Raw genomic sequence first — 57439 nt, 5'->3', positions numbered from 1 at the left:
GCGGTGGAGCAGGAACCCGGTGAGCAGATACCGGGTGCGCTGCTGGGTGTGACGCTCGTTGCCGCCGATACCGAGCGCGGCCATCATGCGCCGTCCTTCTGCGAGACCGTTGTCGTCGGCCTTGTCCACGACGCGCAGTTGCACGTCGCCGCCCCACGCCTCGGCCACCGCGGCTGCATCGCTGGTCATCGAACCGACGCTCTTCTCGCCGACGAGCACCAAGCCGGGAGCTGTGACGTGCGCCGCAGCGTCGGACGCGCGCGGAGAGGTGGGAGCCGGGTAGAGCGAGGCGACCGCAGCGACCTCGCGGCGGGCGGCGGCCAGCACGGCGGCACCGGCACCGAAGCCGTGGCCGACGAGGGCGAGACGGTCGGGATGGACGCTGATGCGTCCGGTGCCCAGTCGCACTCCGAGGCAGATGTCGAGCGTGGTGAGCAGATCGGTGGAGAGTCCGACAGCGGACGGAACCGGGCCGCGTTCGGTGCTGGGAGCCCCGACGACGATGCCCCACGACGCGAGATGCTCGAACAATGCTGTGTACTTGCCTACACCGGTGAGCCAGCCGTGCCCGAACGCCACCGCCGGCAGATTGAACCCCTCGGCGGGGGTGTAGACCACACCGGGTTGTCCTGCGAGCGACAGGTCGCCGCGCAGCACCGAGTGCGGACCGCGCTTGGACAGTTCCTTAGCCAGGGATTTCGGGTTCGCCGCCACGGCTGAAACGTTAGCGGATACACAGCGGAGCCGGGCTTGCTGTGCCCCGGACGTGCGTGTCGTGCGGGTCCGCGCGCGATGCGTGCAGCGTGTTGCCGGTCTTCCGCCGAGTTGCCGATGAGTTGCAGTCGTTCAGGCCGCGACCAGTACCCTGCTAACCATGTGCGGAATCGTGGGGTATGTAGGGCACCGTCGTGCTCTCGACGTCGTAGTCGAAGCGCTGCGGCGGATGGAGTACCGGGGTTACGACTCGGCCGGAATCGCCATTCTCGACGGTCGAGGCGGCTTGTCGGTGGAGCGAAAGGCCGGACGCCTGGCCAACCTGGAGGCCGAACTCGCCGAGATCGGTGAGGACCACTTCGACGGCACCGCCGGTATGGGCCACACCCGATGGGCGACCCACGGCCGCCCGACGGACCGCAATGCGCATCCCCACCGGGACGTGACCGGCAAGGTCGCGGTCGTGCACAACGGCATCATCGAGAACTTCGCGCCGCTGCGCGAGGAACTCGAGAAGGACGGCGTCGAACTCGCCAGCGACACCGACACCGAGGTCGCCGTGCATCTGGTGGCCCGCGCCTACGCCGAAGGCCCGACCGCGGGCGACTTCGTCGAGAGTGCCCGCAGCGTGCTGCGCCGCCTCGAAGGTGCCTTCACTCTTGTGTTCACCCACGCCGACCATCCGGGCACGATCGTCGCCGCCCGCCGCTCGACCCCGCTGGTCGTCGGCGTCGGCGAGGGAGAGATGTTCGTCGCGTCCGACGTCGCCGCCTTCATCGAGTTCACCCGCAACGCCGTCGAACTGGGCCAGGACCAGGTCGTCGTGATCACCGCGGACTCGTACGAGGTCACCGACTTCGACGGCAACACCGATGTGCGCACCCAGCCGTTCACCATCGACTGGGATCTCGCGGCCGCCGAGAAGGGTGGCCACGACTACTTCATGCTCAAGGAGATCGAGGAGCAGCCCGGCGCGGTCGCCGACACTCTGCGCGGGCACTTCGTCGACAACCGCATCGTGCTCGACGAGCAGCGACTGTCCGATCAGGAACTGCGCGACATCGACAAGGTCTTCGTCGTCGCCTGCGGTAGCTCCTACCACTCCGGCCTGGTCGCGAAGTACGCGATCGAGCACTGGACGCGGCTGCCCGTCGAGGTGGAACTCGCCTCCGAGTTCCGGTACCGCGACCCGGTACTGGACCGCTCGACACTGGTCGTCGCGATCTCGCAGTCGGGTGAGACCGCCGACACCCTCGAAGCGGTGCGGCACGCCAAGGATCAGAAGGCCCGCGTCCTGGCGGTGTGCAACACCAACGGCGCTCAGATCCCCCGCGAGGCGGACGCGGTGTTGTACACCCGTACCGGTCCGGAGATCGGGGTGGCCTCGACGAAGGCATTCCTGGCGCAGATGGCCGCCAACTACCTCGTCGGCCTGGCTCTGGCGCAGGCCCGGGGCACGAAGTACCCTGACGAGGTGGCCCGCGAGTACGAGGATCTCGCGGCGATGCCCGAGAAGATCGCGCAGTTGCTCGAGAGCATGGATGCGGTCCGGCAACTCGCCCGCGACCTGTCCGCCTCGCCCGCAGTGCTGTTCCTGGGCCGGCATGTCGGATATCCGGTCGCGCTCGAAGGTGCTCTCAAGCTCAAGGAACTGGCGTACATGCACGCCGAAGGGTTCGCCGCCGGTGAACTCAAGCACGGTCCGATCGCGCTGATCGAGGACGGTCTGCCGGTCATCGTGGTCATGCCGTCGCCGAAGGGCCGGGCGGTGCTGCACAGCAAACTGCTCAGCAACATCCGGGAGATCCAGGCGCGTGGTGCGGTGACCGTGGTGATCGCGGAGGAGGGCGACGAGACCGTGCGTCCGTTCGCCGATCATCTCGTGGAGATTCCGTCGGCGCCGTCGCTGCTGCAGCCGTTGTTGTCGACCGTGCCGTTGCAGGTGTTCGCGGCCGAGGTCGCGCAGGCGCGTGGGTACGACGTCGACAAGCCCCGCAACCTCGCGAAGTCCGTGACCGTCGAGTAGGCCCGACCACTCGGCCGACCGGCACGAGGGTTCCAGGAGGGGCGATGCGCAGGTACTACCCGTGTGAGACCGTGCGGGCCGCGGAGGCGCCGCTGCTGGCCTCGCTGCCCGACGGCACGCTGATGCGCCGGGCGGCGCACGGACTGGCGACCGTCGTAGCCGCAGAGTTGCGTGCCCTCACCGGGGGTGTTGCGGGCCGGCGGGTGGTTCTGCTCGTGGGCTCGGGTGACAACGGTGGGGACGCTCTGTGGGCGGGCACCTTCCTGCGTCGACGTGGCTGCGCGGTGACGGCACTGCTGCTCGATCCGGAACGCGCACACCCGGCGGGCCTTGCCGCCTTGAAGTCGGCCGGTGGCCGTGCCCTGCCGGCACGGCCGGAGCATCTCGGCGAACCGGACCTGGTGATCGACGGCATCGTCGGGATCTCCGGCCGCGGACCTCTGCGTCCCGCCGCCGCCGAGATCGTCGACGCGATCACCGCACCGATCGTCGCGGTCGACACACCGAGCGGCGTCGACCCCGATACCGGGGCAGTGGAAGGTCCCGCGGTCACCTCCGCCGTCACCGTCGCGTTCGGAGCCTTCAAGCCGGTCCACGCGCTCGCTTCCCCCCGCTGCGGCCGGGTCGAATTCGTCGACATCGGTCTCGATCTACCCGAATCCGATCTGGTCGCGGCCGAACCTGCCGAGGTGGGAGCGATCTGGCCGGTGCCGGGCCCGGACGACGACAAGTACAGCCAGGGCGTGGTGGGGGTGTCCGCGGGGAGCGCGAAATACCCCGGGGCGGCCGTGCTGTGCGCGGGGGCGGCAGTCGCCGCGACCTCCGGCATGGTCCGTTACGCAGGTTCCGCGTCGGCCGAAGTGCTCGCCCACCGGCCCGAGGTGGTGGCGGCGCCCTCCATCGCGGACGCCGGTCGCGTGCAGGCGTGGGTCGTCGGCCCCGGCGGTGGCACCGGCACCGAAGCCGAGGAGACCCTGCGCACGATTCTTGCCACCGATCTGCCGGTGCTCGTCGACGCCGACGGGCTCACCGTGGTCGCGCGCAACCCCGATCTGGTTCGGGGGCGCGCGGCCCCGACCCTGCTCACCCCTCACGCGGGAGAGTTCGCCCGGCTCACCGGATCTCGGCCCGAACCGGATCGTGTCGCGGCGGTGCGTGCCCTCGCCGCGGAGTGGGGTGTGCACGTCCTGCTCAAGGGACACGCGACGCTGATCGCACGACCCGACGGCCACGTCTTCGTCAACGACGCCGGAGGGTCGTGGGCGTCGACGGCGGGAGCGGGCGACGTGCTTTCCGGCACGATCGGGGCGCTGCTGTCGTCCGGGATGCCCGTCGACCTGGCGGCCGCTGCCGGCGCCCGCGCCCACGCGCTGGCGGCGAACCTCGCTGCCCGCGCCGGTACGCCGGGGGAGGGGTGGTCGGAGGTTTCTGCGGCGCCCGTGTCGGCGAGCGCCATCCTGGCCGCACTGCACGATGCCGTGCGGTTGCTTCGTACCTATATGCCCGAATCGTGACGCGACGCGCCGGACCACGACGTTCACCGGAATTCGCGCAGTGGCAGGATCGAGAGACGTGACCACGACCCAGCACACTTTGCCTTCAGCCCGAAATGCCCGTCCGCAAGCGGAGGCGCTCATCGATCTGGACGCGGTCACCTACAACGTCCGCCGCCTTCAGGAGTTCGCGGGAGACGCCGCGATCATGGCCGTCGTCAAGGCCGATGCGTACAACCACGGGGCCGTCCCGGTCGCGCGGGCAGCCCTGGCCGCCGGCGCCCGTGAACTCGGCGTCACCACGCTCGGTGAGGCCCTCGAACTGCGCGCCGCAGGGATCGAAGCGCCGGTGCTGTCCTGGCTGCACGCCTCGGACGCGGACTTCGGACCTGCGATCGCGGCGAACGTCGAACTCGGCGTCTCCTCACCCCGACATCTCGACTCGATCGTCAGGGCGGCGAAGGCGGTCGGGGTGACCGCCTCGGTCGCGGTGAAGGTCGACACCGGCCTCAACCGCAACGGCGTCGCCCGCGACGAATGGGACGTGTTCGTCGAAGACCTTGCGCGCGCCCAGGCCGAGGGCGCGGTCCGCCTGCGCGGCGTGTTCTCCCATCTCGCGCACGGGGACGAACCCGAACACCGCGTCAACGGTGAGCAGCGTGACCGTCTGGCCGAGGCCGTCGCGGATCTGCGGCGCCGGTCGTTGTCTCCCGAGGTGGTGCATCTGGCGAACTCCGCGGCCACGCTCACCCGTCCTGACCTGCGATTCGATATGGTTCGGCCCGGAATCGCGATGTACGGTCTGACACCGATTCCGGAACGCGGCGACTTCGGGTTCCGTCCGGTGATGACGGTACGGACGAAGGTGATTCTCGTGAAGAAGGTCGAAGCAGGGTCCGGTGTGTCGTACGGGCACAGCTGGATCGCTCCCACCGACACCACTGTGGCTCTTCTGCCGATGGGCTATGCGGACGGCATCCGCCGCAATCTCAGCGGACGCATCGAGGTGCAGATCGGCGGTCGCCGCCACCCGCAGATCGGCCGGATCTGCATGGACCAGGTCGTTGTCGATCTCGGACCGGACGGTGCCGGAGTAAACGAAGGCGACGAGGCGTTGTTCTTCGGAGACGGTCGACACGGTGAGCCCGGTGCTCAGGATTGGGCCGACAAGCTCGACACGATCAACTACGAGATCGTGACCGGGATCGGCGGTCGCACCGTACGCACCTATGTCGGAGGCGAAGGGAGCGTGACGCCATGACGGTCCTGGGCCGGATGGGCACGCTCGGTTCGAGCCTGATCACGCTTGCGTCGTCGGCGGGGCTCTACGCGGTACGCACCGCGGGAATGCCGGCCCACGAGGTGTACGGCGACGAAGACTTCGACGCCATTCTGCGGTTGCCGAAAAAGGTGGTCGACGCCGAGGACGGCGTTCCGCTCGTGGTCCGCGAGGCCGGATCTCCCTTCGCGCCGCTCACCGTCGTCTTCGTACACGGTTACTGCCTGCGGATGCAGTCGTGGCACATGCAGTACCGGCACATCGCCGAGCGCTGGGGTCGCGACGTGCGGATGGTGTTCTTCGACCAGCGGGGACACGGCGAGTCCGGTGCCTCGGGATCGAGATCGTGCACGATCGCGCAGCTCGGCCGCGACCTCGGCCGCGTCATCGATGCGACGGCCCCGACCGGCCCCGTGGTGGTCGTCGGACATTCGATGGGCGGGATGACCGCCATCGCACTGGCCGCGCAGCGTCCCGAACTGTTCGGGTCACGGGTGGACGGCGTCGGTCTGCTCGCCACCACCGCAGCCGGGCTCAGCAAGACCGGGATCGGGCGGAACCTCGACAATCCGGTCATCGACGCGTTCCGGTTCGCGGCACGCACGGCCCCGGGTTTCGTCCAGCAGGCACGAGGCATGGCCCGCGCGATTGTGTCGCCGATCCTTCGTGCCGCGTCGTACGGCACCGTGGTCAGCCCCCGTCTGATCCGGTTGTCGGATCGGATGCTCGACGAGACGCCGGTGCTCACCATCGTGAACTTCCTGCGCACCCTCGAACGGCACGACGAGTCTGCGGCGCTCCCGGTGCTCGGCACCGTGCCGGTCCTGGTGCTCTCCGGCGATGCCGACATGGTGATCCCGTACGCAAGCTCCGAGGACCTCGCCGCGACGCTCCCCGACGTCGAACTCGAGCGGGTGCGAGGGGCGGGTCATCTCGTACAACTCGAATTCCCCGAAGTAGTCAACCGGGCTGTGGACCGGCTCATCCAGCGCGGCTTCGCGCACGACGTATCGACCAGGCAGGCCGCAATTGTCTGAGGACCAGGACCGGGAAGCCGGACCGCACAGCATCGAACTGAACACGGTGGAGGACACGGAAGCGTTCGGACGGCGGCTCGCCGCCGACCTGCGCGCGGGGGACCTGGTGGTTCTCGACGGTCCACTCGGAGCGGGCAAAACCGCACTGACCCGCGGAATCGCCGCAGGCCTCGGGGTGCAGGGACGCGTCACGTCACCGACCTTCGTGATCGCTCGCGAACACCGCCCGGGTACGGGCGACGGCCGGCCGCCCGTCGGACTGGTGCACGTGGACGCGTACCGCCTCGGCAGCGGACCCCGCGCCCTCGACGAACTCGACGCGCTCGACCTCGACACCGATCTGGCGGACGCGGTGGTGGTCGTGGAGTGGGGTGAGGGACTGGTAGAGACGCTCACCGACCGGCATCTGCGGGTGCGTTTGCGTCGCGATCCCGAGAGTGATGTCCGCCGCGCGGAGTGGACCTGGGTGGGATGACCACCCCGCACGGCGCGTACGCTGGTACATCGTGCTCGTGCTCGCTGTCGATACCGCCACCCCTGCCGTGACCTCCGGACTCGTCCGTCTCGGTGGTGACGGAGTCTGGCCGGAAACCCTGGCGGCGCGCGTGACCGAGAATCCCCGCGCACACGCGGAGGTCCTCACTCCCCAGATTCTCGAGTGCCTCGCCGAGGCCGGGCACACGCCGGCAGAACTCGATGCGATCGTCGTCGGTGTGGGCCCCGGTCCGTTCACCGGCCTGCGGGTGGGAATGGTGACAGCCGCCGCGTTCGGCGATGCGCTCGGCGTTCCTGTGTACGGGGTGTGCACGCTCGACGCGATCGCCGCCGACGCGCGACGTCCCGACGCCGACGCCGACGCCGACGGCGGGGACCTGCTCGTCGTCACCGACGCCCGCCGCCGGGAGATCTACTGGGCCCGGTACAAGCAGGATCAGCGCGTCGAGGGACCGGAAGTCCGCAAGCCCGCCGAGGTCACCGCGGCGCCGTCGGTACGGGTCGCCGGTTCGGCGTCGCACACGGCACTGTTCGATTTGCCCGTGGTGGACGTGCAGTCTCCTTCCCCCGCAGGTCTGGTCGCGGTCGCGGCGGAGGCGGTTCGGTCCGGTGCGGACCCGGAACCGCTGGTTCCGCTGTACCTGCGCCGGCCCGATGCGGTGGAGACTGCGGACCGGCGAGCATGACCCCCACGACGATCGATGCGCTGACTCCGGACGACGCCGAGCGGTGCGCAGAACTCGAGAAGATCCTGTTTCCGGGTGACGGTCCGTGGAGTGCGGCCGCGTTCCGCTCTGCGTTGGCGTCGCCGTCCAACCATTACGTCGCGGCGCGGGACGAGGACGGCCGCATGGTGGGCTATGCCGGCCTCGCCCGCCTGGGCACTGCCGTCTTCCCCGAATCCGAGGTCCACACCATCGGTGTCGATCCCACCGTCCGCCGCCGAGGGGTCGGTGGAGCACTGCTCGCGGACCTGCTCGCGGTCGCCGATCGATGGGGTGGACCGGTGTTCCTCGAAGTGCGCACCGACAACGATGCCGCGATCGCGCTCTACCGGCGCGAGGGCTTCGAGATCGTGGGCACCAGAAAGAACTACTACCAGCCGAGCGGCGCGGACGCGTACACCATGAAGCGTCCGGACCCGCGAGAGGAGCGACAACCGTGACCACGGGAAGCGCACTGCCGAAGAACCCCATCGTGATGGGGATCGAGAGTTCGTGCGACGAGACCGGTGTGGGCATCGTGCGGTGGACCGGTGACGGCACCCTCGAACTTCTCGCCGACGAAGTTGCCTCGAGCGTCGACGAGCACGCCCGCTTCGGCGGCGTCGTGCCGGAGATCGCGTCCAGAGCCCATCTCGAAGCGATGGTGCCGACGATGCGACGCGCACTCGCCGCCGCCGGCATCGACAAGCCCGACGCGGTGTGTGTGACGATCGGCCCGGGGCTTGCCGGTGCCCTGCTCGTCGGAGTCGCTGCCGCGAAGGCGTACGCGGCAGCGTGGGATGTGCCGTTCTATGCGATCAACCATCTCGGTGGGCACGTCGCGGTCGACACCCTCGAGCACGGGCCGATGCCGCCGTGCGTGGCGTTGCTCGTCTCCGGTGGGCACACCCACCTGCTGCACGTCGAGGACATCGGCAAACCCATCGTGGAACTCGGTACTACCGTCGACGATGCCGCAGGCGAAGCGTTCGACAAGGTCGCCCGGTTGCTCGGTCTCGGCTATCCCGGTGGACCCGAGGTGGATCGCCTTGCGCGGGAAGGCGACCGGACGGCCGTAGTGTTCCCGCGTGGCATGACCGGCTCGCGCGACGCCCGTCACGACTTCTCGTTCTCCGGACTCAAGACCGCCGTGGCACGTTTCGTCGAGGCGAAACAGCGCGCGGGCGAACCGGTCCCGGTCGCCGACGTCGCCGCCGGTTTCCAGGAGGCGGTCGCCGACGTGCTCACCATGAAGGCGATCCGGGCGGCAAAGGATCTCGGCGTCGATACCCTCGTGCTCGGTGGTGGGGCGACAGCGAACAGCCGGCTGCGGGAACTCGCGGAAGAGCGGTGCGCGGCTGCGGGTATGACGCTGCGGGTGCCCCGCCCGAAACTGTGCACGGACAACGGCGTCATGATCGCAGCGCTCGGCGCGCATCTGATCGCCGGCGGTGCGGCACCGTCGGCACTGGGCGCGGCGACCGATCCCGGCCTGTCCGTGTCCGTGTCACAGGTGTCCGCCTGACCGCTGCGGTGATCAGTCGGTGCTGCCGACGCTTCCCTCCGGCAGTTGAACGTCCGCGGTACCGGACGCAGGCGCGATCCCGGTCTCCTGCGCGGGCGGTGTCTCGGGCGTCCCGTCCGGATTGGTCGGAGAGGTGGGCGACGGAGCGATCTCGGGCGAGGTCGGTTCCGTTGCCGGAGGCTCGCTGGGCTCCGGTGACACCGGGTGCGGACTCGTCTCGACGGGAGGCGTCGTGTCGTCCGTGCCGGGCAGATCCGATGGGTCCGGCGTCGTCGTGCTCGGCGGTGCCGTGGTGGTGTCGCGATCCGCGAAGGTCTCGTCGGGTGACACTTCGGGCGTGGGCACCTGATCGATGGGGGTCGGAGTGACCGTGGTCGCGCCCACCCGGAGATCGGTAGTGCTCCGCTGAGGTTCGAGCGTCACCGGCGGGAGAAGATCCGTGGTCGGCATCGGCGGAATCTGCTCGGACGTGAGCGTCGAGATCGGCAACGAGTCCGGATCCTGGGACGGAATCACGGCCTCGGAGGAGGCGGGGGCTGCCTCGTCCACCGGGGGTACCGTTTCGCTCGTTCCCAACGGCGACACCGGCCCACCGATGTGCTCCCGATCCGCGAAGTGTTCGGTCGCGAAGCCGGCAAGGACCGCGCTCAGCACGAGTACGCCGGCGATCGTGCCCGCGAGTCGTCCTTCGGACCCCGTGCGATGGTGCTTCGACGACCCGACCAACGGATACGACGTAGCTTCGGGGGAGTCGCCGATGAGTGCGGCGCCCTGAGCCGCTGCGGACGCCGGTTCGGCGATGCGCACGATCTCACCGTCGAAGACCTCTGTGATCGCGTCGGCGAGGGAGGAGACTCCGGCGGTGCCGCCCACCAACGCGAGGGTGCGTGGTCGCGGTGACGATCCGGTGCACATCCGGCGCGTGAAGCCGGCCGCCGTGTCGGCGAGGTCGGCACTGAGTTCGTGGAGATCGCCGCGGGTCAGTGTGACCGACGCCTCGGGCCCTGCCTCTGCGATGTCGATCCTGGCGACCTCCGCGGTGGTCAAGACCTCCTGTGCGCCCTGGCAACGGGCCGCGAGCAGTCCGGGGTCGATCTGTCGACGGGTGCGCATCGTGCGCGTGGAGCGGAGGACCCGGTCGTAGATACGGGTGCCGAGTGCGTTGCCGCTGACCTCTTCGGTCCGGGCGGAACGCAGGACGGTGCCGGTCTCCTGGTCGAGGACGGACACGGTGGTGCCGGTCGCGCCGAGATCTGCGATCGCGACGGTGCCCGGCTCGGAGCGAACCCCGACTGTGCGGAGGAATGCGAGAACCGCGGCGGTTTCGGGGACGAGCCGGACGTGTCGTCCCTCGCGTTCGGCGGCTGATCGAATGGTCTCGGCTTGTTCGTCGGTGCGGTACGCGACGTTGACGACGGGACGGTCCACCAGGTGCGCGCATATCTGGGAGACAGCGTCGAGCACAAGATCACCGAGGTCTCGGCCCGGGTCGGAATCGGCAGCCAGCCGGCGGTACTCGGTGGTGGGTCCGGTCGGGGTATCGACCCGAAGGGCCGAACCGACGCCTGACGCTCCCACGGAGATGCCTAGCGACGTGGGCATAGTTCACCTCTCGTGCGTCACAGGTGCTCGGACGGGGTTGTTTCCCTCTCTCTGGTCACCTGTAGTCACGCTCTCGATTTCGTTATCCAACCGTAACATAAATCTGCATGTCGGGGCTTGTAGGCGTGTCGGCACTGTCGCCCCTTGAGCGCTGGCACTCTCATGTATAGAGTGCTAGTGACACCGAGCGTTGATCCGGCACCCGCGACGACGGATCTGCGTGCGGCGTCACCGTGGTGACTGAACAACCCCGCGTCCGAGGACATCCTGAGCCTCGGACCCAAAAACCCCTGAAAGTGGAGGGCTCATCGTGGCGAGCGTGAACATCAAGCCGCTCGAGGACAAGATCCTCGTCCAGGCCAATGAGGCCGAGACGACGACTGCCTCCGGCCTCGTCATCCCGGATACGGCGAAGGAGAAGCCCCAGGAGGGCACCGTCGTCGCTGTAGGCCCCGGCCGCTGGGACGAAGATGGCGACAAGCGCATCCCGCTCGACGTCAAGGAAGGCGACGTCGTCATCTACAGCAAGTACGGCGGAACCGAGATCAAGTACGCCGGCGAGGAGTACCTGATCCTGTCTGCGCGCGACGTCCTGGCTGTCGTCGCCAAGTAGGCCGCACACATTCCGCCCCGGAGTTCCGTCATGGACCCGGGGCGGAATTGGTTGCGGATCATCCGATTCCAGGAGTAGCCGGAGAAAATGTCCAAACTTATCGAGTTCAACGAGACCGCGCGCCGGGCACTCGAACGCGGTGTCGACCAGCTCGCCGACGCCGTCAAGGTCACCCTCGGCCCGCGTGGGCGGCACGTCGTGCTCGCCAAGGCCTTCGGTGGCCCCACCGTTACCAACGACGGTGTGAGCATCGCCCGGGAGATCGAGCTGGAAGATCCGTTCGAGAATCTCGGCGCCCAGCTCGTCAAGAGCGTCGCCACGAAGACCAACGATGTCGCGGGTGACGGCACCACCACCGCCACCGTTCTCGCGCAGGCGCTCGTCAAGGCCGGACTGCGCAACATTGCCGCGGGCGCGAACCCGATCGCCATGGGTTCGGGCATCTCCAAGGGCGCCGACCGCGTCTGCGAGGCGTTGCTCGCCGCTGCCACCCCGGTCGAAGGCAAGAACGCCATCGCGCAGGTCGCCACCGTGTCGTGCCGCGACGCCGAAATCGGCGAGATGGTCGGCGAAGCCCTCACACGGGTCGGCGAAAACGGTGTCGTGACGATCGAGGAATCCTCGACCATGCACACCGAACTCGTCGTCACCGAGGGTGTGCAGTTCGACAAGGGCTTCCTGTCCCCGTACTTCATCACCGACGTAGACACCCAGGAAGCCGTCCTCGAGGACGCGCTCGTCCTGCTCTACCGCGAGAAGATCACCGCGCTGCCCGACTTCTTGCCGTTGCTCGAGAAGATCGCCGAGTCGGGTAAGCCCGTCCTGATCATCGCCGAGGACATCGAGGGCGAGCCGCTGTCGACCCTGGTGGTCAACGCGATCCGCAAGACCCTCAAGGCGGTCGCGGTCAAGGCTCCGTACTTCGGCGATCGTCGCAAGGCGTTCCTCGACGACCTCGCCGTCGTCACCGCCGGCACGGTCATCAACTCCGACCTGGGCCTGTCCCTCAAGGAGGCCGGACTCGACCTGCTCGGCAAAGCGCGTCGCGTCGTCGTCACCAAGGACAGCACCACGATCGTCGACGGTGCGGGCACGGCCGAGGACATCGAGGCTCGCGCGGCGCAGTTGCGGCGTGAGATCGAGGCGACCGACTCCGACTGGGACCGGGAGAAGCTCGAAGAGCGTCTCGCGAAGCTCGCCGGTGGCGTCGCGGTCATCAAGGTCGGCGCGGCCACCGAAACCGATCTCAAGGAACGCAAGTTCCGGGTCGAGGACGCGGTGAACGCGGCCAAGGCTGCGGTCGAGGAGGGCATCGTCCCCGGTGGCGGCTCGGCACTGGTTCAGGCAGGGCTGTCGCTGCGCGAACTCGAGGACTCGCTCGCAGGCGACGAGGCACTCGGTGTCGCGGTCCTGCGCACCGCGCTGACCGCTCCGCTCTACTGGATCGCCTCCAACGCCGGACTCGACGGCGCCGTCGTCGTGAGCAAGGTGGCCGAGGCGGAGAAGGGCCACGGCTTCAACGCCGCGACCCTCACCTACGGCGACCTGCTCGCCGACGGTGTCGTGGACCCGGTGAAGGTGACCCGCTCGGCGGTCGTCAACGCGGCGTCTGTCGCGCGGATGATCCTCACGACCGAGAGTGCCATCGTCGAGAAGCCGGAAGAGGCAGCGGGCGACGACCACGGTCACGGTCACGCCCACTAGCAAGGACCCGAAACACGAAGCCCCGCGCGGAGTTACATGCGCGGGGCTTCGTCGTGTTCGGGGGCGGCCCGGGTCCGGCCCGGCCATCCTTCACACAGCGATCTTGCGACGGCGATGCCGCGCGTACATCTCGCGTTCGGTCTCCGACATTCCGCCCCAGATGCCGTACGGCTCGGCCACGGTGAGCGCGTGCTCGCGGCACTGTTCGAGGACGGGGCAGCTGCGGCACAGATCCTTCGCCCGGCTTTCACGCTGGGCGCGTGCGCGTCCGCGTTCACCGTCGGGGTGGAAGAACATCGAGGAGTCCACTCCGCGACACTTGCCGTCCATCTGCCAATCCCACAGGTCCGCGTTGGGTCCGGGCAGGTGATTCGGTGCAGGCATGTGGCACTCCTTCGCAGCGTTGCTCACTTCGAGGGCGAGCAGACCGTAGTTCGGTAAACGGGATACCCCCGCGCAACCGACCTAATCTTTCTTCCGAGCGAACTCACCGTAAAAGCGTTATCGATTCACCGTCAAGGCTTCGGATCAGTGGTGAACTCCATAACGAGAACGACAAGAATTAACCCCTGAAATATTTACATTGCGACCGGGTCGTGATGCAACACGGACCTCCGACGCGCGTCGCATATCTGCCCGGTGTCCGGAATGCCCATAGCGTCACCGTCATGACCATTGCGAACACTCCGAAGGTGTCTTCTGGGGCGGTTTTCGCAGGGTGCCGGGGTCTTCTGCCGGCTGTCGCCTGCTGTCATACAAATTGTATGTTCTTAACGCTCCGTTAAACGAAATGTTCGAAATCGGACCGCTGGACGTTTGTCCTATTCCACTCTGCAAGACTATTTGCGCGCTCGGTGCGTATTTATTCGAAACAATCGAACCGGTCTCGGGCGGGCCGGACGGCGGTGCGATGATTGTCCGATGCTCACCACCGGCCCCACGAAGGATGACATCGAATCGGCGTGGCCGCAGTGCGCGCCGGCGCCGAACTCATCCGAGCCCACGGAGAGGGCGGCGTTCGGGGCTGCTCCGGGGCTGTTCCCGCTCCCCGCCGCGCGCGACGTGGAACAGAGATGGCACCGCGCTGTGGCGCTGGGTGGTCAGGGCCGCTACGCCGCCGCGCGGGCCGAGCTCTCGCGGCTCCGGCGGCAGGTCGGGTTCACGGGCCCGTGGGCGTCACTCGTCGCGAGTACGGAGGCGTCGCTGCTCAGGCAGCTCGGTGGACACCGTGCGGCCGCCGTGGCGGACGGTGCGGCGCTCGCGGCGGTAGGAGCGCAGACTGCTGCACAGGACGATCCCGAGGCCCGCATCGCATCCGTCCGTGCGCGCTGTGACGCGCTGACCGGCCTCGCTGCGGACTCGCTCGGCACGGCCGGACCTGCGCGGTCCCGAGCCCTGCTGGACCGGTGCGCCACGGTGCTCGACGAGGCGGTCGATACCTACGGCGAGGGAATGTTTCTGCGTCAGCAGATCCGCCTGGCATGGGTGAGCGCCGAGACGGCCCTCGCGTACGCGGACTTCGATACGGCGCGGGCGTGTGCGGAGCGCGCAGTCGCCACCGCCGCGCGGTACGGCTCGGTGCGGCACGCGGTGAAGTCCGATCTGATCCGGGCGGCGTCGTTGACCGGCGATACCGACCTCGAACCCGCGCGTGTGCTCGCGAGAGAAGTCTTCGACCGGTCCGGGGCGCACGGGTTGATTCCCCTCCGGTGGGCGGCGGCAATGCTGCTCGACGGGATCGGCGGTTCTGCAGAGGCGGCCGCGGCGGGGAAGGCATGCGCCGCAACGATCGTCCGCCGCGGTGGGCGATTTGTGACGATCGGGCATTAGTCGGTACGGCCGTACACGATCTGTCCGAGACTATCGCTACGCTGTGAGAGTTCCACGTCTCAGTGGAAGCACGCCCGGGTGGGGATCGTGTCGCTGTAACGCCAGGACTTGCGCAATCGATGACTGTTATGGGTGAGGAGTGGGACGCCGCCGTTGTTGCGGCTGCGCAGGGCGATCGTGCTGCTCTTTCCCGAGTTCTCGTAACTGTTCGACCCCTCGTCGTGCGGTACTGCCGCGCACGGGTCGGATCCGCAGAGCGCGGCCAGCTCTCTGCGGATGACGTAGCGCAGGAGGTGTGCCTGGCTGTGATGACTGCGTTGCCGAGATATCAGGACCAGGGACGACCCTTCATGGCGTTCGTCTACGGCATTGCGGCCCACAAGGTCGCCGACGCACACCGCAGTGCGGCGCGAAATCGCGCCGAACCCGTTGCGGATGTGCCGGAAGTGATGTCGCTCGACGACAGCCCGGAGGACTTTGCGCTCAATTCCGAATCGAGCCGGGAGATGAAGAAGCTGTTGGAGGTTCTCCCGGAGAAGCAGCGTGAGATCTTGATCTTGCGTCTGGTGATGGGGTTGTCCGCCGAGGAAACGGCCGCCGCGGTCGGAAGCACAGCGGGAGCGATACGAGTGGCTCAGCACCGAGCCATCGCCAGACTCAAGAAGGAAGTCACGAGAGCAGGTGAAAGGAATGGGTAGGAGGCGCAATTCGGGCGAGAGCTTCTCCGAGGATCTCCCCGACGGCGACGCTACCGTGGACATCTCTGCAGTCCGGCGCGATGATGCCCTCATCGATGCGATCTCGGGCAACGGACCCGTCGAGACCGAATCGAACGAGGAATACGAACTTGCGACTCTGCTTGCCGGCTGGCGTGCGGAGATCCTGTCCGACCCGGTGCCTGCGGGGCCGGACCTCGACCAAGTCGTCGCCGCCGTCCACAGGGAACTCGGCGCTCGCGACGCGCTCGCTTCGCGGCGTGCGCGGTCGAGTCGTCAGCTTCGCGTGATCCGCCCCATCGCCGGTGCGGCTGCGCTCGTCGCCGTTGCGCTCGGTGGTGGCGCCGCGATCTCGTACAGCGCGGAGCCCGGCGACCCGTTGTGGGGTGTCAAACAGGTCGTATTCAGCGAACAGGCGCACTCGACGGAAGCCCGGATCGACACCACGACCACCCTCGAGCGGGCCGAGCAATTGATCGCCGACGGCAAAGCCGACGAAGCCGAGCAATTGTTGCAGTCGGCCGAAGCGCGGTCCTCCCGCGTCACCGACGCCGCCGACCGCGACGCTCTCGGCGAGTGGCTGCAACGGTTGTCGGCCGAGATCGACAAACTGACTCCCGCGCCGATGCCGCCCACCCCTCCGGACGCTGCAACAGTTCCCGCACCTGACGACGGGCAGCTTCCGTCGGTCCTTCAGGCACCGACCGAACCCGCGCCCCCGCCGACCACCCTCCCGGCCATCCCGCCGACGGAACCGGTGCCGCCGCCAGTCCCGACGCCGGACCCCCCGGTCGTCGATGCACCGCCGCCGTCCGAGACGCCGTCCCCGACGCCGACAACGCCACGGACCCCGCCCGGAACCACCGAACCGGCCGGCGGGACGCCCGGCGACGCGTCGTCGCCGCAGCCCACGACACCTGCGTCGGCTTCGCATTCGCAGACCACGCCGAGGTCGGAACCGGGCAATCCTTAGCGGCCGGCGCACCCGCCTCCTGAAAAGAAGCTCCTGAATAGAGAGGGCCCGGCAGCAACGCTGCCGGGCCCTCGTCTTCGTCTGTGGATCGGATCAGGGTTCGCGCCCGTAGGGGTCCACCGGCAACGCCTCGTTCATCGAGGCGTCGGCGTACCCACGGCAGTAATCCCACGTGACGTACGCGTCGGGCGCGGGATCGAAGGCAGGCTCGTGCGGACGCACAGTGCCGTCGACGAGCAACTGCAGAAGGTTCGCGCGGAGCATGTCCCAGTCGTGGTAATGGTCCTGGTGGCAATCCTCGCAGCACACGACGAGACCGCGGACCCCGCGTGGGGCCAGCAACGCCTCGTAGACCGCGAGGTCGGCGAGGTCTTCTTCCACCGCGAGGCGCTCTGCAGGGTCGAGTGGCTGACCCGGTTCGATCGCGTCCAGAGCTGCGGACGGATCGTCGGGATCTCCTGCGAACGGGTCCGGGGGAAGCCCGGGGGGCAACTGATCACGCACGACTCCACGGTACGCAGCCCGAGGGGTTCTGCGCCAGCGGTACGGCCCGGACACGCCGCAACCCGGCCGCATCCCGTGTCGAATCCGCACCGGAACGGCCACGGTGCCAGGGTTGAGCGAGGACAGTTCCGGCCAACGGATATCATGGACATGTGCGCGTAGTCCCGGCTCCGGCGGTGCCGGAACGGGAAGCGCAGGCGGCGGTTCTGCAGGTCGGCATCGCTGCACACCACAATTTTCCGATGCCGGACGGTTGCCGTCCGCACCCATCGATCGTCAACGGAGGGTCCGAACCGCATGAGTAGTACCGGAGGGCATGTGCACACCGGCGGTGACGACCCCGAGAAGGTCGCCATGTTGGGACTGACCTTCGACGACGTGCTGCTGCTGCCGGCGGCGTCCGACGTCGTCCCGAGCAAGGTCGACACCTCGAGTCAGCTGACCCGCGACATCCGCCTGCGTACACCGCTGGTGAGTTCCGCCATGGACACGGTCACCGAGTCGCGCATGGCCATCGCGATGGCCCGTGTCGGCGGTATGGGCGTGCTGCACCGCAATATGCCTGCGGACGTGCAGGCCGCTCAGGTCGAGACCGTGAAGCGGTCCGAGGCGGGCATGGTCACCGATCCCGTGACCTGCAAGCCGACCGACACGCTCGCCGAGGTCGACGCGAAGTGTGCGCGCTTCCGCATCTCGGGTCTTCCCGTCACCGACGACGAAGGCCAGCTCGTCGGCATCATCACGAACCGTGATATGCGGTTCGAGGTGGATCAGAACCGGCCGGTCTACGAGGTGATGACCAAGTCGCCTCTCGTCACCGCGCGCGAAGGCGTCACCGCCGAGGCCGCACTCGGGCTCCTGCGCCGTCACAAGATCGAGAAGCTGCCGATCGTCGACGGTCAGGGCAAGCTCACCGGGCTGATCACCGTCAAGGACTTCGTCAAGACCGAACAGCATCCCAACGCCACCAAGGACCGCGACGGCCGTCTGCTCGTCGGCGCGGCTGTCGGCGTCGGTGACGACGCGTGGACTCGCGCCATGACCTTGGCCGACGCAGGAGTCGACGTCTTCGTCGTCGACAGTGCGCACGGCCATTCGTCGAACGTGCTGTCGATGATCGCCAAGCTCAAGGCCGAGGTCGGAGACCGCGTACAGATCATCGGCGGCAACGTCGCGACCCGGCAGGGGACCGCAGCCCTCATCGAGGCAGGCGTCGACGCAGTGAAGGTCGGCATCGGCCCCGGTTCCATCTGCACGACGCGTGTCGTCGCGGGTGTGGGTGCGCCTCAGATCACTGCGATTCTCGAAGCCTCGGCGGTCGCGCGTGCTCACGGTGTGCCGGTGATCGCCGACGGTGGCATGCAGTTCTCCGGAGACGTGGCGAAGGCCCTCGCGGCCGGCGCGTCCACTGCGATGCTCGGCTCGCTTCTCGCCGGCACGACCGAGTCGCCCGGCCAGCTGATCCTCGTCAACGGCAAGCAGTTCAAGAGCTACCGCGGCATGGGTTCGCTCGGCGCGATGCAGAGCCGGGGCGAAGCCAAGTCGTACTCGAAGGACCGCTACTTCCAGGACGACGTGCTGTCCGAGGACAAGCTCGTGCCGGAGGGGATCGAGGGACGTGTCCCGTTCCGCGGACCTCTGCAGCAGGTCACGCACCAGCTCATCGGTGGCCTTCGGGCGGCCATGGGCTACACGGGGGCGTCGACGATCGAGGAACTGCAGAACGCACAGTTCGTCCAGATCACCGCGGCGGGTCTGAAGGAGAGCCATCCGCACGACATCACGATCACCGCGGAGGCACCGAACTACGCTGCCCGGTAGGGCCAGGAGTCCGCAGCATGCCCCGTCTCAGGTGTGACGGGAGCACCGTCAATTCAGGAGAAAGGGGCGCGCGTGCGCGACCTCGTTGAAATCGGCATGGGCCGCACGGCTCGCCGCACCTACGAACTGGACGACGTCGATATCGTTCCGTCCCGGCGGACGCGTTCGTCGAAGGAGGTGTCGACGGCGTGGCAGCTCGATGCGTACCGCTTCGACATTCCCGTCCTCGCGCACCCCACCGACGCCCTGGTGTCGCCGTCGTTCGCGGTGGAGCTGGGTAAGGCCGGAGGCCTCGGTGTCATCAACGGTGAGGGCCTGTGGGGTCGTCACGCCGACGTCGACGCGGTGATCACCCGGCTCGCCGAGATCGCCGACTCCGATCCGGACCCGAGTGCCGCGATCCGGTACCTGCAGGAGCTGCATGCGGCCCCACTGAAGCCCGACCTGCTGGCCGCCGCGGTCGCACAGGTGCGTGACGAGGGCGTCACCACCGCGGTGCGCGTGAGTCCGCAGAACGCGCGCGCCCTCACTCCCGCGCTTGTGAAGGCCGGCATCGACCTGCTCGTCGTGCAGGGCACCATCATCTCCGCCGAGCACGTCGCGCACGGCGAGGACGAGCCGCTCAACCTGAAGACGTTCATCTCCGAGCTCGACGTGCCGGTGGTTGCCGGCGGCGTGAGCGACCATCGGACGGCCCTGCACCTGATGCGCACGGGTGCCGCGGGCGTCATCGTCGGTTTCGGATCGACAGCGGAGGCGACCACCACGAGTCCTTCGCTCGGGATCGGAATCCCGATGGCGACGGCGATCGCGGATGCGGCTGCCGCTCGTCGCGACTACCTCGACGAGACCGGTGGCCGGTACGTCCACGTGATCGCGGACGGAGATATCGAGACCGCCGGTGATCTGGCGAAGGCGATTGCCTGCGGCGCCGACGCCGCGGTGCTCGGCGCCCCGCTCGCGGTGGCGGCAGAGGCCGCCGGACACGGCTGGTACTGGCCCTCGGTGGCCGCGCACCCGTCGATGCCTCGCGGTGCGGTGCTCCAGGTCGCGTACGACGAGCAGCCCAGTCTGGCGCGCGTCCTGAACGGGCCGTCCGACGATCCGTACGGTTCGCTCAACCTCGTCGGCGGGTTGCGCCGGTCGATGGCCAAGGCCGGGTACTCGGATCTGAAGGAATTCCAGAAGGTCGGGTTGTCGGTGCGCGCCTGATCCTCGCGCTCGACCGTTCGGCTTCGCCTGTGGCCGGAGGTCACCCGTGCTTACTGCACGAGGTGACCTCCGGCCACAGGCGTATCCACGTCCGAAGGCCCTTCGTGCAAGCGGCTCGTCGGGCAACTCGGGGGTCTTCGTGCAACTCCGGGTAACGGTTAGGGTGGCTAGTGTCGGTAGTCACACGGCCAGCGTGCATACTGGCCGGTAACAAATGCCGTTCGGTGGAGGTGCCATGAGTCAGCAGCGGGTTACGGACTACGACGTGCTCATCGTCGGATCCGGGTTCGGTGGAAGCGTCACCGCGCTTCGACTGGTGGAGAAGGGATACAAGGTCGGGATCCTCGAAGCAGGCCGTCGATTCGCCGACGCCGACTTCGCGAAGACCAGCTGGGACCTTAGGCGGTTCCTGTGGGCACCCAAGCTCGGCTGCTTCGGTATCCAGCGTGTCCACCTGCTGCGCGACTGCCTCATCCTCGCCGGTGCCGGTGTCGGCGGCGGTTCGCTCAACTACGCCAACACGCTGTACAAGCCGCCTGCGGCGTTCTTCGAGGACCGCCAGTGGGCCGGCATCACCGACTGGCACGACGAACTGAGCCCCTTCTACGACCAGGCGCGCCGAATGCTCGGTGTCGTGCAGTACGGGCGGATGACCGCGGCCGACACGATCATCAAGTCCGTCGCGGACGACATGGGCGTGGGAGACACCTTCGTCCAGACCCCCGTCGGCGTGTACTTCGGTGAGCCCGGCCGGTCGGTGCCGGACCCCTACTTCGGTGGTGTCGGGCCCGACCGCGCGGGCTGCATCGAGTGCGGCGAGTGCATGACCGGCTGCCGCCACGGCGCGAAGAACACCCTCATCAAGAACTACCTGGGACTGGCGGAAAGCGCAGGGGCGGAGATCATCCCGCTGACGACCGTCACCGATCTGCGCCAGGCCCACGACGGTACGTGGGACGTGATGACCGAGCGCACCGGCGCGTGGGTGCGCAAGGGCCGCCGCACCTACACGGCATCCCACGTCGTGCTCGCCGCCGGTACGTGGGGCACCCAGCACCTGCTGCACCACCTCAAGGACACCGGTGCGCTGCCCGCACTCTCCGATCGCGTCGGCGAACTGACCCGCACCAACTCCGAATCGATCGTCGGAGCGGGCATGTACGCCGTGAACCCCGATATGGACATCACGCAGGGAGTCGCGATCACGTCGTCGTTCCACCCGACGCCCGACACCCACATCGAACCCGTGCGTTACGGCAAGGGTTCGAACGCGATGGGCCTGTTGCAGACCCTGATGACCGACGGCGACGGACCCGTACCGCGCTGGGTGAAGTTCCTCGGCCAGGTGGCGAAGAATCCGCGCAAGATGCTGCGGATGCTCTCGGTTCGCAACTGGAGCGAGCGCACGATCATCGCGCTCGTCATGCAGAACCTCGACAACTCGATCACGACGTACACGAAGAAGAGTCCCTTCGGCCGTCGGAAGGTCACCAGCAAGCAGGGCCACGGTCAGCCCAACCCCACCTGGATTCCGGCAGGCAACGAAGCGACCCGGCGCATCGCCGAGAAGATCGACGGAGTCGCAGGAGGCACGTGGGGTGAGATCTTCAACATTCCGCTCACCGCCCACTTCCTGGGCGGGGCCGTCATCGGGACGGATCCCGAGCACGGTGTGATCGATCCGTACCAGCGGGTCCACGGTTACCCGACTCTCAGTGTCGCGGACGGTGCCGCGGTTTCGGCGAATCTCGGCGTGAACCCGTCGCTGACCATCGCTGCGCAGGCGGAACGGGCGGCAGCGCTCTGGCCCAACAAGGGTGAGCAGGACCAACGCCCCGCCCAGAACGAGCCGTACCGCAGGCTGCAGCCGATCGCGCCGAAGAATCCGGTGGTCCCCGAGGGCGCTCCCGGCGCGTTCCACCTGCCCATCGTCGAGATCACCGGTTCGACCGGGGCCGCCTGACCTTCGTAGCGGTCCGGCCGCGTCGGGAGCACCCGGCGCGGCCGCTTAGACTGTTCGGGTGTCGCAAACCCAGCAGTCCAGGCCGGTCCTCGTAGTCGATTTCGGAGCCCAGTACGCGCAGCTGATCGCGCGGCGCGTCCGTGAGGCGAACGTGTACTCGGAGGTCGTGCCCCACACGACCGCCGTGGAAGAGATCGCCGCGAAGGATCCGCTCGCGGTGGTGCTCTCCGGCGGTCCGTCCAGCGTCTACGAAGACGGTGCGCCCACACTCGACCCGAAGCTGTTCGATCTCGGCGTCCCGGTGTTCGGCATCTGCTACGGCTTCCAGGCGATGGCCCAGGCCCTCGGCGGCACCGTCGGGCACACCGGTGCCCGTGAATACGGCCGCACCGAGCTCGAGGTCTCCGGCGGAGTTCTGCACGACGGTCTGCCCACGACGCAACCGGTGTGGATGAGCCACGGGGACGGCGTCACCGCAGCTCCCGAGGGCTTCGAGGTCACCGCGACGAGCGCGGGTGCCCCGGTCGCCGCCTTCGAGGATCGCGCCCGGCGACTTGCCGGCGTTCAGTACCACCCCGAGGTCCTGCACTCACCGCACGGCCAGCAGGTTCTGAGCCGCTTCCTGCACGACATCGCGGGCATTCCCGGCAGCTGGACGGCAGCCAACATCGCCGAGTCCCTCATCGAGCAGGTCCGCGCCCAGGTCGGCGACGGCCGCGCCATCTGTGGGCTGTCCGGTGGCGTCGACTCCGCGGTCGCGGCTGCACTCGTGCAGCGCGCGATCGGTGACCGCCTGACCTGTGTCTTCGTGGACCATGGGCTGATGCGTGAGGGTGAGCGTCAACAGGTCGAGAAGGACTTCGTCGCCGCCACGGGCGCGCGGCTCGTCACCGTGGACGCCTCGGAAACCTTCCTCCGGGAGTTGTCCGGCGTCACCGATCCCGAAACCAAGCGCAAGATCATCGGCCGCGAGTTCATCCGCAGCTTCGAAGGTGCAGTGGCCGAGGTTCTCGGCGAGGGCGCCGAGAAGGGCGAAACCGTCGAGTTCCTCGTCCAGGGCACCCTGTACCCGGACGTCGTCGAGTCGGGCGGCGGGTCCGGTACCGCCAACATCAAGAGCCACCACAACGTCGGTGGTCTGCCCGAGGACCTCCAGTTCTCGCTCGTCGAACCGCTGCGCCTGCTGTTCAAGGACGAGGTGCGCGCCGTCGGCCGCCAGCTCGGTCTGCCCGAAGAGATCGTCGGCCGGCAGCCGTTCCCCGGCCCGGGCCTCGGCATCCGCATCATCGGCGAGGTCACCCGCGAGCGGCTCGAGATCCTTCGTCGCGCCGACTCGATCGCGCGTGAAGAACTCACCTCCGCCGGGCTCGACAACCAGATCTGGCAGTGCCCGGTCGTGCTGCTCGCCGACGTGCGTAGCGTGGGCGTGCAGGGTGACGGCCGCACCTACGGCCACCCGATCGTCCTGCGCCCCGTCTCCAGCGAAGACGCGATGACCGCCGACTGGACGCGACTGCCGTACGAGGCGCTCGAGCGTATCTCCACGCGCATTACCAACGAGGTTGCCGAGGTGAACCGCGTAGTGCTCGATGTGACGAGCAAGCCGCCGGGAACCATCGAGTGGGAGTGACCTTCGCGGCGTCGTAGTGCACGGGAGCAGGTCGAGCGCCCTCGACCTGCTCCGTGATGCCGTCTCCTCTGCCTAGACTGAAACGTCACCGGCGAGGAGCGCGGAACATGGACCACGACCCGAGATCTCAGTCCTGCCGCAATCACCACAGGCCTCCGGCATGACCAGCGGCACGCTCGTCAACGTGGGGGCGGTGCTGCTGTTCGTCCTCGTCGGCGGCGTGTTCGCCGCTACCGAGATGGCCTTGGTGTCGTTGCGGGAAAGCCAACTTCGGGAGTTGGCCCGGCGTGGCGGTCGTGGTCGCCGCACCGCCGCCCTCGCGCGTGACCCCAACCGGTTCCTGTCCGCCGTGCAGATCGGCGTCACCGTCGCGGGGTTCTTCTCCGCCGCCTTCGGTGCGTCCACCCTCGCCCCCGATGTGGCACCGACGCTGCGCGGTTGGGGGCTCGGGCCGGCAGTCGCCGATGCAGTCGCTCTCGTCGGCACCACCTTGGTCATCGCCTACCTGTCATTGGTGCTCGGTGAGTTGGTGCCCAAGCGCATCGCGTTGCAGCGGTCCACCGGGATGGCGCTGGCCACGGCACCCGCCCTCGACCGATTCGCGAGCATCATGCGACCGGTCATCTGGCTGCTCTCGGTCTCCACCGATGCACTGGTGCGCCTTCTCGGTTCCGACCCGTCGATCAAGAACGAGCAGATCACCCACGAGGAACTGCGCGACATGCTCGTCGGTCTCGAGGCGCTTTCCGAGGACGAACGCAGCGTGTTCACCGAAGTGTTCGACGTAGGCTCCCGGAACCTGAGGGAGGTGATGCGGCCACGCACCGAAGTGGACTTCCTGCGCGCCGACACGACGATTCCCGACGCCCGGGCACTCGCCCTCGGTCTCGGCCATACGCGATATCCCGTCATCGCCGAATCTGCGGATCACGTGGTCGGATTCGTGCATCTGCGCGATCTGCTGCTGGACGAACGGCCACAGGGCACCGTCGCCGACCTCTGCCGCCCCATCGTGTCGCTGCCCGGCTCCAAGCCCGCCCTCGCCGCCCTGACCGTGATGCGGCGCGGCAACGCGCAGATCGCCCTCGTCGTCGACGAGTACGGAGGCACCGCAGGCATCGTCACGGTGGAGGACATCGTCGAGGAAATCGTGGGGGAGATCGGCGACGAGTTCGACCCCGTCGTCGGCTCATCCGGTGGTACTTCGCGGGCGGGAGACCCGCAGATCGCGTACGACGACATCGACGGACTGCTCCACGTCGAGGATTTCACCCGGCAGACCGGCATTCCCTTGCCCGACGGTCCGTACGACACGATCGCCGGCTACGTCCTGTACCGGCTCGACCATCTGCCGCAGGCGGGGGAAAGTCTCGTGGTCGGCGGTAATCGGCTGACCGTCACCGAACTCGACGGGCGCCGCATCGCGCGTCTGCGTCTGACTCGGCGACAGTCCGATCCGGACGGCTCCTCCCGCGCTCAGGCCTGAGCGCGGGAGGAGCCGCCGTGTCGCTTGCTATTTGGAGCGCCGGTTCGGCAGGAACACGAGCACCGCTCCGATCACGACCGCTGCCCCGACCAGGACCCATCCGCCGTCGAAGCTGGCGAGGACATCGAGCGAGAAGGGCCCGAGAAGCGCCCATCCGCTCACCGCCAGCGCAACGAGGCCGAACAGCAGAAGCAGGAGCGAGGGACCCCGGCGGCACGGCCCGGCGTGATCTTTCTGCGAGGATCCGGTATCGAATCCGGTGTCGTACTCAGCCACGACGCACCTCCAGGTTCCCGAAGTCGACAGCCGTGTCCAAGGTCAGGACCGGCCCCTTCTCACCGTCGCGCCCACCGTCGAGGCCGGGCTCGGGGCATTGCGTGATCTCACCCGCGTCGACTGAACACGTCGTGCGGACATCGAGGTTCTCCGGCAGCAGCACTTCGACGTTGCCGAAACTTCCGTCTACCTCGACGGTGTAATCCTCGGTGAGTTCGAGGTTCCGCAGATCCAGATTCATCTGGCCGAACCGGGACTCGTAGGCGGGTTGGAGTTCTGCCGCCGAGGTCGGTGCCCAGTCGCGGTCTCCCCAGTTCGAGCGGTCCATCGGGCCGACGATCGATGCCAGCACCACGAACCCGAGCAGCGGTCCGGTGACGACCAACAGGCCGTGGCCGCGATGCAGGAACGCACCCACGATCATGCCGGCGCCGATGACCGCGAGTGCGATGGCGCCGACCCGGGCCGGTGTCATCCACACCACGTCGCCCGATACGGCTACCGCTCCCGCGGCCGCTGCAGCGAGCACCGCAAGTCCGAGCACCGTGGTGGTCAGCCGCGACCGCCGCTTGCGGGTGGGAACGAGATCACGGGTCGGGGTGGGTTCGGGGAGATCCCATGCGAACGGCGCGACGCCCAGCGGATCCCACGCCGGCGGGCCGCCGGCCACGGCAGAGGAGGCGTCCTTCGTCGGAGGTTCGGGCTCGACCGGTTCCTTGCGAAGGTCGGGCCGGGACCCGGAGGGCGTGCCCTGCTGCGTCGTGTCGTCCGGCGTGCCGGACTTCAGGTAGTCGGGGTCGCCTGGCGCCGGTCCGGTGGGCGGCGACATCGACGGGCTCGTCGCAAGCATGTTCCGCACGGCCGCGTTGTGCATGAACATCCCGGGCGAGAAGATGCCGTTGTGGAAGGGCTGCTGCGGACTCGCGGACGAATCGGCCGCGAATCCACCGTCCGCAACCGGCAACGCAGGTGCTTCCGGTTGGCGCTGGTAGAGCAACCACCAGCCCGCGAGCATCAGGAATGCACCGATGAAGCCGGAGCCGCCGAAGCCCGCTCCGACAGGTCCGATCGCGCTAGCCGAGATAGCCAGCGCCACGAGGATCACGATCACCTTGGTGGACGTCTCCGAGCTGCTCCCGCGCCCCATCAGGGACTCGAGCGGCGACACCTGGTCGCCGAGGCGCGTGAACAGCACCCACGCCGCCAGGTAGAGCACGATCCCGGCGCCACCGAAGATCGCCGACACCGCGAACGCGACGCGGATGAGCACCGGGTCGACTCCGTAGCGCATCCCGATACCCGCACATACGCCGGCGATGTGCCCCTGGTCCGGCAGTCGTACCGGGCGGGTGCGCCACATGTCCGACAGTTGCTCGGGGAAATTCCTCGTGGTCATGGGACCATCCTGTCGCGTGGGAGCACTCGGCACATCGGGGACCAACCCTGATTTCCGGGGACCTCTGAGAGTCCGACATCAGGGTCCGTCCCCGATGCCGCACGGGTGGTAACCGTGTCAGTATCGAAGTGTGCAGCCTGTAGCCGAATCACCTGCGACCGTCCCGCGCCTCGAACGACGCATGGGCGGACGTGTCGTGGGCGGCGTCGCCGGCGGGTTGGCAGACCATCTCGGCATCGACGTCACGAAGGTTCGGGTCGCGTTCACGGTACTGGCCGCGCTCGGCGGGGTCGGCATCGTCGCGTACGGCATGTTGTGGATGTTCGTCCCACCCGGATCGGACGATGTGCGCCCGGAACCGGGGGAACGACGCCGCGCGGTGGGTCTTGCAGTGATGGGACTCGCCCTCGCCATCGGCCTGTCGTGGCTCTTCAGCGGCGGTGCTGCTTCGGTGATCACGCCGGTGCTGGTGGTCGCGGTGGGGGCCGCCCTGGTGTGGCGGGAATTCGACGCGGAAGGACCGAGGTCGGTCTTCGGTCTCCCGGCCAAGCCGACGGTGCTGGCGTGGGCTCGCGTCCTCGGTGGTCTCACCCTCGTGGTGACGGGACTGGGAGTGATCGTCCTCGCCCAGGTGGATGTGGCGGCGCTACGATCGTCGCTTCTCGCCGTGGTCGTGACTCTGATCGGTGCCACGTTGCTGTCCGTGCCGTTGTGGATCCGGATGTGGCGGGCGCTCGAATCCGAACGTGCCGCGCGGGTGCGCAACGAAGAGCGCGACGAGATCGCCTCGCACCTGCACGATTCGGTACTGCAAACCCTCGCTCTCATCCAGAAGCAATCTGCCGACCAGCAGGAAGTGCTCCGGCTTGCTCGCAGCCAGGAACGCGAACTGAGGCGGTGGCTGTTCGGTGGGGACGAGTCGCCGCGGACTTCTCTCGCAGAAGCGTTGCGGACGATCGCGGGCGAAGTCGAGGACCAGTACGGGGTGTCGGTCGTGCCCGTCATCGTGGGTGACGTGGCACCGGAAGACGACGACATCTCGGCCGAAGCCGTCACCGCCGTGCTGGGCGCGACGCGCGAAGCGCTCGTCAACGCGGCCAAGCACGCACAGGTGGAGAACGTCGATCTGTTCGCCGAGGTCGAACCCGACCAGGTGAGTGTGTTCGTCCGCGACCGCGGGGTGGGATTCGATCCCGATACGGTGCCCGGGGACCGGCAGGGGCTCGCCCGTTCGATCCGGACGCGCATCGAACGCCGCGGCGGGCGGACGGTCGTGAAGTCCAATCCGGGCAAAGGCACCGAAATTCGCATCCATATGCCGCGCGCCGGACGCGAGCGGAGTGAGGACACGACCTTAGAGTGGGAGGTGACCGACCCCCACCCCGAGGAGCAGACGCAGTGATTTCGACCCCGGTGACAGCGTCCGAGGTTTCCGAACGCGCCGGACGCTTCCGTGTGTTCCTCGTCGACGACCACGCGGTGTTCCGTTCCGGTGTCCGCACCGAGTTGGGGCGCGAACACGACATGGACATCGTGGGGGAGGCCGGTGGGGTAGGTGAGGCCGTCGCCGGTATCGAGGCTGCCCGGCCCGACGTGGTCCTTCTCGACGTGCACATGCCCGACGGTGGTGGCGTCGCCGTGCTCAACCGTCTGCCCGACGGGCCGGTGTGCCTGGCGCTCAGTGTGTCCGACGCGGCCGAAGACGTCATCGCCGTCATCCGTGCGGGTGCGCGCGGCTACGTGACGAAGACCATCTCCGGACCCGATCTCGCCGATGCGGTGCGTCGGGTGGCCGGCGGGGACGCGGTGTTCAGTCCGCGACTCGCGGGTTTCGTACTCGATTCCTTCACCGGCAGATCTTCGGCGCCGGAACCTCCGCTCGATCCGGAACTGGATTCACTGACCCCACGCGAACTCGAGGTTCTGCGGTTGCTCGCGCGCGGTTACACCTACCGGGAGATCGCCGAGGAACTGGTGATCTCGGTGAAGACGGTGGAGACCCACGCGTCGAACGTGCTGCGGAAGACCCAGCAGTCCAACCGCAATGCGCTCACCCGATGGGCACATCGGCGACGTATCGACTGACCGCTCAGTGCGTGGCGAGGCGCTCCGTGTTCCGCGTCGCGATCGCCGTGGCCACATTGTCGATTCCTCCGAGAACGCCTGCGCCGTAACCGTCGTCCGCGAGCGCGTCACTGTAACTCCGCGCTGCGGCGAGATGCTCGGCAGCGGAATCGAAGTCGCCGAGGCGGCGGTAGTCGTCTGCGAGATTGAGGTGCAGCGACGGGTAGAAGCCGCGGATGTGGAGGGACTCGTGATGTTCGCGGACACGCTGGTCGTCCAAGTCGTCGGCGGCGGCCAACGCCCTCAGGTCCCACTCGAGTGAGGATGCCGCGCTGTCGTGCAGGTCGGCCAGATAGTGGGCGAGGGTGCAGCGGTGCAGGGCATCGCCGTCGGAGCCGATCGTCGTCCACAGTTCTTCCAGTGCGGCGCGGGCAGCGGCGGTATCTCCCGTGCGGCCCAGGGTCACGGCGTCGGTGATGGCCGTCATGGTCCGATCCACTGGTGGAGTGCTCATGGTGTGCTCCCTGGGTGCTGGGTGGGAGCAGATCGTCGCATGTGCATCCGACAGGCTGGACGAGTCAGGTCACGAGAAAGCTGATCACGAGGGCTGCCACGAGCGCTGCGACCAAGAGCGTGACCATCGCTGCCATTGCGAGCGGGGCGTAGGCGACGACCTTTTCCTGCAGGCTGTCGGGCGCCGGGCCGCTCGGAAGGAGGCGGTCGAGCAGATCGGACGGGTGCAGGCTCTTCTTGCTCGACGGTCCCTGCGTCTTGTGTCCGGGGGGTATCTCGCCGAGCGGACGGTCGACGAACGACCCGCGCAGCCGGAGAGGCTCCGCGAGGGCGGTGGCGCGCTGCGCCCAGGAGGGGACGGTCCCGTCCTCCGACAGGATGGGACGCCCGCGGAGCTGTGCGGCCGTGCCACCGGGGCCGAGCGTCACCGCGGCGAGCAGGTCGCGGGCCTCGGCCATCGTCGGCCGGCGAGCCGGATCCGGCTCGAGCATCGACAGCAGGACATCGGTGAGCGGACCCGTGTTCGTGGGCATGATGATTTCGGCGCGGGCAACCCGGTGCAGCAGGGCGATCGAGTCGGCCTCGAAACCGAACGGAGGTTGTCCCTCGATGGCGGTGTAGAGAGTGGCGCCGAGTGAGAAGACGTCGCTGGCCTCGGTCGGGTCGTTGCCTCGCGCGACCTCCGGTGCGAAATATGCGGGCGTTCCGATGATGACGCCTGCCGGGTCGTTGTCGCCCTTGACCCGGGCGATGCCGAAGTCGCTGATCTTCACGACACCGGAAATATCGCCGCGCTCGGCGATCAGGATGTTGCCGGGCTTGACGTCCCGGTGGACGATGCCGGCCGCGTGTGCGGCGGTGAGGGCGTCGGCGACGTTCGCCCCGATCTGGGCCACGACGTACGGCGGCAGCGTGTCGACGGCGTTCATGACCTGCGCCAGACTCCGGGACGGCAGGTGTTCCATGACGAGCCAGGGCTCGCCGTAGTGCAGCGCCACGTCGTACATGGAGATGGCGTGTTCGTGCGTGAGCTGGGCCGCGACCCGGCCTTCGCGCAGTGCGCGGCGGCGGATCTCCTCGGCTTCGGCATGGTCGAGGTCGGCGGTGGAGATCACTTGCTTGACAGCAACATTGCGGCCGAGTCTGGTGTCGCGGGCGAGCCAGACGGCGCCCATCCCGCCGCCACCGAGCTTGGAATCGAGTCGATACCGCCCGGCCACGAGGTGGTCCGGGCCGACGACTCGTCCTGCTCTGTCCTGATCGACCACCTTGCCAAGGGTAGTGGATGGGCTCGGAGACCCCGGTGCCGAGACTGCGAAGGTGTGGCCGGCCGCTCACTTGACGGCGAGTGACGGCATCGGGTCTACTGGAATTGTTCGAATGGATGTTCGAATACGAATTCGGGCTGGGCCACGTCTTCCCCGTGGTCGGCCGGTCGTGTGCAACGCGGCAGGCGGATGACAGGGGTGCATGTTGGGTGAGGTAGCCGAATTTCCGGTCGGTGGCGAAGCGAGCCAGGAGCGGACGCGGCAGATAGAGGCGCTGCGACGACGGATCGCCGCCGTTCCCTCGCGTGGTGAGGTCTCCCGGCCGACGCCGGTCTCGGAACCGGTCGAGGTCGCGTCCCACGGCGTGCTCCCGGTGCCCGCACCTCTCGCCGACCTGCTGCCGCACGGAGGTCTCGTCCGCGGCAGCGTCGTCTCGATGTCCGGTGCTGCGTCCCTGCTGCTGGGGGTGCTGGCCTCGGTGACCTCGTCGGGCGGCAATGCCGCGGTGATCGGCCAGCGGCGGCTGGGATTGCTCGCCGCCGCGGAAATGGGTGCCCGGCTGCAACGACTCGCGGTGATCCCGGATCCCGGGCCGGATCCCGTCGAGGTCGCAGCCGTCCTTCTCGACGGGATGGATCTCGTCGTCCTGGGTTTGGGCGGCACGTCCGTCCCGCCGTCCCGCGCACGTGCGGTCGCGGCCAGAGCGCGCAGCAAAGGAGCTGTCCTGATCGTCACCGACGGCCGGTGGGAAGGGGCGCAGGTTCGGCTCGAGGCGCAGGTCAGCGGTTACGAAGGAGTGGACGGGCCCGGTCTCGGAAGGCTGTGCAGGACGCGGCTGTCGGTACGGGCGCACGGCCGGGCGTTTCCTCTGCGCACCACCCAGGTCGACGTATGCGCCGAACGCAGCACAGTGCTGTGGGAGTCCGGCAAGCCCCGTCTCATCGGTGGCGATTCCGGACGACAGGTCGCGCAATGACCACGCCCGGGCAGGCTCCGGCCCGGGTGGTCGCGGTGTGGTGTCCGGACTGGCCGGCGGTGGCGGCTGCGGCGGTCGCCGATCTGCCCGCGACTACTCCGATCGCGGTGGTCGCGGCCAATCGTGTGATTGCGTGCTCTGCCACCGCGCGTGCCGCAGGGGTGCGACGTGGTCTGCGCCGACGTGAAGCGCAAGCGAGATGTCCGGAACTGCATGTGGCCCAGTCGGATACCGATCGCGACGCAATCCGGTTCGAATCGGTGGTGTCCGCGATCGATGAGGTTGCCCCGGGAGTGGAAGTGCTGCGCCCGGGCCTGGTGGTGCTGGCAGCACGCGGTGTCGTCCGATGGTTCGGCACCGAGGAGACAGCAGCGGAAAGCCTGGTCGACGCGGTAGCCGCGGTCGGAGTCGAATGCCAGGTCGGTATCGCCGACGAACTGTCCACCGCAGTACTCGCAGCACGGCGAGCCACCCTGGTTCCCGCCGGCGCCGGTGCCGGATTCCTGGCACCGCTACCGATTTCGGAACTGGCGGTGGAACCTGCGCTGGCGGCTCCCGAACGCACCGAAACGGTGGATCTGTTGCGTCGGCTGGGGATACGCACGATCGGGACGTTTGCCGCATTGACCCCGGCCGAGGTGGCCTCTCGGTTCGGCTCCGATGCGGTCGCTGCGCATCGGAGTGCGCGGGGTCTGCCCGAACGCCCGCCGTCGGGTCGGGCGATCCCCCCTGACCTGGTGGTGGAGTATCCGTGCGACCCCCCGATCGAACGTGTCGACGCTGCCGCGTTCGTCGGTCGCACGCTGGCCGGACTGCTGCACGTACGCCTCGCCGCGGCGGGGGTGGCATGCACGCGCCTGCTCGTCGCCGCGCGCACCGGCAACGGCGAGGAACACACCCGCACGTGGCGCTGTGCCGAACCGTTGACCCCGGACGGGACGGCCGACCGGGTGCGATGGCAACTCGACGGATGGCTCACCGGCCGCAGCGGATCCCGCCCCACAGCGGGGATCGTGCTGCTACGTCTGGAGCCGGTCGAAGTGGTGGCCTCCGGTGCGTTGCAATTGGGCTTGTGGGGCGGCGTAGGGGACGAGGACGAGCGGGCCAGGCGAGCCCTGGTGCGCGTCCAGGGGCTTCTCGGCGGCGACGCGGTGCAGGTGGGGGTGCTCAGCGGTGGTCGCGGTCCGGGTGAGCGCGTCGTTCTCGTGCCCGTGGGGGAAGAGGCGGTCCCGGCGTCCGATCCCAGCGCTCCCTGGCCCGGCCGGCTTCCTCCACCCGCCCCCGCCATGGTCCTGCACGAACCGCCCGCCGTCGCAGTGGCCGACGAGTCCGGTACGCCGGTGACGGTCACGGAGCGGGGAGTGCTGGACGGGCGACCGGCCCGGTTGCGATGGGGAAGTCGCAGCTGGACGGTGCTCGGGTGGGCAGGGCCCTGGCCGGTGGACGAGTACTGGTGGGACCCGGCGTCGGCGCGACATGTCGCCCGGCTCCAGGTGCTCCTCGACGGCTCCCGCGCGCTGCTCGTCATCTTCGGCGCGGACGGTTGGCGCGTGGAGGGTGTCTACGACTGAGTAGGCTCGGCGGTCGTGGACACCCTCGTACGTACGGCCGCGCCGAACGGTGTCGTGGTCTCCTATCGCGAGACCGCGCCGTTCGGCCGCATGCATCCCGTGCCGGTCGTGCTGGTGCACGGGCTCGGCGGTGACGGTCGCACGTGGGCGCGTTTCTCTCGGGTTCTGGCAAAGGCGGGGCGACGTGTCGTCGCCGTCGACCTGCGCGGCCACGGCCGTAGTGGTCGCGCCCAGTCGTATCGGTTCGACGATTTCGCCGCCGATGTCGCGGGTTTGTGTACCCATCTGGGATTCGACACGATCGACCTGGTCGGCCACTCACTCGGGGGACACACCGGCTCATTGATCGCACAGCGGCACCCGGAGCTCATCCGGCGGCTGGTACTGGAGGAAGCCCCGTTGCCCTTGAGAGCGGGTGATCCGGTTCCGCAGATTCCCGCCGGCCGTCCGACGCCCGCCGAACTGTGGCATGCAACCAGCAGCATGATCCTCAATCCGCGCGCCCTCTTCACTTTCGATCGGTCGATGACCGAGACCGTGGTGAGCCAATTCCACACCCCGAATCCTTTGTGGTGGGAACAACTTTCACACGTCCGATCGTCGACCCTGTTGCTGCGTGGCGTCCGCCGCGGCAGTATGGTCGACGCGACGCTGCTCGCTGCGGCGCTGTCGTCGCTACCGGACGGAACGGCGCGGGAGATCCAGTGCGGCCACAGCATCCACCGCGACCGCGCCGAAGATTTCGCGGCCGAGGTCCTGCCGTTCCTCATGGACTGACCCTCGGTCCCTACACTGGTACTCCGTGCGTATCGCGACCTTCAATATCAACGGAATCCGTGCGGCACAGCGACGCGGATTCGAAGAGTGGCTCCGTGAGCGCCAGCCCGACGTGGTCGCACTGCAAGAGGTCCGCGCTCCTGCTGCCGCGGTTCCGCCCGGAGTGTTCGGCAAGTACCACTTCACTTACGAAGAGGGTGTACTGCCGGGCCGCAACGGTGTGGCGGTCCTGACGATGCATCCCCCGGCTGCGGTGCGCACGTGGAGCGGTACGGCACTGGTGCGTGCGCCCGGTGAAGATCACAGTGAGCCGATCGAACTCGAGCGAGTGCCGTTGGCGCGCGGACTGAAAGAATTCGCTGACGAAGGTCGCTACATCGAAGTCGATCTCGCGGATGCACCGATCACCGTCGCGTCGCTGTATCTGCCGAAAGGTGGCATCCCGGCGCACCTGCAGAAGCCCGGTCGTATGCGAGACGAACCGGACGGCGGGATCAGGTACGCGCGCAAGATGCGTTTTCTCGACGCATTCGCACGCCAACTGGGGCGGTCCCGTCGCGCGGCACGCGCGCAGGGCAGAGAGCTGCTGCTGATGGGCGACCTCAACATCGCACACACCCGGTACGACGTCCGGAACTGGCGGCGCAGCAATCAGGCCGAGGGATTCCTCCCGGAAGAGCGGGAGTGGCTCGACTCGCTGCTCTCGGCGCGCACACTCGTCGACGTCGTTCGCAGCAAGTATCCGGGTGTGGACGGCCCGTACTCGTGGTGGTCGTGGATCCCCGGATCGTTCACCCGTGATGTCGGGTGGCGGATCGACTACCACCTTGCGACCCCGGGCCTGGCTCGAACTGCCGTCGCTGCGGGCACCGACCGGGAACCTGCTGAGGATCGACGGATGAGCGACCACGCACCGGTCGTTGTGGATTACGACATCTGAGCCGGCAATCCGTTTCACGGACCATCGACGCGCTGGGGCCAGCCGGGAACGGAAGGCTGGACAACAGGAGGAGCGTCGAGAATATCGCCGTATCGGAAATTTCCGTTGCTGGGCGGATGCTCGTCATCGCAGTAGTCGAGAAGCGCGCGATCTTCGGGATCGTGACCGGAGAAGAAGTCATTTTCCCAACGGGTTCTGAGGCGTACCTCCCAGCCCTCGAAGACATTCCACGACGGATGTCGAGTGCGGACCGCGCGGTCCACACGAGGGACTGGAGTATTCCATCCCGTGCGGGTAATGGCGAGGATGTAGGTATATCTATTGCTCGCGCCGTTCGCTTTCCACGCGTCACCTGTGGGTATGGCTGTATCGGTTTCGTCGGTGCAATAGGCGACGCGATACGACGGGCGTTTGAATCTATCGGGGAGGGGACGCACCTCGAAGACGTGATTGTTCACCGTCCCGGTGCGAGGGTAGGTGCGTCCACCGTTGTCGAGATAGGGCGCTGCCTCGGGGAAGCCTTCATACGCCGATTCGTACTGGCCGGTGATTTCGTAGAACAGTTCAGAATCTCCGAAAGCCCGTGCCACCAGGACTTCAGGGGAGTCCAGGTCCACGCCCGGAACTGCGGTCCAACGGATCGAGATGTCCTCGATAGGGACCCATTCGTAGGGTGGTGGTTCGGTCACAGGCACGCTGTCGGCATGTTCTGTGGGCGCGCCGCACCCTACCGAGAGAACAAGCATGGTCGCGGCGAGTATTGCTAGTGCTGGGCGCATCTTCTCAGTTCGTCGAAGTGAAATGAACGGTGGGGGCCACATCGTGGTAGCTCCGCCGGTATTCGTCGGTGTAGTAATCGAAATGGTTTGATCCGAACTCGTCCTGCATGGCACCCTCTATGAGAGCGTGCACCTTTTGAGGGCTTCGAGTTGACAGCGGATCGGGATCCGGCGAGAGCGTGCCGTCCTCTGCCAATATTCCCGCTGAGGACAGCTCATCGATTGCTTTCGGGTTCTGAGGTTCCCAGTCCGTACCCACCAGCAACCGCGCGATCCGGACATCGTTTTCCGCGGTTATCTGCGCCTCGTTCATCGTGAATGCGAAGTTCTCCGTTGGTGTTTCCGGAATCGTGAAGGTGTCGCGAACACTCGGGTTGAGCATGTCCATGGTCATGCCGATGGTGAAGTTGGCGGGAACGAACGACGCGACCGCGTTGCGCATCATGGTGTAGCCGGTGTCGTAAGCCTGGTTGCGGCGTTCGGCAACCGTGTTCGCGATGTTCTCCTGGTCCCGCGACTGTTCGACGGCCGCGCCGTAGATGCCGGTGTCGACCAGAGCCTGGATGTGGGCCGCGTTTCCCGCGGCCGCGGTGTCGGGGGATATCTCACCCCACTTGTCGGGCTCGAGGAGGCTGCGGACGAATGCGCGATCGTAGGTTTCGTGGAACGCGAGGGCGCCCCCCATGAAAGTGGTGTTGGCGTCGGTTCCCGTCGACATGAGGGCGAATACGCGCTGAGCATGGGCAAAACGCTTGTCGCCGGCGTCACTGGATTCTGCTGCACGATAAGCCCACTCACGGCTGTCGGTGTCGATCCCCGCGAGATGGGGGATGTACCCGACGAGGCCCTGGCTTGTCGCATGCAGCAGCGCAGGATTCACCTCGCCGAGGTTCGAGGTGTCGGGCCCGCTCATGTCCATGAAACGTGAGTAGTTCTCTCCGTGCGAAAGGTATTGGGCCAGACCGAGAGCCGCTCGATCCGCACGGTCGCGGCGTTCGGTGTCGAGCGAGCCGGTATCACCTGGTCCGTGCACGGCGAGGCTCTCCTCCGTCATCCACGATGTCAACCGGCCGAGCGACGCGCCGTCGTCGTTCCACTCGTGGACGAACAACGGCGTGAGGACGGCGTCGCGTCGAGTGTCGGGACTGCCGTCATCGTCGAGATCGCCCGTGAGGATGCGAGCGTTGGATTCGTTGTTTCGGGTGCCGACGTCGAGCATGGCTTCGCCGAGGCGGTCCGGGAAGGCGTACGACGCGGAGGCGATCGCCGATCTGTATGGGGAGTCGGCAAGGCCCACCTGTGTCGCTGCGGATTCGACGAGTTCGACTCCGAGCCGAGCGCCGGGGATTCCGTCGGACTCGGCTACTCGTCCCCAGAACTCGTTTTGGATACCGAGGCGCTGGGCGTAGTGGACGCCCGGATGGCGCAACATCTCGGCATGTGCGCGTGCGGCCGCACCGGGATCGGCTTCGAGCCGGGATCGCTCGAACGGTGAGAGCGAGCGCAGATAGTCGTCGAGAGTCGCAGGTGCGGAGTCCGCCGGATTCAGTTGTACAAGTGCGCGCACGTCCGGCGGGAGTCTGTCCCAGCCGCCGCTGTGCCCGTCGTCGTCGACGATGTTCTCGTTCGACAAGGTGAGGATTCCGGCGCTCAGCGCCCGCCCCGCCGCAACGGCCTGGGGGCTGCTGTCCTCGTCGAGCGCGTTCTGCAACAGAAGGAAACGTTCGACTCCCCCCTGGTGATACAGCTGTTCCAGGTAGCCGATTGCCCCGGCGGGCAGGGATGGGACTTCTCTGCCCGCCGCGAGATCGGCGAGTGAGTTCGCGTCCAAGCCGGCAGCGGTGAGGTTGGCCAGCAATCGCCCGACCTCGTCGCTGTCGAATTTTCCGTCGACGAAGATCGCTCCGTCACGGATCGCTTCGTCGGGGGAGAGCGGCGCGGGTTTCGGAGTGCTCGCCGCGAGATCCGCGACGATCACCCGGAGGAGGCCGGCGTAGTGATCGTCCAGTTCGCCGAGGGTGACCAGTGCGCGCCGGATCGCCTCGGCGTGCTCAGCGGCAGCATCCTGGGTTGCAGTGGCCGAGTCGTCCGCGAGGCGGCCGGGTTTCACGCCGCTGTCGTCGACGGTGAAACCTGCCAGTTCGGCGTTCGCGATCGCATTGCGCGCCGCCAGCACCGACCAGGTGAGTGCGGTATCGGCGCGGCGGAGTTGGTCTGCGACGTGTCGCAGATGCTCGACGACGGCCACGACGGAGCGACGTTCCCTGTCCAGGTGTTTCTCCGCCGCGTCTGCTGCACGTCCCTGCCAGGCCTGCCACAGCGAGCTTGCGGTGTCCGTCAGAGCGACGCGCTCGTTGTCGAGGTGTGCGACAACCGTGTCGACGGCTTTTGCTCTGTCGTGGAGGACTGCGGGCTTCCAGTTGCGGACATCGGTGATCGTGGGGATCACTCGGGAACTGCCCGCGACAATCCGGCGGCGAAGTACTCGTCGGTGTTCTCGTAGTCCGCGGCGACCCGGTCGATGGTGTCGGACGTGGACCAGGCACGGTCGGCGAGGAGTGACACCGAGCGTCGCGACGCGGACTCGACTGCTGCAAGTGCCTCGACGATCGCAGCACCGCCCGGGAATCCTTCGGAGGCGCCCGCCGACATCACGCCGGTGTCGATGAGCCCGATCCGACTCGCGATCCCATTGAAAACCGTTGACAAAGAGAATAATTCGTCGATATCGGCCCTGATCGTATCCGCCATCGTCCCCCCAGACGTTCGGTAGCGCGGACACCATAACGCACAAATCCGACATGGGGGAATCGGGCGCTACCATCATGGGCATGGCACTGACCGAATCGGATCGTCGGCTCATCGGATCGTCGCTGTTGTTCCTGGTGTCCCAGGCCAACATGGGCCGCGTCCTCGGCCCCACCGCACTCACGGTTGGCAGGATTCAGGCCACCCTCTCGGCGGACAAGTACCGGAAGATCCTCGACAACCTGGGTCCGGAGGAGATCAGCCGGTACCGGCAGCACTACTACTGGGACATGGTGCATCCATTGACATTTGCGGTTGCACTCCGGGACGGTGCCCGCGCCCTCGACAAAAAGCGTCCGCTGACACCCCGCACGCGCAGGCTCCTCGCGGCCGCACCTGTGATCGCTGCGGCCGGGGATTACGCAGAGAACATCACCGGGCTGTACCTGCTCGACCATCGCAGTCGCATCGACGACATCACTGTCCGCGCAGCGACGACGATCAGTCTCACCAAATGGGCGTTGGCGCTCGGCTGTTTCGGGTACATAACGCAAGGCTTCCTGCGGGTGTGGGGCACCGCAGCGGTGCGGCGTCTGCGGGGGCGCAAGGGTTGAAGAGGCAACTCTCCGGGGTCGCCGCTGCCACGGGCGAGGTCAGCGGCGACAATCAGCCGGTGACGACCCCCGCTCCGACCTGCTCCGCGCTGTCCGCACTCGACGAGCCGTTACCCGGCACCGCCGCCACAGCCCCGGGGTACGTGTGCCTGGAGGTTCCTTCGGGATGGGGCCGCGACGCTCTCGACGGCACGGCGCTCGGCGCGGAACTCGCCGCCGAAATCTCTGCCCGTGCCGATGCGGCGGGTGTGCGGTTCGTGTTCATCCGCCGGCCGGGGCGCGACGTGGTGCGTCCGACCCGGACTGTCCTGCTCGCCCGCACCGAACCCGGAAACACCTGGTGCGAGCATCTCGAAATCGAGAAGCCCGAAGACTTGCTCGACCTCGTGCCGCACGTGGTGGCCGGCGGTCCTCCCGGTCTCGGTACTCCGGTCGACGAACCGGTCGTGCTCGTCTGCGCACACGGCAAGCGGGACCGATGCTGCGCGGTCCTGGGCCGCCCGGTTGCGGCAGCACTCGCCGCCGAATTCGGTGATGCGGTGTGGGAGTGCTCCCACACCGGAGGTCACCGCTTCGCGCCGTCGATGATTCTGCTGCCCACCGGTTACACCTACGGCCGCCTCGACGCCGCGCAGAGCGCAGCGGCAGTGCGCGCCGCGACAGCCGGCCGGGTGTACCTCCCGGGCCTTCGGGGACGCAGCACCTGGAACGCGTCGGCGCAGGTAGCAGAGATCGCGGTGCGCGAACTCACCGGCGCCGACGGTCTCGACGACTTCACCGTCCACGACTTCAGCGGCGCAGACGGAGCCGAGCCGGTCGTGCATCACCGTGACGGGCGCGCCTGGCGGGTCGAGGTGGAAAAACGTGATCTGCCGCCGCGGCCCGCGAGCTGCGGTGCCGCACCCAAACCGATACATCCGGTCGTCGCGTCCCGGGTGACGCCCGTCCCCGTTTCCGCCGACTCCGGAATCTAGCTCGAACGCGTAGCCAATCGGTTACGCTTTTGGAGTGGACGGAGCGCGTGCGATCGCGGACCCGGTACGCCGGGAGATTCTCGAGCTGCTCCATGCTTCGCCGTTGCCGGCCGGGGCGATCGCAGAACACTTCGCGATCAGCCGCCCCGCCGTCAGCAAACACCTCCGTGTCCTGATCGAGTGCGGCGTCGTCGAGGTGACCGTCGACGGCCGTCAGCGCATCTACGCACTGCGTACCGAGCCGCTGGCGGAGGTCGCCGACTACCTCGGCCGTCTCCTCGGGACATCTCTGCCGCACCGACTCGATGCCCTGGCTACCGAGGTCGCGAGAACCCGGCGTGAACGAAGAGCGACAGCCCCGGTGTCGAACTTCGAGAACGGGTCGAACTTCGAGAACGGAAGGAAAAGAGCATGACCACACCGAAACCGACCGGAAGGCTCGTGAACGGTCCCGACGGGCTCGACCTCGTAGTGACTCGCACACTGCCCGGATCCGTAGAGGACGCATGGGCAAGCATCACCGAACCCGATCGCACTGCGCGTTGGGTCGGACGATGGGAAGGTACCGGCGCCGTCGGCGAAACGATCAAGGTCCGAATGGGTTTCGAGGAAGGCTCGCCGTGGGAGGACGTCGAGATCACCGAGTGCGACGCCCCGCATCGGCTGGGACTCCGGACGATCTCCGACCAGGGCGCGTGGGACGTCACTTTCGAACTGTCCGGCGACGGCGATCGCTCCGAAGTTCGCTTCGTGCATCATCGCGTCGTACGTGCGGATGTCGGTGACGTCGGACCCGGTTGGGAGTATTACCTCGACCAACTGGTGGCATCGGTCTCCGGCGCACCTCCGCGGAACTGGGACGACTACTTCCCCGCTCAACGTGAGTACTTCGAGGAGCAGACGCGATAACGGAGCGCGCTTCGGCCGGCAGTCGCGCTCAGGCCCCTACCAGTGCACGCCGGGGAGCAGTCGTCCGATCCGCCGCAAGGTTGCGCCTCCGGTCAGTGCCGGAAGCACACCGAAAGGTGCAGGTGGCGTAGGTTTCCCCGCTGCGATCTCGCCCCGGGCCGCACCGGAATCGGACGATGCACGATGTAACCGGGAACGAACACGATTGGCCGTCGACGGAGCGAAGAGACTGCCGAATTCGGCGAGGGTCGCCACCGGGACGTCGATGCGGGTGGGCCGCTCGATGAGGGCACGCACGATCATCGCCGCTGCCGTTTCGGGACTTGCCGCGGGAGCCTCGGTGTACTCGTCGGTCGGTGCGATCATCGGAGTGCGCACGAGCGGCATCCGGACAGTGGTGAACGTGATCCCGTCGCTCAGGGTTTCGCCGGCCGCCACCTCGGCAAATGCTTCGAGTGCGGATTTCGAGGCGATGTAGGCCGCGAACCGCGGGGTCCGGGCGGGGACGCCCGCGCTGGTGATGTTCACGACGTGCCCGAAACGCCGCCGGCGCATATGGGGAAGAAGTGCCAGCACCAGACGAACGGCGCCGAAGTAGTTCACCGCCATCGTCCGTTCGAAGTCGTGCATCCGGTCCGTCGAGTGGTCCAGCGCCCGCCGAATGGATCTGCCGGCGTTGTTGACGAGCATGTCGACGTGATCGTGGTCGGCGAGGACGGACGATACGGCGCGGTCCACGGACTCGGGATCGGTGAGGTCGCAGGGATAGGCATACGCGGATCCGCCCGCGGCGCGGATCTGCGCGACAACGGCGTCGAGTTCCTCTTCGCGTCGAGCCAGGAGAAACACCCGCGCTCCGTACTCGGCGACGGCGAGCGCCGTAGCCCGGCCGATGCCGGAGGAGGCACCGGTGATGATCACGTGCCGGCCGACGAGCGGACCGCGCGCGTCTTCACGTCGTGAACGATCCGGGTCCAGGTGCTCGCGCCAGTACCGCCACAGCACCGGTGCATACCCGCGCAGGTCGGGAACCGTGATCTCGCTGCCCTGCAATGCTTCCCGGGTGCACGCACTGTCGAACACCGCCGGAATCGTGAGATGGTCGAGCATCACCGGCGGGATGCCGAGGCGCCGGAGTAGAAGACGCCGGACGGTGTCGAGACCGGGCAGGGTGGTCGACGACAGGAGCGGCCGAACGAGACCGCCCGGCACGGTGGCGACCGGAACGGGTGCCCCTGCCGCGGAAGCGAACGCCGCGAACACTTCCCGCAGCGGCTGCGGACGGGGCGAGACGAGATGGAAGGCGCGGCCGTCGAGCCCGGGCCGGTGTACGAGTTCGACGATCGCGGCAGCGACGTAGTCGACGGGAACCAGGTCCGTGCAGCCTAGGTCGGGCACCACGAGAGGCAGTCCGGTGGGCAGAGCGCCGAGTCGTGCGAGCGCGGGGAAGAAGAAGTACGGCCCGTCGATCTTGTCGATGGCGCCGGTGATCGAGTCTCCGACGATCACGGACGGGCGGTACACCCGCCAGCGGACATCGCTTTCGCGCACCGCTGCCTCCGCCTCGAACTTGGTCCGGTGGTACGGCGTCGGAAATCGCTGCCCGAGATCGAAGTCCTTCTCGGTGAACGTGCCGCGGTGGTCACCGGCAACCGCGATCGACGAGATGTGGTGCAGCGTGGCGTCGAGTCGCCGCGCCAGCGCGATCACGGCACGGGTGCCGCCGACGTTGGTGGCCGCCTGCTCGTCACCTGCGGTCAGGTCGTAGACCGCGCCGAGATGCACGACATGTTCGGCGAGGGGAACCGTCTCCGGCTCCAGACCGAGGTCGCGTGCCGTCAGGTCTCCGACCAGGGCGTGCAGCCGCGCGCCACCCGGCACCGTGTCGGCGAACGCCTCGAACCTGGTCACGGAGCCCCGTCGGACCAGCACGTGTACTTCGGCGTCGGGCCGGGTGGCGAGCAGCCGAGTGAGAACCTGCCGACCGAGAAATCCTGTTCCACCCGTGACCAGGTAGGTTGCCATGCCCGAGAACTTACTCTGAGGTAAGTATCGGGGCCGGAAAACCGGGGTCGCGACCTAGTGACCCAGCCCGACCTTCTCGTGGATGCGCTTCATCCACTTCGGCGCCCACCAGTTGGCCTCGCCCATCAGCTTCACCAGCGAGGGGACCAGAAGCATGCGGATGATCGTCGCGTCGATGATCAGCGCGATGATCATGCCGATGCCCAGGAATCGCATGATCGACAGGCCGGAGATGGTGAAGGCCCCGGTCACCACGATCAGCAGCAGAGCGGCGGCGGTGACGACGCGGCCGGTACGGGCGGTGCCGTATTCCACGGCTTCGACCGTTGTCGCGCCCGCCGCGCGCGCCTCGACCATCCGGGACATGAGGAACACCTCGTAGTCCGTGGACAGGCCGAACACGACCGCCAGGATCAGGACCACGAATGTCGGTTCGAGTGCGCTCGGCACGACCCCGATCCACGATGCGCCGTGCCCGAGTTGGAACACCCAGGTCAAGACACCGAACGTGGCGGCCAGACTCAACCCGGCCATCAGGACCGCCTTGACGGGCAGCACCACCGAGCCGAACGCCAGGAACAGCAACACCAGCGTCGAGACCACCATGATCGCGATCATCCACGGCAGCGCATCGGCAATCGCGGCATTGGCGTCGTCGACGAGCGCGCGTCCGCCACCGACGAGCAGTTCCGTCCCCTCGGGATCGGGGACGGCACGGAGTTCGTCGGTGATGGCACTGGCTCGGGGCGTGCCGTCGACTCCCTGCGCGTACAGCGCTTGCAGCACCGCGACGTCTCCCTGTGAGCCCACGGTGACGGTCTGCTCGATGCCGTCGACGGAGGTCGCCGCTCGCGACACGGCACGGACGGCCTCGGGCGACGGCGTCCTGCCGTCGTCGCTGCGAAGAACGAGAGTGGCGCCGTTCCCGCTGCTGGAGAAGTCGTCGAGGAGTTTCTGTGTCGCGGCGCGCGCCGGACTGTCCTCCGGGAGTGCGGTGTACTCGATCTCGCCGAATCCCGCTTTCAGAACCGGGGTCGCGATGACGAGTAACCCGGCGGTGATGACGATCGCGATCGTGGCGGGGCGCTTCATCACCCTGTGCACGACACCGCCCCAGAACCGCACCGCCCGTGCCTCGCTGCGCGCGGACGCCTCCCTGTCCCAGGTCCAGGCGTTGATTCGGTGGCCGAGCAGGGCGAGCACGGCCGGCACAGCGGTCAGGGACAGCAGGGCAGCGCTGAACACGGACGCCATCGCGCCGAGGCCGAGCGATCGCAGCACCGACTGGGGGAAGACGAGCATGCCCGCGAATGCGCAGATCAGCAGGGCTGCGGAGAACATCACCGTGCGCCCCGCGGTGAGCATGGTGCGTTTCGTCGCGGCGACGACCTCGGATCCCGCGTTCAGCTCTTCACGGAAGCGGCTGACGATGAACAGGCCGTAGTCGATCGCGAGTCCGAGGCCGATCAGCGAGGTGATGTTCAGCGCGTACGACGACACCTCGGTGAACATCGTGAGCAATCGCAGCGTCGCGAGCGAGGAGAAGATGGCGAGAACACCGACGAAGACGGGGACTGCTGCCGCGACGATCCCGCCGAAGATGAACACCAGCAGCAGGAGGGTCACCGGGATCGCGATCGCCTCCGAGACGATCAGATCGTGTTCGAGGGTGGAGGTGAATTCCACTCCGACGACGGTTCCGCCGGCGAACTGCGAATCGATTCCGGGAACCTCGAGCATCTCGAGGACCGTCGGGAAGTTCGCGTTGGTGACCCCCGAGTTCTCTCCCAGGATGATCGACGCCGCGACACTGCGCTGATCGGTGGAGACCAGCAGCTGGTTCATCGGCGGCGGCGCCGTCCAATAGGTCGTGACGGAGGTGACGGGGACTTCGTCGGTGAATTTACCGAGGGTGTCCTCGACGTCGTCTCGGATGTCGTCGATGCTCTGGCCGTCGGGGGCGGTGTACATCGCGATGATGTCTGCTGTCTGCGGACCGAAGGTGTCGTAGATGATCTTCTGGGCCTGCATGGACTCGCTGCCCGCGACGTAGTACCCGGTGCCGGAGAGTTTTCCGAACACCCCCACTCCCCAGATTCCGGCAGCCAGGACCACCAACAGGACTGCGGCGAGAACCCACCGACTTCTGGTCACCACGATGTCGGCCCAGCGGTTCATGCACACTCCCGGTTCGTCTGCCTCGGTTACCGAACGGCAACTGTACTGGCGGGAGATCCGGGGTTCGCAGCGCTACCGGTGTAGGGGTCCGACGACGGACAACGCCCGGCAATTCACAGGCGTCCCGATTCGCTCGAGCGAGAAGAGAGGCGGACCGGCGCGCCCGATGCCTCACGGCGTCTCGCGCAACGTGGCTCCAGCCGGACGGTATTCCACGAAGGCCGTTAATACTGGCTCCGGGGCGTACTGACGCGCCGATCCAACCGGTTCCAACGCCACGGGTTCGGGAACTATTCCCCGCCTCGTTCTCGCAGGTCAGCCGCCATGCCCGTCGTGTTCGCCCGGGGGCGAGTGCTCAGCGGCTCCACCCGGATGGGCTGCATCCTTTTCGTCCACGACGACGAACTGCGCCATCATTCCGTCGTCCTCGTGCCGCAACAGGTGGCAGTGGTACATGTACGGCATGGTGGGGTCGCTGTTACTCCCGAACCGCACGAGAAGCCGCACCGTGGTGTTCGGAGGAATGAACACGGTGTCCTTGCGTCCGCCGAGGAGAGGATCGTTCACCGGCGTACCCGCGGCATCCACGACAGCGAACTGCACATCGTGGATATGGAAGTTGTGGTGGGTGCCGCTCCCGTTCGTCACTTCCCACAGCTCGGTAGAGCCTGCCGGGATGACATCGTCGATGCGGTTCATGTCCATTTCCCGGCCGTTGATCATGGTCGTCCCGTTCAGGTCGATGCGGCGTACCGTGCCCGGTTCGCCGAGGTCCTCGAACGTGGTGAGTCGTTCCGGCAGCTCTGCGGAGCCCTCGAGGGCCGCAGCGGGGCGCAGTTCGAGAACGTCGAATCTGTCGTCCCCGCCGGAGAAGCGGCGCTGAAAGAAGTCGACGTCGAGGTCGGGCGACGTACTGCGCAGGACATCCCGGGTTCCGGGTTGCGGGCGCACCACTATCTCGGCGCGCTCACCGGGAGAGAGCTGCACGTTCTGCACGGCTGTGGGATGTTCGAGCAGGCCGCCGTCGGTACCGACGAGATCGAACGGCCGGCCGGATTCGAACGAGAAATTGAAGACTCGTGCGTTCGACGCGTTGAGCAGTCGCAACCGAACGGCCTCCGTCGTGACATCGAGATACGGCCGTGGAGTGCCGTTGACCAGGATCTCGTCGCCGAGTGCCCCCGCAGTCGAGAAGAAACTGGTGCCCGTGTCGAGTTGGTCGCCGTCGAACTTCTTGTCCTGGACGATCAGCGGAATGTCGTCGACGCCGTACGCCTGGGGCAGCGCCCGGCCACCGCGCGTGGGCGCATCGGCCGGGTCGTCGAGGAGGAACATCCCCGCCAGACCCCTGTACACGTGCTGTGCGGTGCTGCCGTGGAGATGCGGGTGGTACCAGAGGGAGGCGGCGGGCTGATCTACGGTCCAGTTCGGTGACCAGGTCTCCCCGTCGTCGACGGTCTGGTGCGGGCCGCCGTCCATCACCGCGGGCAGACGCATGCCGTGCCAGTGCACCGTGCTCGTCTCCCCGAGCTGATTGGTGACATCGACGCGGACCTTCTCACCCCGCGCCGCACGCAGAGTCGGACCGAGGTAGGACCCGTCGAAACCCGACGTCCGAGTGGCCGGTCCGTGGCCGAGATCGGTCGTGCCGTTCTGCAAGGACAAATCGAACACGCGGGTTCCGTCCGCGGTCACGGTGCCCGTTTCCTGTGGCGGAACCTGGACCGGTCTGTCGAACGGGACCCGGCCGACGGTATCGACGTCGGCGCTGCTCCACGTGTAGGCCACGGCGGAGGCGCCGGTGACCGCCGCCACCAGAGCGACAGCGAACAGCGCAACGAGGACCCGGACCAGACGTTTCATACATCCATGGTTGTCCTCGGTGCGATACGGCACCTCCGGTGCGGAACCGGATCTTGCCCTGGGGGAGAACCCCGAAGATCAACGCTGGTGACCGTGCCTCCCGGTTCCGGCAGCGCCGGAGGCTCGCGCATCACTAGGGTTTTCGTCATGCGTATCCATCTCGGCCCGGACCACGACGACCTCCTCGCAGCGGCGATCGCCGACGGCGGTGCCACCGTGTCGTCACTCGACGATGTGGATGCCCTCGTCTGGCACGGAGGTGCAGAGGATTTCCCACCGCTGCCCGAGCGGGTGCGCTGGGTGCAGCTCGCCTACGCCGGCATCGAACCGTTCTTTCGTGCAGGTCTCGTCGACCCGACCCGAACCTGGACGAACGCGTCGGGGATCTATGCCGACAACGTGGCCGAATACGCGGTCGGAGCCCTGCTCGTGGGTCTGCGCCGATTCCATACCGCGGTGAAGGCGGACCGGTGGAGCAAGGATCGGATCGACCCGCTCGTTCGCCCCTTGCACGGATCGACGGTGGCGATCGTGGGGTGCGGTGGAATCGGCCGGGCGATGATCCCGCGACTTCGCGCGTTCGGTGTGGACGTCGTCGCCGTCACCCGATCCGGACGCCCGGTCGACGGAGCATCGGTGACGCTGCCCGCCGAGCGCACGGCGGAGGTGTGGACGAAGGCCGACCACTTCGTCGTTGCCGCGCCCGCCACGGCAGCCACCGACCGGCTCGTCGACGCCGCCGTCTTCGAGACCATGCCGGAAACCGCGTGGCTGGTGAACGTGGCACGCGGCAACCTCGTCGACACCGATGCGCTGGTCGATGCGTTGCGTGCGGGCGCGATCGCCGGCGCGGTGCTCGACGTGACCGAACCGGAACCGTTGCCGGACGGACATCCGTTGTGGCGCTTCGACAATTGCGTGATCACCCCGCACGTCGCGAACACCCGCAGCGGGCTGACGGCTGCATTCGCGCCCACTCTGCGTGAGAACGTCCGGCGGTTCGTCGCGGGGGAGGACCTCCTCGCGCGCGTCGATCCGTCGGCCGGATACTGAGCACTCTGTCCGCAAGTCCCGATGTCGGGTGTGCTCGGTGTCAGCGCGGTTGTTCGGCGGCCTTCTTGATCGCCGCAAGCCTGCGATCCCACCCGGAACCCACCTCGTCCAGTGCGCGTCCGACCGCGCTGAGTTGGGCTCCGGCCGCGGAGAAGCGGAGTTCACGGCCGACGCGTTCGGCCGTGACCAGTCCGCATTCCTCCAGGATCGACAGGTGTTTGGCGATCGCCTGACGAGACACGGTGAACTCGCGTGCCAGGCTCGATGCCGACGCCGGTGAACGGCCGAGTCGCTGCAGGAGGTGCCACCTGGTGTCGTCGGCGAGGGCTGCGAACACGCGGGTGGGGGCGGCTTCAGGGGAACCCGCGGACCCGGTGCTGCCGCTGACCTCTAGATCATTGCGCGGCAACGGGTTTCCCGCTCTCCAGGTGTTTCCTGGCCAGATCGAGTTCGGCGATCCAGCCCTCGACGTTTGCCTCGTACTTGGCGCGGCGCTCGGCGGAGTCCCCGGGAAGTGAAGCGAATCCGGTTTCCGTCACGTGCAGGACGGTCGAGGACTCCGACACGGCATCCACCCGGAATTCGACGAGTGTGGAGGGGCTGTCCGGGTCGGTGCTGTCGGCGAGCCAGCGGAACGCCGCGTAGTGCGGTTCGTCCAGCGAAACCGTGCGGAACGCGAAGGCTCCGTGGACGGGATCGTGGACGACGGTGAGGTCGCCGTCGCGTTCGAGTCGATGTTCGGTGATCGTGTGGTCGTTGATGTACCAGCCGGGTTCCGCTACGAGTTCCCAGACGCGTGCGACCGGGGCTTCGATGGTGATCTTCCGTTCGATGCGGTCGAGTTCGTCGGTCATGACTGCTCCTCGTTCGATGAGGTCGGAGTGATTCGATGCGACCGGGGTGCAACCCAATGATTGCACCCCGGTCGGCTATCGGCAACCCCACGGTTGCAGATGCTCGAGAAAGGTCAGGTCACGACCGTGAGATGACGTCGATGGTTCCCTGGCAGACGGCGTTCTGTGGGTTGACGAACCACCACCCGGCGCCGGTTTGGAGCGTGACGGTGAAGTCGATGGTTCCCGCCCCGGTCAGGGTGCGGTTGACCGGAACGCCGGGCTTCTGTTTCCACGCTTCCTGATCGCTGACGCTGCGTCCGGACTGTCCTGTGGTGGTGTTGCGCCAGTCGACGAGGACCTGCGTGCCGTACCAGTTCGGTCCGATCCTCGGGATGAGACCGCCGGGGGGAGTGGGCAGTTCGTTGTCTCCGCTGAGCAGGAGGGAAGGTATGAATTCCCCTACGCCACCGGGGCGGGACTCCCCGGACGAGGCGGTGACGGTCCAGGTGAACGGCGGCGCCCAGAAAAGGGGGTTGGCGCTCGCACACGTCATGGTGGTGGAAGTCGGCGCGGCATGTGCTGCGCCTCCGCCGCCCACGGTTATCGCAATTCCCATCCCGGCTGCGGTGAGTACCGATGCGCAAACGCGACGAAATGTTCGTTCGGCCATGTAAATACTTTGTTCGAGTCGAAGACGATAGAACTCCCCGTTCATATCGGATTCGCGATCCCGCCGGGTTGCATTCGAGAACAACGGTTTTGTTCCGGTGATTGTGGGCACGGAAATATTGCGTGGGAGAAGCGATTTCACCGTTTGTTGTGAATCCAACGAATCGTTTTGAGCGACAGGAGAACTCGTCGAATCCTGGATGCGGATTCTCGACTCGGGTCGACCCTTCAGGTCGCCGACCGGGGGCCGGTCGTGTGATCGGTTCGGGTGCGTTGCCGGTAACGCCTTTCGGCGTAGGCGAGATCGTCGCGCCACAGACGTCTGGCCGCACCGCGAAGCATCGGAGTCAAGGCGCGCCGACCACGACGTGCATTGCTGAATCCGTCCCGGGTGGAGTAGGCGATGACGGCCTCGATCACCGCGGTGCGGGGGCGACCGTCCGGCCCCGGCCCCAGAGGTGTTGCGTGCGTTTCGATGACACTGCCGGTGCCTTCACCGTCGATGATGCGCATGACGACGGTGCGGGGTTCCGGGCTGGTGAACTCGGCGAGTACCGGGACGCCGATCCGTCCGCCGACGCGGAAGGTCACGGCGACGACGAAACGGTCGTCCTCGTCCCCGGTTCGCTCCCGTGTGGGAGCCTCGACCACCTCGAGGTGAGCGAACGAATAGGGATGGAACCACGCACCGTGCCACGGGTCGAGCCGGTTGGCGACGATGTCGGCAGGTTCGCATACTCCGGTGAGGGTTGCCACCGCCGCTAAGTGTGCGTCGGCCGGTGGTCTCCCAGGGATTACAGGCGCATCCAGCGGTGCTTCTCCGCCGATCCGGTCGAGACGAACCCATGTCAGGACCCCGTCGTCGTGACTGGGATATAGGGGCCACCCCCGCTCGCCGTCGGGTCCCAGACGCAGTCCGTGCCAGCGGCACACCAATGTGCCGCAGTCGAGAACTGCCGAGGCCAGGGGCGCGCCGAGATGTGGGCAGGCACCAGGGCCGACACGAAGCTGCCCCCGATAGTCGCGCCAGGCGACGAGTTCGACGCCGGCCACGGTGACGGCCGTGGGGCGGTCGGTGCCGATGTCGGTGGCGGCGGCGAAGACGTACCAGTTGCCGGAGGGCTGTCGCTGCGTTCGATCGAGGATCGCCCGGATCAGACGGGGATCGGCGGCTCGATAGGTGGGCTCCTGTTTCGTCCAGGTGCTCGGCGGAACGGGTTGCAGCGGCCAGGTGTGGGGCCACCGCCGGTACAGCGGTTCCAGAATGCTCATCGCGGTCGGCTTTCTCGGGTGGCCAGTCGACGGAGCAGCGCCGATCGGCCTCGGGTGGGCACGGTGTACAAGTCGTGGCCGCGGATACCCCATTGGCCGAGCAGGTGATTGGCGGCCGACCAGCCGGTGGTGGCGGCCCGCTCCATCAAGGCCACCGGCAGGTCGATCCGGATTCCGTCTCCGGCCAGCGCCAATCCGCGGTGCGGAGTAGCTACGGTGGGCCGCTCGTCGAAGTCTCCGGGACCGAGGCGGGGGCAGTCGCGCCGATACAGCAGCCGTTCGCCGAGGACGCGAGCCTGCGCGGTTTCGGGATACAGGGCATGCAGCCGCGCCACGACTTGCTGTTGCAACGCAACCCGGTCCGGGTCGGAGGCCGAGGGCTCGGGCAGCGCGTAAGCATGGAGTTCGACCACCGAGCCACCGTGCCGTCGCGCCCATTCACGGGCTTGGTGTTCGTAGCGGTCGACGATGCTGATGTTGTCGAGTGGATGGAGACTGCCGGTGCCGAGAAACGCCGGGCGATCGTCGTCGACGGGCCGGTCGAGCCAGAGCCGATGTACGAGGAACTCGGGCGCGGCGTCCAGATTCCCGATCCGGGTCTGCCAGGCTGTGTCGCCGAGGGTGGGTGAGGCCCCCACGATCCGGCGGAGCGCGGTGGCGTCGGTGGCCAGAACTACTCCGTCGGCATCCGTGCTCCCGCCTTCGGTGTCGAAGAGCCGAAACGGGACGCCGGCGGTGGTGTCCACCGTCGAGACGGCCACACCGGTGTGAAAGCGCACGGTTCCCGTGCGGGACGGGGTCGGCTCGGCGGTCAGGTATTCGCGCAGCGGCAACCACAGTTCGTCGAAATTGGTGCCGGCCACGTCGAAGAGCAGGCCCTCACTCGAACCGAGGAAGTAGATGTGGAACATCGCGGCCAGCTCCGCAGCGGACATGTTTCCCGGTTCGGTGAAGAAACTGCGTGAGAACACCTCGAACGCGAGGTGCCTGGCGGCGGGCGGGAAGTTGATCTGCTCGAGAAAAGTCTCGGCGTCGAGGTGATCGAGCCGATCGTAGATCTCGGGAACCGAGACCGCAGCCAGCGGCGCGGCGGCTCGGGTATCGACGCGAATCAGGTCGCGCAAGCTGAAGGTGGGGCTGCGCAGTGCGAAGCCGAGTGCGTTCCACGGTGGTGTGCGGGGGAGACCGCGGAAGCTGTCTCGTCGACCGTGTGCGTCGATCAGAGGGTAGTCGTCGAGCGGGGTCAGGACCGAGAGTTCGGGGTCGCCGCGACGCAACAGTGCCCGCAGGTTGTAGTACTGCCGGAAGAAGGCGTGGAATCCGCGGTTCACCGCGACCGGGGTGCCGTCGGCGAGGTGATCGGTCCAGCCCCCGACGCGCCCGCCGATGTGGTGTTCGCGTTCGACGACGTCCACGTCGACGCCGCGTTCGGCCAGGCCGGTGGCCGCCGCGAGCCCGGCGATACCGGCACCGACGACGACTACGTGTGGGCGTGCCGGGAGCAGTGCGGCGTCGTCGAGACCAGGAGGTGCGCGATGCTGCGTGCGCCGCGGATCGACGTGAGGGCGGGTCGTCATCGGGCGCTCTCCCTCCGGGTGATCTCCGTCGCCGGTGCCGCACACACCCGCAAACACAGCCAATCACGACATCGGGGCGGCCATGCCCGAACCGCGGAGACGAGCACTCGGTGGGAAATCCGAAGAAGCCGAATCTGTGCCAGGATGGCCCGGCCGACCACGCCACAACCTGCACGGGGGTTTCGACGCATGCCGACCATCGAGGACCGATTGGCCCGACTCGAAGCCCTCGAGGAGATCCGGATGCTCAAGCACCGTTACTTCCGCGCCTGCGACGCGAAGGACCCGACCGGTATGCGTGCGTGCTTCGTGGCAGAAGGCGCCGACATCTACTACGGTCCGGCGCTCGGCAGTTTCGACGACGCAGACGGGCTGGTGGCCGTGTACTCCCGGATCGCGCTTCAGCGCGTCGACGATCGATTCGTCGTTCTCGATATGCATCACGGGATGCATCCCAGTATCCGCCTCACGAGTCCGGACACCGCGACCGGAGCTTGGACGTTGCGGTTTCGGCAGGTGGATCTGAGCGCTCGGACCGAACGGGTCACCGCACTCGACTACGACGACGACTACGTGGTCGAGGACGGCGAGTGGAAGATATCGAAGTGTCACGTGCGCGTCCTGTGGTCCATCGAACGCGCTCTGACCGACGACGTGAAAGTGGTGCAGTGAGATGACGGAAGCCGAAACCGTTCGAAAGGTGGCTCTCGTCACCGGCGCCAGCCGAAGTGTCGGCAAGGGCATCGCCTGCGCGCTCGGATCCGACGGCTGGACTGTCTACGTCACGGGTCGCGGACCTGTCGGTGTGGACGGTCCGTTGGATCGCACCGCAGAGATCGTCACCGAACGTGGTGGTCACGGCATCGCGGTGCAGTGCGATCATCGCGACGATTCCCAGATCCGCGATCTCTTCGCTGCCATCGCCCGTGAGCAGAATGGGCGGCTCGATGTGCTCGTGAACAACGTGTGGGCCGCGCCGAAAGGTTTCGCCGGTTTCACCGAACCGTTCTGGCAGCGGCCCGTCGAGGATTGGGACAGCCTCATCGGTGTCGGCCTCCGCGCCCACTATGTGGCCTCGGTGGAGGCGGCCCGGATGATGGTGCCGCGAAGCAGCGGAATGATCGTCAACATCTCGTCTTTCGGTACGCGCGGTCACCTGCATTCGGTGCTGTACGGAATGTCGAAGGCAGGCCTCGACAAGATGGCTGCCGATATCGCAGTGGAGTTGCGTGGCACCGGCGTCACCACGTTGTCGCTCTGGCCGGGGCTGGTCAAGAACGAGGCCATGCTGGCTCGCGGACTCGACAACTTCCAGGGTTTTCCGCTGGCAGACGCCGAGACTCCCGAGTTCGTCGGTCGCGTCGTCGTCGCGCTGGCGTCGGATCCGGACGTGAACGGCCGAAGTGGCTCCACACTCATCACGGCGGAGACGGGTCCGGAGTACGGAATAGTGGATGTCGATGGGAACCAACCGATTTCGCATCGATCCGTGTTCGGTGGCGGTCCGGTGTTCGGAGGGTGACGGAGGTGCTGGACTGCCGGCGTAAGGACCTCCACGTCACTACGAGTCGACGACCTCGTCCATGACGACGTTGTGGATGATCGAAGACCTCGAATTCTTCCCCGACGCCCCCCGCGTCGGGGAACTGTGCGAACCCACCACATACTGGACCACACCCGATGTGCTGGGGCTCCCGCGCGACATGGCGTGCGACATCGACGCGATCATCGACGAGGTGACGACAGACGGGCGGACCGAGCGCGTCGCGCGCCTCGGGAGTGGTTTCACCACAATGGTTCCCGACCACATCGAGGGGATCGGCGAAACGACACTCACCGGATGCCTGGTGTGGGATCGCTATCTGTGGTCGGACTTTCGCACCGAACCGTCGGGACAACTCCTGGTGACCGAGCGAGCCTCATTGCTGAGGCGGGCGGTGCACACGTCGACGACGTATCCGGGGGTGTACAGCGTGGACTACGAAGGTCCGATCATTTTGCATCATGGCAGCACGGTCCCGGAGGGGTTCGGCGTCGTCTCGCTCGCATCGTCGGTGACCCTGGTCTGACCGCGCGATCCGAGAGGTCGGTCGCTGCGGTGCCGCCCACCGGGCCGGCATCTCGGACGCCGGGGCTGCCAGCAGCCCAGCGGAGGAGATCTACCAAGTATCGAACATACGTGCGATAGTCTGGGTGGATACATGCAGCTGGAGGTGTTCCATGGGATGGGGAAACGGCCCACCGACCTGGTCGGAAATGGAACGTGTGCTGTCCGGCAGGCCCGCGCCCGCCAACTCCCGTCGCGACCCGGTCCACCCCGGCGACGGCAACGACAGCCCCGCGTGGAGTCGCGCCCGAGGTGATTACGAGGGCAGTGCCCGGCCACCCGATGGACCTGTGGTGCCCTATGCGGAACTTCACGCGCACTCGGCGTTCAGCTTCCTCGACGGTGCGTCGACTCCCGAAGAACTCGTCGAAGAAGCGGTGAGTCTCGGCCTCGAGGCCCTGGCGATCACCGACCACGACGGCCTCTACGGCGCGGTGCGCTTCGCCGAAGCTGCCCGGGAACTCGACATGCGGACAGTGTTCGGGGCCGAGTTGTCGCTCGACGATGCGCACCTACTCGTGCTCGCCCGCGGACAGGAAGGGTATCGCCGGTTGTCGCGGCAGATCGCCGACGCACACCTCGTCGGCGGGGAGAAGAACGAACCTCGCTACGACTACGACGCCCTCACCGAGGCGGCGGGTGGTCATTGGCAGATTCTCACCGGGTGCCGACGAGGGCATGCACGCCGTGCCCTCGACAGCGGCGGCGCGGCTGCAGCCGAAACCGCTCTGCTCGACCTCGTCGACCGGTTCGGATCCGACCGTGTCACCGTCGAGCTCACCTGGCAGGGAGATCCCACCGATTACGAACGTAACGCCACGTTGTTCGAAATAGCTGAGCGACAAGGAATTTCATCCATCTCCAGTACGGCGGCACACTTCGCCCGACCACATCGCCGACGGCTGGCCATGGCGATGGCCGCCATTTCCGACCGGCAGAGCCTGGACGACGCAGCCAGTCGCCTCTCACCCACCGGTGGCGGCCATCTCCGATCCGGAGCCGAGATGGCGAGGCTGTTCGCGGCCTTCCCTGGTGTCGTGCACACCGCCGCGGAACTCGGCCGGGAATGCGCCTTCGACCTCCGCCTCATCGCCCCGAAACTGCCTCCGTTCGCCGTGCCCGACGGGCACACCGAATTCACCTGGCTGCGTGCCCTCACCTATGCCGGCGCGCGCCGCCGTTACGGACCCGCCGAGCAGAACCGGGCGGCATACCGGCAGATCGAACACGAACTCGGCATCATCGGCAGTCTCGGCTTTCCCGGTTACTTCCTCGTCGTCCACGACATCGTCGAGTTCTGCCACGCCAACGACATTCTCTGCCAGGGAAGAGGTTCGGCCGCCAACTCCGCGGTCTGCTACGCCATCGGCATCACCAATGTCGATCCGGTGCGCAACCGCTTGCTGTTCGAGCGGTTCCTGTCGCCGGAACGTGACGGTCCACCCGACATCGATCTCGATATCGAATCCGACCGGCGCGAAGAAGCCATTCAGCATGTCTATGCGAAATACGGCCGGACCCACGCCGCGCAGGTAGCCAACGTCATCACCTACCGAGGCAAATCCGCGGTCCGCGACATGGCGCGAGCACTCGGCTACTCGCAGGGTCAGCAGGACGCGTGGAGCAAGCAGATCAGCAGGTGGGGAGGGGTGAGCGTCGAAACCGACGCAGACATTCCCGCCCCGGTTCTCGATCTCGCGGAGCAGATCGAAGGTCTGCCACGGCATCTCGGGATCCACTCGGGAGGCATGGTGATCTGCGACCGGCCAGTCTCCGATGTGTGTCCCGTCGAATGGGCACGGATGCCGGGACGCACCGTCCTGCAGTGGGACAAGGACGATTGCGCCTCTGCGGGCCTGGTGAAGTTCGACCTTCTCGGATTGGGCATGCTCTCCGCGCTGCACTACATGATCGACCTCGTCGCCGAACACGAAGATGTCCGGGTAGATCTCGCCCAACTCGACCTGGCCGAGGACGCCGTGTACGAAATGCTGCGCCGCGCAGACTCGGTGGGGGTGTTCCAGGTGGAGTCGCGCGCGCAGATGGCCACCCTGCCGCGCCTGAAACCGAGGAACTTCTACGACCTCGTCATCGAAGTGGCGCTCATCCGCCCGGGGCCCATCCAGGGTGGGTCCGTGCATCCGTACATCCGTCGGCGCAACGGCCTCGAACCGGTCACCTACGACCATCCGTGCCTCGAGAAGTCGCTCGAACGCACTCTCGGCGTCCCGTTGTTCCAGGAACAGTTGATGCAGATGGCCGTGGACGCCGCCGGGTTCACCGCGGCCGAGGCCGACCAGTTGCGACGGGCGATGGGATCCAAGCGGTCGCCCGAGAAGATGGAACGCCTTCGCGGCCGTCTCTACGACGGGATGCGCGAGAAACACGGCATCACCGGCGCTGTCGCCGACCGCATCTACGAGAAGTTGCACGCATTCGCGAATTTCGGTTTCCCCGAAAGCCATTCACAGAGTTTCGCGTCGCTCGTATTCTATTCCGCCTGGTTCAAACTGCATCATCCCGCGGCCTTCTGCGCAGGCCTGCTCCGGGCACAGCCGATGGGCTTCTACTCCCCACAGTCGCTCGTTGCCGACGCGCGCCGGCACGGAGTGATCGTGCACGGTCCCGACGTCGGGGCGAGCCTCGCGCATGCCACGGTGGAGAACGCGGGAAAAGAAGTGCGACTGGGTCTGGCGTCGGTGCGGCACATCGGCGAAGATCTCGCCG

The 57439-nt window shown here is 67.3% G+C and carries 52 protein-coding genes (2 of these 52 cut by a window edge); 33 read left to right on the top strand and 19 right to left on the bottom strand.

Going from position 1 to position 57439, the window contains the following annotated elements:
• Window positions 1–714, bottom strand: partial view of a dienelactone hydrolase family protein gene (locus AC0B44_RS07380; RefSeq protein WP_471902277.1) — the 5' portion only. It extends 132 nt beyond the left edge of the window; the window shows 714 of its 846 coding nt (coding positions 1–714); it begins with the start codon at window positions 712–714; the stop codon falls past the left edge of the window.
• Between the two features lie 160 nt (window positions 715–874).
• Here AC0B44_RS07380 and glmS point away from each other — a divergent pair, with 160 nt between their 5' ends.
• From glmS to tsaD, 8 genes are read left to right on the top strand one after another with little or no spacing between them, the layout of a single operon-like run.
• A complete protein-coding gene (glmS, locus tag AC0B44_RS07375; protein WP_471902276.1) occupies window positions 875–2740 on the top strand; it encodes a glutamine--fructose-6-phosphate transaminase (isomerizing) in 1866 nt (621 codons plus the stop codon).
• Between the two features lie 44 nt (window positions 2741–2784).
• On the top strand, window positions 2785–4254 hold the full coding sequence (locus AC0B44_RS07370) for an NAD(P)H-hydrate dehydratase (protein WP_471902275.1): 1470 nt from the start codon (window positions 2785–2787) through the stop codon (window positions 4252–4254).
• Window positions 4255–4312: 58 nt separating this feature from the next.
• Window positions 4313–5494 carry an alanine racemase gene (alr, locus tag AC0B44_RS07365; RefSeq protein WP_471902274.1) on the top strand — a complete coding sequence of 394 codons (1182 nt, stop codon included), beginning with the start codon at window positions 4313–4315 and terminating at the stop codon, window positions 5492–5494.
• Window positions 5491–6549, top strand: a complete 1059-nt coding sequence (locus AC0B44_RS07360) for an alpha/beta fold hydrolase (protein WP_471902273.1) — start codon at window positions 5491–5493, stop codon at window positions 6547–6549. Before alr ends, AC0B44_RS07360 begins: the two co-directional genes overlap by 4 nt.
• The gene (tsaE, locus tag AC0B44_RS07355; protein WP_471902272.1) at window positions 6542–7024 is read left to right on the top strand and encodes a tRNA (adenosine(37)-N6)-threonylcarbamoyltransferase complex ATPase subunit type 1 TsaE; all 483 of its coding nucleotides are present in this window, start codon (window positions 6542–6544) and stop codon (window positions 7022–7024) included. Before AC0B44_RS07360 ends, tsaE begins: the two co-directional genes overlap by 8 nt.
• A gap of 31 nt (window positions 7025–7055) precedes the next feature.
• The gene (tsaB, locus tag AC0B44_RS07350; protein WP_471902271.1) at window positions 7056–7730 is read left to right on the top strand and encodes a tRNA (adenosine(37)-N6)-threonylcarbamoyltransferase complex dimerization subunit type 1 TsaB; all 675 of its coding nucleotides are present in this window, start codon (window positions 7056–7058) and stop codon (window positions 7728–7730) included.
• The gene (rimI, locus tag AC0B44_RS07345) at window positions 7727–8209 is read left to right on the top strand and encodes a ribosomal protein S18-alanine N-acetyltransferase (protein ID WP_471902270.1); all 483 of its coding nucleotides are present in this window, start codon (window positions 7727–7729) and stop codon (window positions 8207–8209) included. The genes tsaB and rimI overlap by 4 nt, the downstream gene beginning before the upstream one ends.
• Window positions 8210–8244: 35 nt before the next feature.
• A complete protein-coding gene (tsaD, locus tag AC0B44_RS07340) occupies window positions 8245–9273 on the top strand; it encodes a tRNA (adenosine(37)-N6)-threonylcarbamoyltransferase complex transferase subunit TsaD (RefSeq protein ID WP_471902325.1) in 1029 nt (342 codons plus the stop codon).
• A gap of 12 nt (window positions 9274–9285) precedes the next feature.
• Here the strand turns inward: tsaD and AC0B44_RS07335 are convergent, their stop codons facing one another.
• Window positions 9286–10875 (bottom strand): Hsp70 family protein, encoded by a 1590-nt coding sequence (locus AC0B44_RS07335; protein ID WP_471902269.1) that lies wholly within the window; start codon window positions 10873–10875, stop codon window positions 9286–9288.
• Window positions 10876–11185: 310 nt separating this feature from the next.
• On the opposite strand from AC0B44_RS07335, the gene groES reads away from it, so the two are divergent.
• Entirely contained in the window at window positions 11186–11488 is a 303-nt protein-coding gene (gene groES / locus AC0B44_RS07330; protein WP_006550071.1) for a co-chaperone GroES, read from the top strand.
• 87 nt (window positions 11489–11575) lie between these two features.
• On the top strand, window positions 11576–13192 hold the full coding sequence (gene groL, locus AC0B44_RS07325) for a chaperonin GroEL (RefSeq protein WP_471902268.1): 1617 nt from the start codon (window positions 11576–11578) through the stop codon (window positions 13190–13192).
• A gap of 90 nt (window positions 13193–13282) precedes the next feature.
• On the opposite strand, the gene AC0B44_RS07320 is transcribed toward groL, so the two are convergent.
• The gene (locus AC0B44_RS07320; protein ID WP_471902267.1) at window positions 13283–13576 is read right to left on the bottom strand and encodes a WhiB family transcriptional regulator; all 294 of its coding nucleotides are present in this window, start codon (window positions 13574–13576) and stop codon (window positions 13283–13285) included.
• A gap of 537 nt (window positions 13577–14113) precedes the next feature.
• On the opposite strand from AC0B44_RS07320, the gene AC0B44_RS07315 reads away from it, so the two are divergent.
• The 3 genes from AC0B44_RS07315 (at window position 14114) to AC0B44_RS07305 (ending at window position 16711) form a co-directional block, all read left to right on the top strand.
• Window positions 14114–15022, top strand: a complete 909-nt coding sequence (locus AC0B44_RS07315; RefSeq protein WP_471902266.1) for a hypothetical protein — start codon at window positions 14114–14116, stop codon at window positions 15020–15022.
• Between the two features lie 119 nt (window positions 15023–15141).
• Window positions 15142–15720, top strand: a complete 579-nt coding sequence (locus AC0B44_RS07310) for a sigma-70 family RNA polymerase sigma factor (protein WP_471902265.1) — start codon at window positions 15142–15144, stop codon at window positions 15718–15720.
• Complete coding sequence (locus AC0B44_RS07305; RefSeq protein WP_471902264.1) at window positions 15713–16711, top strand: anti-sigma-D factor RsdA; 999 nt, start codon at window positions 15713–15715, stop codon at window positions 16709–16711. The genes AC0B44_RS07310 and AC0B44_RS07305 overlap by 8 nt, the downstream gene beginning before the upstream one ends.
• 93 nt (window positions 16712–16804) lie before the next feature.
• On the opposite strand, the gene AC0B44_RS07300 is transcribed toward AC0B44_RS07305, so the two are convergent.
• Window positions 16805–17215, bottom strand: a complete 411-nt coding sequence (locus AC0B44_RS07300; RefSeq protein WP_072699555.1) for a DUF5319 domain-containing protein — start codon at window positions 17213–17215, stop codon at window positions 16805–16807.
• Between the two features lie 297 nt (window positions 17216–17512).
• Here AC0B44_RS07300 and guaB point away from each other — a divergent pair, with 297 nt between their 5' ends.
• The 5 genes from guaB (at window position 17513) to AC0B44_RS07275 (ending at window position 25327) form a co-directional block, all read left to right on the top strand.
• Window positions 17513–19036, top strand: a complete 1524-nt coding sequence (gene guaB, locus AC0B44_RS07295; protein WP_471902263.1) for an IMP dehydrogenase — start codon at window positions 17513–17515, stop codon at window positions 19034–19036.
• 72 nt (window positions 19037–19108) lie between these two features.
• Window positions 19109–20248 carry a GuaB3 family IMP dehydrogenase-related protein gene (locus tag AC0B44_RS07290; protein ID WP_471902262.1) on the top strand — a complete coding sequence of 380 codons (1140 nt, stop codon included), beginning with the start codon at window positions 19109–19111 and terminating at the stop codon, window positions 20246–20248.
• A gap of 235 nt (window positions 20249–20483) precedes the next feature.
• Window positions 20484–22211 (top strand): FAD-dependent oxidoreductase, encoded by a 1728-nt coding sequence (locus AC0B44_RS07285; RefSeq protein WP_471902261.1) that lies wholly within the window; start codon window positions 20484–20486, stop codon window positions 22209–22211.
• A 58-nt stretch (window positions 22212–22269) separates the two neighbouring features.
• The gene (gene guaA, locus AC0B44_RS07280) at window positions 22270–23841 is read left to right on the top strand and encodes a glutamine-hydrolyzing GMP synthase (protein ID WP_471902260.1); all 1572 of its coding nucleotides are present in this window, start codon (window positions 22270–22272) and stop codon (window positions 23839–23841) included.
• A 160-nt stretch (window positions 23842–24001) separates the two neighbouring features.
• A complete protein-coding gene (locus AC0B44_RS07275) occupies window positions 24002–25327 on the top strand; it encodes a hemolysin family protein (protein ID WP_471902259.1) in 1326 nt (441 codons plus the stop codon).
• Between the two features lie 27 nt (window positions 25328–25354).
• On the opposite strand, the gene AC0B44_RS07270 is transcribed toward AC0B44_RS07275, so the two are convergent.
• Both AC0B44_RS07270 and AC0B44_RS07265 read right to left on the bottom strand, forming a co-directional pair.
• Window positions 25355–25603, bottom strand: a complete 249-nt coding sequence (locus AC0B44_RS07270) for a hypothetical protein (protein WP_471902258.1) — start codon at window positions 25601–25603, stop codon at window positions 25355–25357.
• Window positions 25596–26999, bottom strand: a complete 1404-nt coding sequence (locus tag AC0B44_RS07265; protein WP_471902257.1) for a PspC domain-containing protein — start codon at window positions 26997–26999, stop codon at window positions 25596–25598. Before AC0B44_RS07265 ends, AC0B44_RS07270 begins: the two co-directional genes overlap by 8 nt.
• A 130-nt stretch (window positions 27000–27129) precedes the next feature.
• On the opposite strand from AC0B44_RS07265, the gene AC0B44_RS07260 reads away from it, so the two are divergent.
• On the top strand, window positions 27130–28401 hold the full coding sequence (locus AC0B44_RS07260; RefSeq protein WP_471902256.1) for an ATP-binding protein: 1272 nt from the start codon (window positions 27130–27132) through the stop codon (window positions 28399–28401).
• A complete protein-coding gene (locus AC0B44_RS07255; protein ID WP_471902255.1) occupies window positions 28398–29084 on the top strand; it encodes a response regulator in 687 nt (228 codons plus the stop codon). Before AC0B44_RS07260 ends, AC0B44_RS07255 begins: the two co-directional genes overlap by 4 nt.
• A 4-nt stretch (window positions 29085–29088) precedes the next feature.
• On the opposite strand, the gene AC0B44_RS07250 is transcribed toward AC0B44_RS07255, so the two are convergent.
• Together AC0B44_RS07250 and AC0B44_RS07245 are read right to left on the bottom strand one after the other, a co-directional pair.
• Window positions 29089–29577 (bottom strand): hypothetical protein, encoded by a 489-nt coding sequence (locus AC0B44_RS07250; protein WP_471902254.1) that lies wholly within the window; start codon window positions 29575–29577, stop codon window positions 29089–29091.
• 64 nt (window positions 29578–29641) lie between these two features.
• Window positions 29642–30796, bottom strand: a complete 1155-nt coding sequence (locus AC0B44_RS07245) for a serine/threonine-protein kinase (RefSeq protein ID WP_471902324.1) — start codon at window positions 30794–30796, stop codon at window positions 29642–29644.
• Window positions 30797–31049: 253 nt separating this feature from the next.
• Here AC0B44_RS07245 and AC0B44_RS07240 point away from each other — a divergent pair, with 253 nt between their 5' ends.
• From AC0B44_RS07240 to AC0B44_RS07225, 4 genes are read left to right on the top strand one after another with little or no spacing between them, the layout of a single operon-like run.
• A complete protein-coding gene (locus tag AC0B44_RS07240; RefSeq protein WP_471902323.1) occupies window positions 31050–31820 on the top strand; it encodes a hypothetical protein in 771 nt (256 codons plus the stop codon).
• Complete coding sequence (locus AC0B44_RS07235) at window positions 31817–33391, top strand: DNA polymerase Y family protein (protein ID WP_471902253.1); 1575 nt, start codon at window positions 31817–31819, stop codon at window positions 33389–33391. The genes AC0B44_RS07240 and AC0B44_RS07235 overlap by 4 nt, the downstream gene beginning before the upstream one ends.
• 15 nt (window positions 33392–33406) lie before the next feature.
• Window positions 33407–34168: an alpha/beta fold hydrolase gene (locus AC0B44_RS07230; RefSeq protein WP_471902252.1), complete on the top strand. Its 762-nt coding sequence runs from the start codon at window positions 33407–33409 to the stop codon at window positions 34166–34168.
• 25 nt (window positions 34169–34193) lie between these two features.
• On the top strand, window positions 34194–35108 hold the full coding sequence (locus AC0B44_RS07225; RefSeq protein WP_471902251.1) for an exodeoxyribonuclease III: 915 nt from the start codon (window positions 34194–34196) through the stop codon (window positions 35106–35108).
• 14 nt (window positions 35109–35122) lie between these two features.
• On the opposite strand, the gene AC0B44_RS07220 is transcribed toward AC0B44_RS07225, so the two are convergent.
• The 3 genes from AC0B44_RS07220 to AC0B44_RS07210 form a co-directional block, all read right to left on the bottom strand.
• Window positions 35123–35803, bottom strand: a complete 681-nt coding sequence (locus tag AC0B44_RS07220; RefSeq protein WP_471902250.1) for a hypothetical protein — start codon at window positions 35801–35803, stop codon at window positions 35123–35125.
• An 88-nt stretch (window positions 35804–35891) separates the two neighbouring features.
• Complete coding sequence (locus tag AC0B44_RS07215) at window positions 35892–38336, bottom strand: WXG100 family type VII secretion target (RefSeq protein WP_471902249.1); 2445 nt, start codon at window positions 38334–38336, stop codon at window positions 35892–35894.
• On the bottom strand, window positions 38333–38539 hold the full coding sequence (locus tag AC0B44_RS07210) for a hypothetical protein (protein WP_471902248.1): 207 nt from the start codon (window positions 38537–38539) through the stop codon (window positions 38333–38335). Before AC0B44_RS07210 ends, AC0B44_RS07215 begins: the two co-directional genes overlap by 4 nt.
• Before the next feature lie 179 nt (window positions 38540–38718).
• Between AC0B44_RS07210 and AC0B44_RS07205 the strand changes: the two genes are divergently transcribed.
• From AC0B44_RS07205 to AC0B44_RS07190, 4 genes are read left to right on the top strand one after another with little or no spacing between them, the layout of a single operon-like run.
• Window positions 38719–39249, top strand: coding sequence for a hypothetical protein (locus tag AC0B44_RS07205; RefSeq protein WP_471902247.1), 531 nt, complete (start codon window positions 38719–38721; stop codon window positions 39247–39249).
• Window positions 39250–39308: 59 nt separating this feature from the next.
• Window positions 39309–40223: a sucrase ferredoxin gene (locus AC0B44_RS07200; protein WP_471902246.1), complete on the top strand. Its 915-nt coding sequence runs from the start codon at window positions 39309–39311 to the stop codon at window positions 40221–40223.
• A gap of 34 nt (window positions 40224–40257) precedes the next feature.
• Window positions 40258–40638, top strand: coding sequence for an ArsR/SmtB family transcription factor (locus AC0B44_RS07195; RefSeq protein WP_471902245.1), 381 nt, complete (start codon window positions 40258–40260; stop codon window positions 40636–40638).
• Window positions 40635–41132: an SRPBCC family protein gene (locus AC0B44_RS07190; RefSeq protein ID WP_471902244.1), complete on the top strand. Its 498-nt coding sequence runs from the start codon at window positions 40635–40637 to the stop codon at window positions 41130–41132. The genes AC0B44_RS07195 and AC0B44_RS07190 overlap by 4 nt, the downstream gene beginning before the upstream one ends.
• 36 nt (window positions 41133–41168) lie before the next feature.
• Here AC0B44_RS07190 and AC0B44_RS07185 read toward each other — a convergent pair whose 3' ends face one another.
• The 3 genes from AC0B44_RS07185 to AC0B44_RS07175 form a co-directional block, all read right to left on the bottom strand.
• On the bottom strand, window positions 41169–43157 hold the full coding sequence (locus tag AC0B44_RS07185; RefSeq protein ID WP_471902243.1) for an SDR family oxidoreductase: 1989 nt from the start codon (window positions 43155–43157) through the stop codon (window positions 41169–41171).
• A gap of 54 nt (window positions 43158–43211) precedes the next feature.
• Window positions 43212–45335, bottom strand: coding sequence for an MMPL family transporter (locus AC0B44_RS07180; protein ID WP_471902242.1), 2124 nt, complete (start codon window positions 45333–45335; stop codon window positions 43212–43214).
• 315 nt (window positions 45336–45650) lie between these two features.
• A complete protein-coding gene (locus AC0B44_RS07175) occupies window positions 45651–47198 on the bottom strand; it encodes a multicopper oxidase family protein (protein ID WP_471902241.1) in 1548 nt (515 codons plus the stop codon).
• A gap of 147 nt (window positions 47199–47345) precedes the next feature.
• Between AC0B44_RS07175 and AC0B44_RS07170 the strand changes: the two genes are divergently transcribed.
• Complete coding sequence (locus AC0B44_RS07170) at window positions 47346–48251, top strand: D-isomer specific 2-hydroxyacid dehydrogenase family protein (RefSeq protein WP_471902240.1); 906 nt, start codon at window positions 47346–47348, stop codon at window positions 48249–48251.
• A gap of 40 nt (window positions 48252–48291) precedes the next feature.
• Here AC0B44_RS07170 and AC0B44_RS07165 read toward each other — a convergent pair whose 3' ends face one another.
• The 5 genes from AC0B44_RS07165 to AC0B44_RS07145 all read right to left on the bottom strand — a co-directional run bounded on the left by AC0B44_RS07165 (window position 48292) and on the right by AC0B44_RS07145 (window position 52605).
• Window positions 48292–48588 (bottom strand): ArsR/SmtB family transcription factor, encoded by a 297-nt coding sequence (locus AC0B44_RS07165; protein ID WP_471902322.1) that lies wholly within the window; start codon window positions 48586–48588, stop codon window positions 48292–48294.
• 58 nt (window positions 48589–48646) lie between these two features.
• Window positions 48647–49105: an SRPBCC family protein gene (locus AC0B44_RS07160; RefSeq protein ID WP_471902239.1), complete on the bottom strand. Its 459-nt coding sequence runs from the start codon at window positions 49103–49105 to the stop codon at window positions 48647–48649.
• 118 nt (window positions 49106–49223) lie between these two features.
• Window positions 49224–49703: a hypothetical protein gene (locus AC0B44_RS07155; RefSeq protein WP_471902238.1), complete on the bottom strand. Its 480-nt coding sequence runs from the start codon at window positions 49701–49703 to the stop codon at window positions 49224–49226.
• Between the two features lie 281 nt (window positions 49704–49984).
• Window positions 49985–51028: a DUF5914 domain-containing protein gene (locus AC0B44_RS07150; RefSeq protein ID WP_471902237.1), complete on the bottom strand. Its 1044-nt coding sequence runs from the start codon at window positions 51026–51028 to the stop codon at window positions 49985–49987.
• Window positions 51025–52605, bottom strand: a complete 1581-nt coding sequence (locus AC0B44_RS07145; protein WP_471902236.1) for an FAD-dependent oxidoreductase — start codon at window positions 52603–52605, stop codon at window positions 51025–51027. The genes AC0B44_RS07150 and AC0B44_RS07145 overlap by 4 nt, the downstream gene beginning before the upstream one ends.
• A gap of 189 nt (window positions 52606–52794) precedes the next feature.
• On the opposite strand from AC0B44_RS07145, the gene AC0B44_RS07140 reads away from it, so the two are divergent.
• The 4 genes from AC0B44_RS07140 to AC0B44_RS07125 all read left to right on the top strand — a co-directional run.
• The gene (locus AC0B44_RS07140; protein ID WP_471902235.1) at window positions 52795–53277 is read left to right on the top strand and encodes a nuclear transport factor 2 family protein; all 483 of its coding nucleotides are present in this window, start codon (window positions 52795–52797) and stop codon (window positions 53275–53277) included.
• Window position 53278: 1 nt separating this feature from the next.
• On the top strand, window positions 53279–54127 hold the full coding sequence (locus AC0B44_RS07135; RefSeq protein WP_471902234.1) for an SDR family NAD(P)-dependent oxidoreductase: 849 nt from the start codon (window positions 53279–53281) through the stop codon (window positions 54125–54127).
• Between the two features lie 61 nt (window positions 54128–54188).
• Window positions 54189–54674, top strand: coding sequence for a hypothetical protein (locus AC0B44_RS07130; RefSeq protein WP_471902233.1), 486 nt, complete (start codon window positions 54189–54191; stop codon window positions 54672–54674).
• Window positions 54675–54825: 151 nt separating this feature from the next.
• Window positions 54826–57439 carry the 5' portion of an error-prone DNA polymerase gene (locus AC0B44_RS07125; RefSeq protein ID WP_471902232.1) on the top strand. 647 nt of this gene lie beyond the right edge of the window, so only the first 2614 of its 3261 coding nucleotides appear in the window; its start codon is at window positions 54826–54828; the stop codon falls past the right edge of the window.

The organism is Rhodococcus sp. NPDC019050 (assembly GCF_055664235.1).
The sequence above is the reverse complement of the archived record's forward strand: the minus strand, read 5'-3'. Positions and strand labels throughout refer to the sequence as shown.

Bases quoted from the DNA above. Each gene is read 5' to 3' on its own strand.
- glmS (WP_471902276.1), top strand. From the start codon at position 875: ATGTGCGGAATCGTGGGGTATGTAGGGCACCGTCGTGCTCTCGACGTC.
- AC0B44_RS07370 (WP_471902275.1), top strand. From the start codon at position 2,785: ATGCGCAGGTACTACCCGTGTGAGACCGTGCGGGCCGCGGAGGCGCCG.
- AC0B44_RS07360 (WP_471902273.1), top strand. From the start codon at position 5,491: ATGACGGTCCTGGGCCGGATGGGCACGCTCGGTTCGAGCCTGATCACG.
- rimI (WP_471902270.1), top strand. From the start codon at position 7,727: ATGACCCCCACGACGATCGATGCGCTGACTCCGGACGACGCCGAGCGG.
- tsaD (WP_471902325.1), top strand. From the start codon at position 8,245: ATGGGGATCGAGAGTTCGTGCGACGAGACCGGTGTGGGCATCGTGCGG.
- AC0B44_RS07335 (WP_471902269.1), bottom strand. From the start codon at position 10,875: ATGCCCACGTCGCTAGGCATCTCCGTGGGAGCGTCAGGCGTCGGTTCG.
- groL (WP_471902268.1), top strand. From the start codon at position 11,576: ATGTCCAAACTTATCGAGTTCAACGAGACCGCGCGCCGGGCACTCGAA.
- AC0B44_RS07320 (WP_471902267.1), bottom strand. From the start codon at position 13,576: ATGCCTGCACCGAATCACCTGCCCGGACCCAACGCGGACCTGTGGGAT.
- AC0B44_RS07315 (WP_471902266.1), top strand. From the start codon at position 14,114: ATGCTCACCACCGGCCCCACGAAGGATGACATCGAATCGGCGTGGCCG.
- AC0B44_RS07310 (WP_471902265.1), top strand. From the start codon at position 15,142: ATGACTGTTATGGGTGAGGAGTGGGACGCCGCCGTTGTTGCGGCTGCG.
- AC0B44_RS07305 (WP_471902264.1), top strand. From the start codon at position 15,713: ATGGGTAGGAGGCGCAATTCGGGCGAGAGCTTCTCCGAGGATCTCCCC.
- guaB (WP_471902263.1), top strand. From the start codon at position 17,513: ATGAGTAGTACCGGAGGGCATGTGCACACCGGCGGTGACGACCCCGAG.
- AC0B44_RS07285 (WP_471902261.1), top strand. From the start codon at position 20,484: ATGAGTCAGCAGCGGGTTACGGACTACGACGTGCTCATCGTCGGATCC.
- AC0B44_RS07275 (WP_471902259.1), top strand. From the start codon at position 24,002: ATGACCAGCGGCACGCTCGTCAACGTGGGGGCGGTGCTGCTGTTCGTC.
- AC0B44_RS07265 (WP_471902257.1), bottom strand. From the start codon at position 26,999: ATGACCACGAGGAATTTCCCCGAGCAACTGTCGGACATGTGGCGCACC.
- AC0B44_RS07250 (WP_471902254.1), bottom strand. From the start codon at position 29,577: ATGAGCACTCCACCAGTGGATCGGACCATGACGGCCATCACCGACGCC.
- AC0B44_RS07235 (WP_471902253.1), top strand. From the start codon at position 31,817: ATGACCACGCCCGGGCAGGCTCCGGCCCGGGTGGTCGCGGTGTGGTGT.
- AC0B44_RS07210 (WP_471902248.1), bottom strand. From the start codon at position 38,539: ATGTCGGCGGGCGCCTCCGAAGGATTCCCGGGCGGTGCTGCGATCGTC.
- AC0B44_RS07205 (WP_471902247.1), top strand. From the start codon at position 38,719: ATGGCACTGACCGAATCGGATCGTCGGCTCATCGGATCGTCGCTGTTG.
- AC0B44_RS07190 (WP_471902244.1), top strand. From the start codon at position 40,635: ATGACCACACCGAAACCGACCGGAAGGCTCGTGAACGGTCCCGACGGG.
- AC0B44_RS07185 (WP_471902243.1), bottom strand. From the start codon at position 43,157: ATGGCAACCTACCTGGTCACGGGTGGAACAGGATTTCTCGGTCGGCAG.
- AC0B44_RS07180 (WP_471902242.1), bottom strand. From the start codon at position 45,335: ATGAACCGCTGGGCCGACATCGTGGTGACCAGAAGTCGGTGGGTTCTC.
- AC0B44_RS07175 (WP_471902241.1), bottom strand. From the start codon at position 47,198: ATGAAACGTCTGGTCCGGGTCCTCGTTGCGCTGTTCGCTGTCGCTCTG.
- AC0B44_RS07170 (WP_471902240.1), top strand. From the start codon at position 47,346: ATGCGTATCCATCTCGGCCCGGACCACGACGACCTCCTCGCAGCGGCG.
- AC0B44_RS07160 (WP_471902239.1), bottom strand. From the start codon at position 49,105: ATGACCGACGAACTCGACCGCATCGAACGGAAGATCACCATCGAAGCC.
- AC0B44_RS07155 (WP_471902238.1), bottom strand. From the start codon at position 49,703: ATGGGAATTGCGATAACCGTGGGCGGCGGAGGCGCAGCACATGCCGCG.
- AC0B44_RS07150 (WP_471902237.1), bottom strand. From the start codon at position 51,028: ATGAGCATTCTGGAACCGCTGTACCGGCGGTGGCCCCACACCTGGCCG.
- AC0B44_RS07145 (WP_471902236.1), bottom strand. From the start codon at position 52,605: ATGACGACCCGCCCTCACGTCGATCCGCGGCGCACGCAGCATCGCGCA.
- AC0B44_RS07140 (WP_471902235.1), top strand. From the start codon at position 52,795: ATGCCGACCATCGAGGACCGATTGGCCCGACTCGAAGCCCTCGAGGAG.
- AC0B44_RS07135 (WP_471902234.1), top strand. From the start codon at position 53,279: ATGACGGAAGCCGAAACCGTTCGAAAGGTGGCTCTCGTCACCGGCGCC.
- AC0B44_RS07130 (WP_471902233.1), top strand. From the start codon at position 54,189: ATGACGACGTTGTGGATGATCGAAGACCTCGAATTCTTCCCCGACGCC.